This is a genomic window from Ligilactobacillus ruminis DSM 20403 = NBRC 102161, from assembly GCF_900113455.1.
In the GTDB taxonomy this organism is placed as follows: Bacteria; Bacillota; Bacilli; order Lactobacillales; family Lactobacillaceae; genus Ligilactobacillus; species Ligilactobacillus ruminis.
On record NZ_FOPI01000020.1, the window covers coordinates 1 to 41,899 of the forward strand.

39 protein-coding genes, 1 rRNA gene, 2 pseudogenes and 1 riboswitch are annotated in these 41,899 nt (G+C 43.8%); of the genes and pseudogenes, 36 read left to right on the forward strand and 6 right to left on the reverse strand.

Going from position 1 to position 41,899, the window contains the following annotated elements; genetic code table 11:
- The 7 genes from BMZ95_RS06810 to BMZ95_RS06840 form a co-directional block, all read left to right on the forward strand.
- Positions 1–289, forward strand: a 289-nt coding sequence (locus BMZ95_RS06810; RefSeq protein WP_143454978.1) for an IS3 family transposase, incomplete at its 5' end; no start/stop codon positions are given.
- A gap of 257 nt (positions 290–546) precedes the next feature.
- Positions 547–1,362: a glycosyltransferase family 8 protein gene (locus BMZ95_RS06815; protein ID WP_046922716.1), complete on the forward strand. Its 816-nt coding sequence runs from the start codon at positions 547–549 to the stop codon at positions 1,360–1,362.
- Positions 1,359–2,075 (forward strand): hypothetical protein, encoded by a 717-nt coding sequence (locus tag BMZ95_RS06820; RefSeq protein WP_046922717.1) that lies wholly within the window; start codon positions 1,359–1,361, stop codon positions 2,073–2,075. The genes BMZ95_RS06815 and BMZ95_RS06820 overlap by 4 nt, the downstream gene beginning before the upstream one ends.
- Before the next feature lie 123 nt (positions 2,076–2,198).
- Complete coding sequence (locus tag BMZ95_RS06825) at positions 2,199–2,888, forward strand: response regulator transcription factor CroR (RefSeq protein ID WP_003693147.1); 690 nt, start codon at positions 2,199–2,201, stop codon at positions 2,886–2,888.
- 14 nt (positions 2,889–2,902) lie between these two features.
- Positions 2,903–4,081 (forward strand): sensor histidine kinase, encoded by a 1,179-nt coding sequence (locus BMZ95_RS06830; protein ID WP_046922718.1) that lies wholly within the window; start codon positions 2,903–2,905, stop codon positions 4,079–4,081.
- Between the two features lie 93 nt (positions 4,082–4,174).
- Positions 4,175–5,521 carry a serine hydrolase gene (locus tag BMZ95_RS06835; RefSeq protein ID WP_014072812.1) on the forward strand — a complete coding sequence of 449 codons (1,347 nt, stop codon included), beginning with the start codon at positions 4,175–4,177 and terminating at the stop codon, positions 5,519–5,521.
- Positions 5,522–6,098: 577 nt separating this feature from the next.
- Positions 6,099–9,515: a YhgE/Pip domain-containing protein gene (locus BMZ95_RS06840; protein WP_191981827.1), complete on the forward strand. Its 3,417-nt coding sequence runs from the start codon at positions 6,099–6,101 to the stop codon at positions 9,513–9,515.
- Between the two features lie 128 nt (positions 9,516–9,643).
- Here the strand turns inward: BMZ95_RS06840 and BMZ95_RS06845 are convergent, their stop codons facing one another.
- On the reverse strand, positions 9,644–10,471 hold the full coding sequence (locus BMZ95_RS06845) for a DegV family protein (protein ID WP_046922720.1): 828 nt from the start codon (positions 10,469–10,471) through the stop codon (positions 9,644–9,646).
- 193 nt (positions 10,472–10,664) lie between these two features.
- Between BMZ95_RS06845 and BMZ95_RS06850 the strand changes: the two genes are divergently transcribed.
- The 7 genes from BMZ95_RS06850 (at position 10,665) to BMZ95_RS06880 (ending at position 15,947) form a co-directional block, all read left to right on the forward strand.
- Positions 10,665–11,186, forward strand: coding sequence for a DUF1836 domain-containing protein (locus BMZ95_RS06850; protein WP_046922721.1), 522 nt, complete (start codon positions 10,665–10,667; stop codon positions 11,184–11,186).
- A 59-nt stretch (positions 11,187–11,245) separates the two neighbouring features.
- Entirely contained in the window at positions 11,246–11,503 is a 258-nt protein-coding gene (locus BMZ95_RS06855; protein WP_046922722.1) for a hypothetical protein, read from the forward strand.
- 8 nt (positions 11,504–11,511) lie between these two features.
- Positions 11,512–12,888, forward strand: coding sequence for a TrkH family potassium uptake protein (locus tag BMZ95_RS06860; protein ID WP_046922723.1), 1,377 nt, complete (start codon positions 11,512–11,514; stop codon positions 12,886–12,888).
- Positions 12,889–13,060: 172 nt separating this feature from the next.
- Entirely contained in the window at positions 13,061–13,828 is a 768-nt protein-coding gene (locus BMZ95_RS06865; RefSeq protein ID WP_003693166.1) for an AzlC family ABC transporter permease, read from the forward strand.
- A gap of 3 nt (positions 13,829–13,831) precedes the next feature.
- Complete coding sequence (locus BMZ95_RS06870) at positions 13,832–14,173, forward strand: AzlD domain-containing protein (protein ID WP_039122599.1); 342 nt, start codon at positions 13,832–13,834, stop codon at positions 14,171–14,173.
- 52 nt (positions 14,174–14,225) lie between these two features.
- A complete protein-coding gene (locus BMZ95_RS06875; protein ID WP_014072821.1) occupies positions 14,226–15,056 on the forward strand; it encodes an alpha/beta hydrolase in 831 nt (276 codons plus the stop codon).
- Between the two features lie 33 nt (positions 15,057–15,089).
- The gene (locus BMZ95_RS06880) at positions 15,090–15,947 is read left to right on the forward strand and encodes a hypothetical protein (RefSeq protein WP_225354895.1); all 858 of its coding nucleotides are present in this window, start codon (positions 15,090–15,092) and stop codon (positions 15,945–15,947) included.
- A gap of 597 nt (positions 15,948–16,544) precedes the next feature.
- Here the strand turns inward: BMZ95_RS06880 and BMZ95_RS06885 are convergent.
- Positions 16,545–17,264 (reverse strand): GntR family transcriptional regulator, encoded by a 720-nt coding sequence (locus BMZ95_RS06885; RefSeq protein ID WP_014072824.1) that lies wholly within the window; start codon positions 17,262–17,264, stop codon positions 16,545–16,547.
- A 545-nt stretch (positions 17,265–17,809) separates the two neighbouring features.
- Here BMZ95_RS06885 and BMZ95_RS11485 point away from each other — a divergent pair.
- From BMZ95_RS11485 to BMZ95_RS06975, 16 genes and pseudogenes are all read left to right on the forward strand, one after another.
- Positions 17,810–17,971, forward strand: a complete 162-nt coding sequence (locus BMZ95_RS11485) for an acetylxylan esterase (RefSeq protein ID WP_225354896.1) — start codon at positions 17,810–17,812, stop codon at positions 17,969–17,971.
- A 636-nt stretch (positions 17,972–18,607) separates the two neighbouring features.
- Positions 18,608–19,990: a glycoside hydrolase family 1 protein gene (locus BMZ95_RS06895; RefSeq protein WP_014072826.1), complete on the forward strand. Its 1,383-nt coding sequence runs from the start codon at positions 18,608–18,610 to the stop codon at positions 19,988–19,990.
- Positions 19,990–21,429 (forward strand): PTS sugar transporter subunit IIC, encoded by a 1,440-nt coding sequence (locus BMZ95_RS06900; protein WP_046922715.1) that lies wholly within the window; start codon positions 19,990–19,992, stop codon positions 21,427–21,429. Before BMZ95_RS06895 ends, BMZ95_RS06900 begins: the two co-directional genes overlap by 1 nt.
- A 51-nt stretch (positions 21,430–21,480) precedes the next feature.
- Positions 21,481–21,798 (forward strand): PTS sugar transporter subunit IIB, encoded by a 318-nt coding sequence (locus BMZ95_RS06905; protein WP_046922714.1) that lies wholly within the window; start codon positions 21,481–21,483, stop codon positions 21,796–21,798.
- Positions 21,799–21,893: 95 nt separating this feature from the next.
- On the forward strand, positions 21,894–22,211 hold the full coding sequence (locus BMZ95_RS06910) for a PTS sugar transporter subunit IIA (protein ID WP_014072829.1): 318 nt from the start codon (positions 21,894–21,896) through the stop codon (positions 22,209–22,211).
- Positions 22,212–22,563: 352 nt separating this feature from the next.
- Positions 22,564–22,823 (forward strand): annotated as a pseudogene (locus tag BMZ95_RS06915) (zinc ribbon domain-containing protein); the annotation flags it as partial.
- 201 nt (positions 22,824–23,024) lie between these two features.
- Positions 23,025–23,903 carry an ROK family protein gene (locus BMZ95_RS06925; protein ID WP_046922712.1) on the forward strand — a complete coding sequence of 293 codons (879 nt, stop codon included), beginning with the start codon at positions 23,025–23,027 and terminating at the stop codon, positions 23,901–23,903.
- A gap of 23 nt (positions 23,904–23,926) precedes the next feature.
- Positions 23,927–25,320 (forward strand): annotated as a pseudogene (locus tag BMZ95_RS06930) (glycoside hydrolase family 1 protein).
- A 229-nt stretch (positions 25,321–25,549) separates the two neighbouring features.
- Positions 25,550–25,951 carry a hypothetical protein gene (locus BMZ95_RS06935; protein WP_225354897.1) on the forward strand — a complete coding sequence of 134 codons (402 nt, stop codon included), beginning with the start codon at positions 25,550–25,552 and terminating at the stop codon, positions 25,949–25,951.
- Positions 25,952–26,596: 645 nt separating this feature from the next.
- Complete coding sequence (locus tag BMZ95_RS06945) at positions 26,597–27,301, forward strand: hypothetical protein (RefSeq protein WP_225354898.1); 705 nt, start codon at positions 26,597–26,599, stop codon at positions 27,299–27,301.
- 109 nt (positions 27,302–27,410) lie between these two features.
- A complete protein-coding gene (locus BMZ95_RS06950) occupies positions 27,411–28,325 on the forward strand; it encodes an RluA family pseudouridine synthase (protein ID WP_046922709.1) in 915 nt (304 codons plus the stop codon).
- Between the two features lie 79 nt (positions 28,326–28,404).
- Positions 28,405–29,052: a metal-dependent transcriptional regulator gene (locus BMZ95_RS06955; protein ID WP_046922708.1), complete on the forward strand. Its 648-nt coding sequence runs from the start codon at positions 28,405–28,407 to the stop codon at positions 29,050–29,052.
- Between the two features lie 152 nt (positions 29,053–29,204).
- The gene (locus BMZ95_RS06960) at positions 29,205–29,405 is read left to right on the forward strand and encodes a cold-shock protein (RefSeq protein ID WP_003693101.1); all 201 of its coding nucleotides are present in this window, start codon (positions 29,205–29,207) and stop codon (positions 29,403–29,405) included.
- Between the two features lie 153 nt (positions 29,406–29,558).
- Entirely contained in the window at positions 29,559–30,746 is a 1,188-nt protein-coding gene (locus tag BMZ95_RS06965; protein WP_041819788.1) for an MDR family MFS transporter, read from the forward strand.
- Positions 30,743–31,495: a threonine/serine exporter family protein gene (locus BMZ95_RS06970; protein ID WP_080927209.1), complete on the forward strand. Its 753-nt coding sequence runs from the start codon at positions 30,743–30,745 to the stop codon at positions 31,493–31,495. Before BMZ95_RS06965 ends, BMZ95_RS06970 begins: the two co-directional genes overlap by 4 nt.
- 8 nt (positions 31,496–31,503) lie before the next feature.
- Positions 31,504–31,962 (forward strand): threonine/serine exporter family protein, encoded by a 459-nt coding sequence (locus BMZ95_RS06975; RefSeq protein WP_014072841.1) that lies wholly within the window; start codon positions 31,504–31,506, stop codon positions 31,960–31,962.
- A gap of 925 nt (positions 31,963–32,887) precedes the next feature.
- Here BMZ95_RS06975 and BMZ95_RS06980 read toward each other — a convergent pair.
- From BMZ95_RS06980 to BMZ95_RS06990, 3 genes are read right to left on the reverse strand one after another with little or no spacing between them, the layout of a single operon-like run.
- Positions 32,888–33,934 carry an LCP family glycopolymer transferase gene (locus tag BMZ95_RS06980; RefSeq protein WP_014072842.1) on the reverse strand — a complete coding sequence of 349 codons (1,047 nt, stop codon included), beginning with the start codon at positions 33,932–33,934 and terminating at the stop codon, positions 32,888–32,890.
- A gap of 18 nt (positions 33,935–33,952) precedes the next feature.
- Positions 33,953–34,327 carry a DUF1634 domain-containing protein gene (locus BMZ95_RS06985; RefSeq protein ID WP_014072843.1) on the reverse strand — a complete coding sequence of 125 codons (375 nt, stop codon included), beginning with the start codon at positions 34,325–34,327 and terminating at the stop codon, positions 33,953–33,955.
- Complete coding sequence (locus BMZ95_RS06990) at positions 34,327–35,172, reverse strand: sulfite exporter TauE/SafE family protein (RefSeq protein WP_014072844.1); 846 nt, start codon at positions 35,170–35,172, stop codon at positions 34,327–34,329. The genes BMZ95_RS06985 and BMZ95_RS06990 overlap by 1 nt, the downstream gene beginning before the upstream one ends.
- 211 nt (positions 35,173–35,383) lie before the next feature.
- On the opposite strand from BMZ95_RS06990, the gene BMZ95_RS06995 reads away from it, so the two are divergent.
- The 3 genes from BMZ95_RS06995 to BMZ95_RS07010 all read left to right on the forward strand — a co-directional run bounded on the left by BMZ95_RS06995 (position 35,384) and on the right by BMZ95_RS07010 (position 38,670).
- Complete coding sequence (locus BMZ95_RS06995) at positions 35,384–36,211, forward strand: zinc-ribbon domain-containing protein (protein WP_046922707.1); 828 nt, start codon at positions 35,384–35,386, stop codon at positions 36,209–36,211.
- Between the two features lie 97 nt (positions 36,212–36,308).
- The gene (locus tag BMZ95_RS07000; protein ID WP_014072846.1) at positions 36,309–36,845 is read left to right on the forward strand and encodes an Rrf2 family transcriptional regulator; all 537 of its coding nucleotides are present in this window, start codon (positions 36,309–36,311) and stop codon (positions 36,843–36,845) included.
- 88 nt (positions 36,846–36,933) lie between these two features.
- Positions 36,934–37,114: riboswitch (Lysine riboswitch) on the forward strand.
- 110 nt (positions 37,115–37,224) lie between these two features.
- On the forward strand, positions 37,225–38,670 hold the full coding sequence (locus BMZ95_RS07010; protein ID WP_046922706.1) for an amino acid permease: 1,446 nt from the start codon (positions 37,225–37,227) through the stop codon (positions 38,668–38,670).
- Between the two features lie 3 nt (positions 38,671–38,673).
- Here the strand turns inward: BMZ95_RS07010 and BMZ95_RS11275 are convergent, their stop codons facing one another.
- Positions 38,674–38,847: a hypothetical protein gene (locus tag BMZ95_RS11275; RefSeq protein WP_162198395.1), complete on the reverse strand. Its 174-nt coding sequence runs from the start codon at positions 38,845–38,847 to the stop codon at positions 38,674–38,676.
- Positions 38,848–39,302: 455 nt separating this feature from the next.
- Between BMZ95_RS11275 and serS the strand changes: the two genes are divergently transcribed.
- The 3 genes from serS to BMZ95_RS07025 all read left to right on the forward strand — a co-directional run.
- On the forward strand, positions 39,303–40,577 hold the full coding sequence (gene serS / locus BMZ95_RS07015) for a serine--tRNA ligase (RefSeq protein WP_046922705.1): 1,275 nt from the start codon (positions 39,303–39,305) through the stop codon (positions 40,575–40,577).
- Between the two features lie 56 nt (positions 40,578–40,633).
- The gene (locus tag BMZ95_RS07020; protein ID WP_014072849.1) at positions 40,634–41,257 is read left to right on the forward strand and encodes a histidine phosphatase family protein; all 624 of its coding nucleotides are present in this window, start codon (positions 40,634–40,636) and stop codon (positions 41,255–41,257) included.
- A gap of 422 nt (positions 41,258–41,679) precedes the next feature.
- A 16S ribosomal RNA gene (locus tag BMZ95_RS07025) occupies positions 41,680–41,899 on the forward strand; the annotation flags it as partial.

Sequence of the window (41,899 nt, forward strand, 5' to 3'; positions counted from 1 at the left end):
GGATCAGGGATGGCAGTATCAGTTGCCTTACTATACTCAAAGATTGGCTAACCATCACTTTGTTCAAAGTATGTCTCGTAAGGGACATTGTCTGGATAACGCACCAGTGGAAAGCTTTTTCCACATACTGAAAACTGAGTTGCTGGATGGGCTACCATTATTTGAAGACATTACTGCATTTCAAATGATGGTTCAAGACTATATCCATTTCTTTAATTACGAACGGGTTTCTTTAAAAACAAAAGGCATGACTCCGGTAGAATACCGAAATCATGCCATGACAGCTTAATTGTTTAATTTTGTCTAACTTTTTTATTGCACTTCATGATGGTGCGGATTTTTTTGTCAAATGCAGTGCTTGTACGTAATTTGGGGCAGTGTGTCGGGAAAATTATGACAAAACCAAAAATCAGAGCCGGTGACACCGAAAGCAGACCAAAAATTTGAAAAAATATTTTACAGCTGCCCCATCCAAAAGCAGAACAAAATTACCTCGACTCTAAAATTTGTTATAATGGAAGAAAGAAAGTTAAGGAGGTTTTCGCCATGAACTTGCTCTTTGCGGTTAACGACGGCTTCGTTGACCAAATGTTGACATCCGTTTACTCAATTTTGGAAAATACGCAAGATCAGCTCGATTTTTACGTTCTGCAAAAAAAGAAGCTTCAAAAAACGAAGAAAATCGAAAAATTTGCTTCAAAGACCGGAGCCAAGTATCATCCGGTAGTTATCGGCGATGAGGATTTTTCTGATTTTCCGGTGACGGACAGGTATCCGGAAACGATTTATTATCGATTGCTTGCGCACAAGTATTTGCCGAATGACATCAAACGCATTTTGTATCTTGATGCCGACGTTTTGTGCATCAATGATTTAAGTCGGCTTTATGAACTTGATTTTGAAGGCAACCTTTACGCAGCGGCAAGTCATTCGGGTTTGACCAACGTCAAAAACGTGCTCAACAACGTACGGCTCGGGGCAGAAAGCGGCGAAAGCTACTTCAACTCCGGCGTGCTTTTGATGAACCTTGAAGAAATCAGACGAGTCGTCGATCCTCAAAAAATTGTCGAATATGTTGAAAAAAACAAGCTTAATCTGTTATTACCCGATCAGGACGTCTTGAACGGACTATACGGGCAGAAGATCAAGAAGGTTGAAGATGAGCTTTATAATTATGACGTCAGAAAGAATCCGATCTATGAGGCAATCAGCATGGGCGAATGGGACCTTGACTGGGTCATAAAGAATACTGTCGTGCTGCATTTCTGCGGAAGGGACAAGCCGTGGGACGAAGATTACATCGGTCGGTTTGCGGGCCTTTACAAGCATTATTTCAAAAAAGCGATGGACGTCATGTTATGAGGTGGCAAGAATATCTGCAAGAACTTGAACGTTTGTCAAAGGGTTCTTCGCAAAGAGAAGTGCTTGAGCAGGTATCAGCCGTTGAAAAAACGCTTAAAGCATACGGCGAGCGCAAATTGCCCAGGCATCCTTTGCCAAAACTCGGCTTTAGCGAAGAATTCATCATGGATCATCTGCTTGATTGCGCCAATTTGCTGGAACTTGACAGCAGACTGAATGATTTGCGCCAAACGGTAATCGAAAACTTTGGAATTTGGCATATTTTTTCGGAAGACTGGCTTGATGATCTTGCTCTGCATTTAAACGGAAGGAAAACGCTCCAATTAATGTCGGGAAATGCAGTGCTTTCAGCCGGTTTGGCGAACGTGACGGCAACGGACAGCTTTGATTGGTCAAAACAAGACGTTACGCGTCCCGATCCATGGACAAAAGTTGAAAGTCTTGATGCAACGTCCGCAGTTGAAAAATATGCGGACGTTATGGACGTCATCATCATGGAATGGGCTCCCGATACGTCAGAAGACGATTGGGAAGTGCTGCAAAAGCTCAGAACAATGCGCTGGCCTGGCGAGTTTATCGTGATCGGCGAAAAAAACGGGGCAACGAATTCCGAAAAATTTTGGGATGGGTGCCGATTAGAAGAGCCGGAAGATCTGAATCAACGGCACGAACGTTTTGACTTTATTGATGACAGGGTCTATCTGATCGGATGATTCTTGAGATTTCTTAAATAAACCGACTTTTTTTAGATGTTTCTTTACGTCTTGACGTTGCGAAATTTGGTATCATATAGGTATATATTACGCAAGGTACATATCAAAAAGGAGTCAAATACCATGAAAATTCTGATTGTTGATGATGATAAAGATATTGTTGAATTGCTCAGTATTTATGTCAAAAACGAAGGCTACGAAGTGGAACGTGCCTATAACGGAAAAGAGGCCATTACGAAACTCAATACGAATCCTGACATCGGTTTGATGATTCTTGACATCATGATGCCTCAGATGGATGGCCTTGCAGTCGTCAGAGAAGTCAGAAAGGATAGTCAGATTCCGGTATTGATGCTTTCGGCCAAAACCGACGATTTGGATAAGATTCAAGGCCTGATTCAAGGTGCGGACGACTATGTGACCAAGCCGTTCAATCCGCTTGAAGTTATGGCACGCGTCAAGTCTCTGCTTCGTCGCAGCCAGCATGACGTTAAAAATGACGAACCGGATCAGATCGAAATCGGTCCGCTGATCATCAAAAAGGATTCGCATGAAGTCGAAACCGTCACCGGCAAGTCGATTCAATTGACGGCTTTGGAATTTGGCATACTGTATTTGCTTGCAAGCCATCCGAACAGAGTATTTTCTGCTGATGAAATCTTTGAGCGCGTCTGGCAGCAAGAATCGGTTGTTTCAGCCAAGACGGTTATGGTTCACGTAAGTCATCTAAGAGACAAGATTGAAGAATCAACCGGCGGCGAAAAGGTCATTCAGACCGTTTGGGGCGTTGGATACAAGATTGAATCACATTAACGGGGTGATGCTTAGTGCAATTTAAACTCACGACGCGTGAAAAAAGCGAGCTGTTTGGTGAAGGCGTTGCAACGGTTATCCTGCTGTTGCTGCTCAATATGTCGATTTTTGTGATTGCTAACCAGGAAATCGCCCGCAACCCAGGGCTTGCAGCCGGAATTTTTCAGATTAAACTGTCGCTTTCTCTCGGGCCGCATGCCATCAGACTGTGGTCTTGGGGATGGGTTTTCACTGTCTTGATGCTTTTAGTGGATGCTTTTATCGTCTACTGGCGCCTGATGCGTCGCTATCGTCAAATGCAGCTGCGTCACGTTATTTCGGAATTGCACTATATTGCTTCCGGACATTTTTCGCATCGAATCAAATTTACCCTTGACGGTCAAATGCAGCGCGTCGTTGAAAGCGTCAATGCGTTGGTTGACAGTACGATCAACGCGATGGAAGACGAGCGGAGAATTGAACGCTCAAAAGACGAATTGATCACAAACGTCAGTCATGACATCAGAACGCCGTTGACTTCGATTATCGGATATCTCGGCTTGATTGAAGACAATCAGTACGGCAGCGAAGAAGAATTGAAAAAGTACACCCACACGGCTTTTTTGAAATCAAAGCAGATGAAATCGTTGGTTGACGATTTGTTTGAATATACCAAAGTCAGACAGCCAAGTTTGCCGTTAAGCATCGTGAAAATCGACTTGGGCGCGATGCTTGAACAGATCGGAGCAAGCTATGAGCTTGAAGGAAGCAAAAAAGGGATGAAAGTCGAAGTCAGCGTTCCGGATGAGCCGGTATTTATGGAAGCAGACGGAGAAAAGCTGGCCAGGGTTTTCAACAACCTGATTTCGAATGCTTTCAAATACGGACGCGACGGCAAGCACGTCTATCTTTCGGTAAAGCAGCTTTCTTCTAAAGAAGTCGTCGTCAAAATCGAAAATGACGGAGAACCCATTCCTGAAGATGCTGTTCCGCAGCTGTTTGACAGATTTTATCGTGCCGAAAGCTCACGATCTCGCGAGACGGGCGGATCAGGACTCGGACTTGCAATCGTGCAAAGCATCGTTGAACGCCATAATGGCTATATTTACGTTGAATCAAATGCGGCACTGACCAGTTTTGTGATGCACTTTCCAACGGAACACAAGAATGTTGTGCGTAAGCCGGCAAAGGCTGAAAAAAGGACGAATGAATAACGAATTCGTCCTTTTTTGTTGGAAAAACTATTGAATCCTTGGTTTTTTTTGGGTATTCTTAAATAGGAATTTATTAGAGGGGACTGCTTAGTAATGAAACTATTCAAATCATTGAAAAAAACAATGATCGCACTCATCGCAGGCGTAACCGTATCTACGGCTGCCGCAGCAGGCATCGGTGGCCTGTCTGTTCAAAAAGTATCTGCCGACTCTTTACCGCAACAAACAGATTCGAATTTGAATCTTGACGTCAAGGCCGCAATTGCCGTTGATGCCAAGACGGGGCAGATTCTCTACGCAAAGAATGCGGAACAAGCACTGCCGGTCGCATCAATGTCCAAGCTGATGACGGTCTATCTGGTTCTTCAAGCCATCAAAAACGGCAAGCTGAGCTGGAATCAAGAGATCTTGCCTGATGAGGCTTCGCAAAAAGTCAGTCAGGACACGCATCTTTCAAACGTTCCTTTGAAGGCTGACCATAAGTACACGGTAAAAGCACTGTATCAAGCAACATTGATCTACTCTGCCAACGGGGCCGCAATGGCTTTGGCAAATGCAGTGGGCGGAACGCATAAGAACTTTATCGACATGATGCGCAAGGAAGCCAAGAAGATGGGAATCAATGATGCTGAAATCTATACGGCTAACGGCTTGACGAACGATGAAGTCTTTGATGCCAAATATCCTGGTGCTTCAGACAATGCCGAAAACAAGTTTTCCGCAAAAGACATGGCAATCATCGGTCAGCGCTTGATTGAAGATTATCCTGAAGTTCTTGAGACGACCAGGATTGCACGGATGAAATTCAAAAACGGCACTGATGAGACAACGATGGAAAACTGGAACTGGATGCTTCCGGGACTGGCAAAGGCCTACTCTGAGCTTCCCGTTGATGGTCTTAAAACCGGCACGTCAGATTCAGCTGGTGCCTGCTTTACCGGAACGGTCAACAAGGACGGTCATCGTCTGATTACCGTTGTCTTGGGTGCCAAGCATGACAGTCAGGAAGACCTTTCCCGTTTCGTCGAAACGCAAAAGTTAATGTCGTATTGCTACAACAGCTATTCATATGAAACGATCAAAGCTGGCAAATCATTCAAAAATGCCGCTTCATTGCCTGTTTATCATGGCAAGGATCTGAAAGTTGCCGTTTCATCCAAAAATGACACCGATGTTTGGCTTAAGAGCAGCGTTTCATCAGCCAATCTCGTTGCCAAGCTCTCAGGCGACAAGAAGCTCTACAAGGATGGCGGCCTTGTTGCTCCTTTGAAGAAGGGCCAGACGGTCGGCGAACTTTCCGTCAAAGTCAAAGGTCAAGATCTTTACTATCTTGATGGCGCAACTTCAATCAAAATCAAGGCCAAGACCGATAAAGCAGTTGACAAGGCCAATATCTTCGTGATTGCATGGCGTGCAATCAAGGGTGTGTTTAACAGGTAAGGTGTGGAGCCGAGCGGACATGAGCCCGTACGCAACTGAATAATGATTTTAAATCCGTGCCAGTGATGGAGCGGATTTTTTCTTATTCTGGGCGGCACGCCAAGACTTCACTCAAATTTACGGACAAAGCTGGATTTTTGGTCATTTTGTCCGTAATCGCCATTTTTCGAGCAGTCCAATTACGGACAAAGCGTCCATTTTCATCGATGTGTCCGTAAACAACAGTGATTCTGCCAAATCAAGCGGCATAAAACATCAATTGCGGCAATCTGCACTGTATTTTCTTGCCGGCACGGTTAAATCCAGATCCGCCCGAAGTCTGTGACCGCACGGCAGCGGACATCTTATAGAAGAACAATGGGTGAAACAATTTTAATCATGGTTAAGTACGAAAAACACTTAACCGATGCAATAAGTGGGATGGTATAAAAAACAAAAGAAAGCGTTATCAGAAACATATTGCAACGTTTGTCGCATACAATTATGTTGTTTTTCGTGGACATTGCGTGTATATTATGAAAGTGGATAATGATTATACTTGATCATAATTAATTAAGGGAGGCAGATAATTTTGAAGATGATTAAAGCAGAATTCGAGAACATCGCAAAGCACAAGATTTTGACTGCGACAATCTGTGCAATGATGATTATTCCGTTCTTGTATTCCGTATTCTTCTTAAAGTCGGTTTGGGATCCTTACGGCAATACCGGGCATCTTCCGGTTGCCGTTGTCAATAAGGATCAATCGGTCAAATTCCAAAGCAAGAATTTTGCAGTAGGTGATCAGTTGGTTGATCAGCTCAAGGAAAACGATGATCTTGGCTGGCATTTCGTTTCTGCAAAGAAAGCACAGTACGGATTGAGTCATAAGAAGTATTACATGGTAATTACGATTCCCGAAAACTTCTCGAAAAATGCAACGACCGTACTGAACAAGAAACCAAAGAAGATGGAACTTACTTATAAAACCAATGATTCCTTGAACTACATTGGTGAAGTTATTTCCAAACAAGGTGCGACTCAAGTCAATGCAAGAGTTAAGGAAAGCGTGTCTGAAGCATATGCCGATACGATGTTCAAGGTTATCAAGAAGGTCGGCGGCGGGTTCAAGACGGCCGCAAATGGTGCCAAGAAGCTTTCGGACGGTTCGAAGACATTGTCTGACGGACTCAATACTTATACTGCAGGAGTTGATACGGTCAACAAAGGCGTCATGACGCTCAATGCCGGTGTAGTTCCTTTGGGAAGCGGCGTTTTGCAATTGACGACAGGATCAAGCACGTTGAAAAAAGGAATCGACACTTATACTGCAGGCGTTGATACGGTCAATGGCGGCGTGCAGACGCTCAAGGGTTCAGTTCCTGCTTTGACGAGCGGCGTGGGTCAGCTTTATACGGGTTCGAACGCGTTGAAAAACGGGATCAATGCTTATACTGCAGGAGTTGATACGGTCAATGGCGGCGTGCAGACGCTCAAGGGTTCAGTTCCTGTTTTGAAGAGCGGCGTGAGTCAGCTTTATACCGGCTCAGGCACGTTGAAGGACGGAGTTGCGATCTATACCAAAGGAACCGATCAAGTTGCTGACGGAATAGCACAATTTAACAGCAACGTTCCGAAACTTACGGTTGGTGCAACGAAATTGGTTTCAGGAACCGGCAATCTGAAAAAAGGCGTTTCCGGTTATACGAAAGGTGCAAGTCAAATCAATGCCGGTTTGACGCAGCTCGATTCAAATTCCGCATTGCTCAACAAGAGCGTTGCCGGATTGAGCGAATTACCTCAAGGCGTCGCTGCGACATACGTTTTGAACAGCACGATCAATGCCGGTCTCAAGCAGATTGATACGAACGAATTGGACAGCATGGTTTCTTCAATGGCTGATGTTCAGTCGAAGAAGGAACAGATTGCAAAATTATCAGGAACTTTAGCAACGATCAAGGCAAACATCGGGACGCTTAATACCGAATTGGCAACCGCCAAGACCGGAATTGCAACGGTTAATAACGCCAAGACTGAATTCAACAAGGCAATGACGCAGTATTTGACCGAAATTGCCACGAATTCCCTTAAGTCAAATGCCAGCGCAACGACTGCACAGGCTGACATTGATAAAGTTTTGAACAGCGGCACTCTCAGCGAAGATCAAAAGAACGCTCTCAATGATGCCAAAACACAGATTTCAGCCATTCAAACGAACAACAACAATACGTTGCAAGCAGTCAACAATTTGAAGGCTGCAGCCCAAACGTTCAATACTACGACCGAAAAAGTTCTCAGCGGATTGAATAATCTGATGAGCAGCGTTGACAAGCTCAAGGGCGGCCTTGCTAGCGTTGACGGCACAATCGACACGGCAAACAAACTGTTGGCTGAAAGTGACGATTTGACAAATGCAGAGTCGCAGGCCAAAGTGAAGAAATTGTCTGCGGCAGTCAAGAGCCTGCAAGGCTTATCTGCTAATGCGGTTCAGATTTCGACGGCGGTCAACAGCGGCGTCAATACTGAAGAAGCCCTCAAAGATCTTGATCTGAACGCAATTTTTGCAGCCAGTGCGGATGAAGCCAAGGTTCAGCAGCTTGTTGCTTCTCAATCAGCCAAGATGGCTAAGCATTCACAGATTCCTGCACTGATTGAAGGCGTTGGAAATTACACGGCCGGCGTTTCTCAAGTTCTTGCCGGAAGCAACAAGCTTGTTGCCAAAAACAACGAGCTTAATGACGGCGCAACAAAACTTGCAAACGGAGTTGACGGATTGGGTAAAAAGATTCCTGAACTTACGCAAGTAATCACGGCATTTTATAATGGTACTCAACAGCTTAAGAACAATTCAGTTTTGCTCAATTCAGGCGCAAGCCAAATCAATGCCGGTCTTGGCCAGCTCAACGACAAAGTTCCGGCCCTTGCAAGCGGCGTAGATCAGCTTGCAGCTGGCACGTCGCAGCTTGCGGCCAACTCAGGCGCATTGCGTTCAGGCGCAGGTCAGCTTGCATCCGGTCTCGGCCAGCTCAACGGCAAAGTTCCGGCCCTTGCAAGCGGCGTAAATCAGCTTGCAGCTGGCACGTCGCAGCTTGCGGCCAACTCAGGCGCATTGCGTTCAGGCGCAGGTCAGCTTGCAGCGGGACTTGGTCAGCTCAACAGCCAAGTACCGACATTGACTGACGGCGTTTCACAGCTTGCGGCCGGCACATCGAAGCTTGCGGCCAACTCAGGCAAGCTTGACAAGGGCGCAACCGATGTTCATAAGGGCAACAAGAAACTTGCTTCTGCTCTTAAGGGCGGTGCAGATACCGTAACGAAGCTCAACCTCGGTTCAGCTAACGCAAGCATGTTTGCAAGCCCGACGAAGCTTAAAGAAAAGCATTACAGCTACGTTCCTAACTACGGCTATGCTCTGGCACCTTACATGCTGTCAGTTGCTCTGTTCGTCGGATGCCTCGTCTTCAATCTCGTTTATCCGATTCGTCGGATTTCAACGGAAGACGGCAGCGCAACGGAATGGTTCTTCAGCAAGGTTGCGGTCGGAGCGCTCGTAGCTACGGGCAATGCTTTGGTTGAAACGGTCTTGATGATGGTCTGCGGGCTTCATCCGGATCATCCGGTTCAGATGATCGTGAACGCCGTTTCGTTCTCGTTCACGTCCATGTTCCTGATTATGTTCATGGCAATGGCATTCGGCAACCCTGGTCGCTTCATCTCGATGATCTTGCTGGTTATCCAGCTCGGATCTTGCGGCGGTTCGTTCCCAATCGAAATCACTCGCGGAATGAACGGTTTCTTCCAGGCAATCAACCCATACTTGCCGATGACGTACTCTGTTTACGGATTCCGTGAAGCATTGACGTCAGGACTTGGAGCAAATCAGGTCCTGCATTCGGTTCTGATTCAGCTGATATTCATTGCAGCGTTCCTCATCTTGTTGTACGTTACGATGCGCATCATCCGTCCGGAACAAGAATTCCATGAAGAAATGGAATCAGAATATCCAGGCAACTAAACAGTTGTAAATGACTGACTTCAAAAAGGAGCCGGGAATCATTCCCGGCTCCTTTTTTGTGTCTGTATAATGTCTTTTGATTCGTCAAAATGCAGTGCAGCTTCAGTGCTCTGCATTTTTAAGCAAAATCATGCTTCGTATCCGACCATCAAGCCGCCTTTTTGGGCATAGTAGGTGCAAAGACCGCGAGCTTCTCTGATTTCGACGACAGCTTCAGGATGCTTGGCAAGAATGGCCTGTTTCAGGTTGTCTGCTCCTTCTTCGTTCAAAATATGCGCAATGATGACGCGCCCGTTGGAAAAACCGTGTTCTTCCATGTCTTTAATTAAATAAGAGATGGTTTTTTTGGCACCGCGAGCTTTTCCGATCGGCGTGAGCTTGCCGTCGTCCGGACGACCGATGATGCGGATTTTGAGCATTTTGGCGACTTTGGCCACTGCTGGACTGATGCGCCCGTTTTTGGCCAGATTATCGAGCGATTCAAGCGCAAAGTTCAGGTGCGTTTTTTCTTTGTATGCATTGATTTTTGCGCAGATTTCGTCAAAATTCAGACCGGCATCGATTGATTCTTTCAGCTTGTCGATGATAAGTTCCATCTCGGGTCCGGCTGAAAGCGAATCGATGACGTGAATCTTTGTTTTTGGATGGTCTTCGCGATACAGGCTTGCTGCTTGAACGGCAGAATTGTAGCTTCCGGAAAGAACGCTCGTAATCGTGATTACATAGATTTCATCAGCTCCTTCGAAGGCTTTTTGCCATTGCGCAATGCTTGGGCATGCCGTTGAAGTTTTTCCGTCATTTTGATGAAGCGCTTCAATAAATTCGTTGACTGAAAGCGAGGCATCATCTTGATAATCCGTGCCGTCGACGTGAATCGTCAACGGAATATTTTCAAATGATGCGCCATCTAAATGCAAAACGTTTGCGCCTGAATCAGAAATAATTTTTTTAATCATAATTTTTAAGTCCTTTTTTAGAATTATATTCTTCATCATCGGTTTTCTAAAAACCCGTTAACTGTATCTAGAGTATAGACTTAAATCGACTGCTTGTAAAGAGTTTTGCAAAAACCGCTGTTAGAGTTTTGTTGACCTTAAGACGCGCTATCGGTATAATTGCTTGAAAGGCGGTTGAGAGGGGAATTGGAACATGACTGACGATAATAAAAAAGCACTCGTGCCATCGATTGAAGGATTTAAAATGCCGACGTTCGATCAGATTCCGAATGTCGGACTTTATTTGGAGCAGGCGACGACGTTTTTGAACGAATATCTTGAACCCTTGGACGGAACTCAATTGACGAGTTCGATGATCAGCAATTACGTCAAAAAGCATCTGATTGAAAGTCCAATCAAAAAGCAGTATTCGCGCGAACAGCTTGCGTACCTGTTTTTTATCGCAATTTCAAAGACGGTTCTGCCGCTTGCCAATCTCAAGGTTTTAGTCGAGATTCAGCGCAAGACTTATACTACCAGAAGAGCATACGAATATTTCACGGAAGAGCTCGACAATGCGCTGGAATATGTCTTTGGAACGCAGGAAACGCTCAAGAAAATCGGCCGGGACAAGACTGAAGAAAAGAGGATGCTTGACAATATCATCATGACGGCGGCACATAAGATCTATCTTGAAAAATACTTTGCGCTGTTTCATGAGCAAATCGATGGTTAGCAAAATTTGTTTTTTTTGCGGTATAATGAGGTAAGAGAAAGCAAAGGGGGATTCTTTCGATGGAACAATCCGAAAAACGCGGGCAGAAGGCTCGTGAAGAAAAAGAGATTGAAGTTTCAAGTATCGGAAAAGCATTTGTCAAGGGAACGCACGTTGAATTCACGTATCATCGCCATCGCTTTACCGGTGTGATCGAAAAGCAATTGAGAAATTCTGCGATTCTTAATTTCGACCCTGAATTTGACCATACGAATACGGCAATTGATCTCAAACAAAAAATTGTCATCAGTTACCAGAAAATGAAAGCAATCGAGTGAGGAAGTAGATGATTCATAAGCTAAAGGAGCTTTATCGCGGGGCAACGCCGATTCAGTCCTTGGTGACGTATTACGCTTTGGCGACCGTAGCTGCCTTTATTTTGCTAAGCTTGCCATGTTTTAAGAATCCAGGGGCGAAAATTTCGTTTTTGGATACCCTGTTCATGGCCGTTTCGACCATCAGCGTGACCGGTTTAACGACGTTTCCGATTGAGCAGGTGTACAATCAGGGCGGCGTCGTTTTGTTGGAATTTTTGTTTCAGGTCGGAGGATTCGGCATTACGATGCTGTCAACCGTTGCCTTGGTGATTGCCGGCAAAAGGATCAGTCTGCACCAAAGGCAGCTGATTCAGTTTGACATGAATCAGCCCAGATTAAGCGGCATGGTTCGCCTCGTAACGTCGGTTTTCGGTCTGATGATTGTCGTTCAGATCGTTTTTGGCGTCATTTTTGCGGCTTATTTTAAGGCAACGGGCGTTTGGACGACTTGGCCCGCCGCATTTTTCCACGGAATTTACGTCTCGGTCAGTTCGGTCACGAATGCCGGTTTTGATGTGACGGGAAATTCGATCATCCCGTTCAGGCACCATTACGGCTTTTTGTTTATCGTGATGATTCTGATCATCATCGGAAGCATTGGCTACCCGGTTTTGATCGAGTGCGAAAACTGGGCTTTTTACAAATTCATCAAGCGGACGACGAAGCGCAAATTCCGTTTTTCGCTGTTTGCAAAAATGGCGGTCTTTTTTGCGGTCTTCTTTTTCATCGTCGGCACGATCCTGATTTATTTTTCGGAAATGCGCGGAACGCTGTCTCGCCAAGACTGGTTCGACAAATTGATGACGGCGATGTTTTACAGTGTTTCCTCGCGAAATGCAGGGCTTCAGATCAACGATATGGCCGAATTCAACACGACGACGATTTTGATTTTGGCGATCCTGATGTTTATCGGCGCAAGCCCAAGCTCAGTTGGCGGCGGCGTTCGAACGACAACCGTCGGAATTTTTATTCTCTATATGTTCTCATTCATTCGCGGACACAACAATATCAATGTTTTCAATCGCCGCATCGGAAGAGACGACGTTCAAAAGGCAATCGTTGTAGTCGGCTTGTCGACTATTTTGTGCGTGGGGGCGATTTTGATTTTATCAATTACGGAGGATGCATCGCTTCTTTCGATCGTATTCGAAGTCGCATCGGCATTCGGAACCACGGGGCTTTCGCTTGGAATCACGAGCAGTTTGACTCTTGTCGGTAAAATCGTCATCATGGTTTTGATGTTTGTCGGTCGAATCGGGATGCTTTATACTTTATTGTTCTTCATTCCAAAACGCAATCGCGATCTGAGCTATGAACTTCCGACAGAAAAAATCATTATCGGATAATTGTTCTTTTTTTAATGTTAGATTTGGGTTAAACCTCTATTTTCGATTTCGAATGAATAACATATTATGTTATAATCGATTTTGCGAGGTTTTTAAATTTGTGTAAATTTACACGATTTATACATGATGTACAGTTAGATCTATTATTTCTATGATTTGATGGAGGATTACCTTGGAAAAAGAACAACCACGTTGGGCAGAGGTCTTTCAGGTTTCGATGCCTTTATGTTTGAGTTACATCCCGATCGGTGTTGCCTGCGGCATTTTACTTAATGCTGCGGGTTTCAATCCCTTGATGACAGGTCTGGTTTCATTGCTTGTTTTTTCGGGCGGTGCTCAATTCATGATCGCATCGATGCTGACCGTCAATGCCCCAATGCATACGATTCTTGTTATGCTGTTCTTCCTTGAACTGCGCTATGCCTTGTTAGGATCAAGCTTGTCGCAGTATGTTCGTGGAACGAGCAAAAAGTTTCTGTATTTCTTCGCCGTTTCTCTTAATGATGAAAATTATGCGGTTAATTATCTTAAATTTGCCACTGATAAGGAATGGACTCCAAAAGATGCCTTGATGGTCGAGCACTACTCGCTGCTCTTTTGGACGCTTTCAAACCTCGTTGGCAGTTTGATCGGCAACGTGATTACGATTGATCTTGCAATCGTCGACTACGCCTTGACTGCTTTGTTCCTTTATATGATCATGATGCAAATTAAGAATAAGCTGACCATTTTGATCAGTTTCTTCTCAGCCGTTCTTGCGATCATCTCGATGACGATTTTGAAGAGTACGATGGGTCTTGTCGTTGCAACGCTGATTGCTTCGCTCGCTGGATTCATCATCGAAGACACTTTGGTGAAGAAGGGCAAGGAGAAAGGTTTTTGGCTCAAGCGAATCAAGCCAAAAGCGAGTCGCAAAGTCATTAGCAAGTCAGGAGAGTAGCGTATGAATATGTCAACGATGGATCATTTCATTTTGATCCTTTTATCAATGCTGGTTGCTTTCGGGCCGCGTTTTATCCCGTTGCGTATCTTTTCAACACGTGAGATTCCAAAGTGGTTCAATGAATGGATGAAATATGTCCCGGTTTCGCTTTTTACGGCTTTGGTCGTAAAGGACGTTTTCATGAATACGAAAACATACACGTTCGTCGGATGCGATTATATGGCAAAGATTCTTGCTTCCGTGCTGGTTGCGATCGTTGCCTATCGCTCACGTTCAATGGGCCTTTCCGTTGTGCTGGGCCTTGTCGCCGTTGCATTGCTGGCAATGGCATTTCCAATTTGAAAGATTAATTTGGCTGGGATTATCCCGGCTTTTTTACTGAAGAGGACTTAAAATGAGATATTTCGAACATAACCTGAAAACACCGCTGACAAGTGATGCTCGGCTGATCTGCTATATTCCGGACAATTCTGAAGAGATTGAACCGCATCGCAAAAGAAGGGCGATTATTATCTGTCCTGGCGGATCATACGCGAAAACGTCGGATCGCGAAGCAGAGCCGATTGCACTGGAACTTTTATCGATGGACTGTGCGGTGTGCATTCTGCGATACAGTTGTGCTCCCAGGAGATTTCCTAAAGCTTTGTGCGAACTTGCGCAAAGCGTTTTATTTCTCAAGGAAAATGCAGAGCGGTTCAACATTGATGAGGGAAAAATTTTGGTAATGGGTTTTTCTGCAGGCGGACATTTGGCAGCTTGTCTTGGAATCATCCCCGATGAGCTTGAAAAGCTTGGCTATGATGAGAAGTTGATTCGCCCGGCAGGGATGATCTTATGCTACCCGGTGATAACGTCAGGCAGATATTGGCACCAAGGCTCGTTTGAAAACCTTTTGGGAGATGAGCTGATGGAACGAAGCTCTGCATTTTCACTTGAAAAAATAGTGAATGATAAAACGCCAAAAGCGTTTATCTGGCAGACTTTTGCCGACAGAACCGTTCCCGTTCAGAACAGTCTGCTTTTAGCTGAAGCTTTGAGCGAAAACGCAATTCCTTTTGAACTTCACGTTTACCCGAAAGGAAGGCATGGTTTGGGACTCGGAACAAAAATCAGCGCAAAAAATGAAACTTATGTCGAAAAAGACGTTCAAAGCTGGGTTTTTCTCTTGAAAAGATGGCTTGAGGACAATTTTCCCAACACGTCAATCTTTAATCAGAACGGTTAAACATGGTATAATGTGAAGTAAGTTGTAAAAGAGGTGAGGCTATTGAAAAGATGGGCATGGTGGACGATTGTCGGTATCGTGTTGGCCGTTTTTTTCGTCGGGTACGGCTATACCAGGAAGGCAGAAACGCAAAAATATTATAATCAAGCGATTGAGGCCGGCAAGCAAAGCATTCGTGACGGCAACTATGATGCTGCCAAGCTTTCATATCGGGATGCTTTGAAGAAGAAGCCAAACGATGATTTTGCAACGACCGTTGTCGATCAGCTGACTGATTACCAACGGGGGATGAAGGATATGAACAACGGCAAGTATGCTGACGCCTGTCAAAAGTTTCAGTGCGTTGCTAACGTTGATTCCGGCTCATCTCTTCTCGTTCAGCGGTCATCTGGGCTTGCAACGGAGCTCAAGGAAGTCATCAAGGAAAGAAAGATTTTCCTGAAAGCTTACAAGAAAGCCAAAACGCTTTCGGAAAACTATGAATATACTGCTTCCAACACGAAACTTGCGGTAATTCTTGGTTATGGCAGTATTAATGAAAGCTATTATCGCGACGTCTATAATAATGCCAGAAAATTGAAAGAATACAACGATCGCATCCTTCGTTCGCTTGGCTATACCGTCGATGACGATTCGACCGATGCGAACAAGACCAGGTCGCAAAAGTATTCAAAAAATACCAAACAAGACGTCTTCAGCGGTATTTCTGATTCTGCTGCCTCCGCAGCCGAAAGCAAGATGACTGATGCTCAGGTGAAACAAGCCCGCAAAGATTTGAAAGCACAAGGCCTCAACGAAAAGGCCTTTACGGATGAGCAGGTTCGTCAGGTTATCCTGCGTGCCAAGCACGAAGGAAAGTCAGTCAAGCAGGTGGCGGACGAATTTAAATAAAGATTATGATGATGACGCAGCGGCAAATCGGCCCTGCGTTTTTTGGCATTTTTGGGAAAAGGTGGATGAAGTCTCTTTTCGTGGGAAATGCAGTGCTGTTGGTAACACTGTTTGGAAGAGTTTTTGATTTGACGTAATCTTTGTAGCATCTCTGATAATTACGGGCAAACTTGGGTGCGCGGACCTGGAAGTAGACAAAAACTGGGGGAAATGTCTGATTTTTGTCTACCTCCGGCTTCAAAATCGACTCGCGTGACCTCGAAAGTAGAACAAAATCCTCCAAAATCGGAAAAATGTTCTATTCGGGTACCTTCGCCAAAGCAGTGTGATCTCAGATTACAAGCAAATTCCAAAAAGAACGTTTTGCCCGTAACCGAGGTCAGGTGCAGTGCTTGAGCAATTGCCGCGCAGCACTGCATTTGGCAAAATCACTGCCGTTTACGGACACATCGATGAAAATGGACGCTTTGTCCGTAAAATTTGAGTGAAATCTCGGTGTGCCGCCCAGAATAAAAAAATCCGCGCCATCACTGGCACGGATTTAAAATCATCATTCAGTTGAGTACGGGGTCATGACCGCTCGCTTCCACACCTTGCTTAAAAATTATTCACATTCAAAGCCGTATAGCTGCGAAGGTTGCCTGGATTGCGGCTTGTTGAATATTCGATCATCTTGCCGTTCGACAGCCAAACAAGCTGTTCAACTTCAAGAATCGGGCTGCCTTCTTCGACTTCAAGATATTTAATGTCATCACCGCTTGCGCCGAATGCTGAGAATTTGCGGAAGGCACCGCCAAATTTCAGGCCAAGAGTTTCATTAATGTATGTGTAAATTGAAGTATCGACATGTTCTCTTTCCAAATCAGGGACAAGTCGAACAGGCATGTAAGTATGTTCCAAGACGGTCGGCTTGCCATCTACAATCCTGAGACGAGTAATGTTGTAGACGGGGTCGATATGCTTGATGCTCAAATTCTTTTGAATGCGTTCATCTGGAAGTTCGACGTCAAAGGAAATGACTTTGCTTTGGATATGTTCTTCGCCAAAATGGTGGAATGCTCCGCCGAAGTCGTTGACTGAAACGTCATGCGGAGTGATGAACGGAATCTTTCCGCGGACATAGGTGCCAAGACCGGACTGCTTGTAAATCAAACCTTCGGCAGCAAGACCGTCCAAAGCTTTCTTAACGGTTAAGCGATTAACGTGGAACTCTTGTGCGAGTGCATTTTGATCTGGAATAAGTTCGTCGATTTTATATGTGCCGTTTTCAATGCGTTCACGAATTGCATTAGCGACAACTTGGTATTTTGTAGACATTAAAAAGCATCCTTTCCAAAGGGAATAAGTTTATCATATAAATCTCCTTTATTTATCTTGTATTATGCAACAGTATAACAAAAAAAGCAAATGATGTATTTTACGTGTATCATTTACTATAGATGTCATCTGATCAAATTTTTAGATAAATTATTAATTGCGAATGCGCATGATCCTGGAATAATGTAAAACGACAAGATTCAAGCGACCGATTATCACGGCTAAAATGATGCATGTCACGAAAGACATTGAAATCAAAGGCTTTTTGCAAACAGTCAGGCATGAGATGATCGGCAGATTTTTTGACCGTGCTGCATTTGACAAATTCAGAGCAATCGTCATCAACAAATAGCTGATGTAGAAAGCTAAAAGTAATGTTGAGACAATTTCAAAAAATGTATCATGAAGCCCCATGTTTGATTTTTAGATAACATAAATATAAAAGCATAAAGGCTGACAAAAAAATAACTTTTTTATGAGGGATACTTCGTTTCTCTTTTAAAGGTCAGGCAATTGCTGCCATTTTTATCAAATCAGCTGACGATTTGACTGATTACAGAGCAGCATATGGAGCAGGATGTGATGTCCGTGCCGTTGATGAACTCGGATATTGGTTCAGATATCACGATTCGCTTCGCAAAAATGAAAACGAGTTTTTCAGATTGCTTGATTACGTCGACGTCAAGCATCAGGCCGAGAAGTCGTAATGGTCATTGGCCCCCAAGACACGGTCGTATTTTCCAAAAAGCAGATGGCAGCGTTCAATCGGAACAATTCCAAAGAAGCTGTTGGTTTTGTCAGAGTACGGACGTGAGCATCGCCCGAAAAGTTCCGATGAATTGCGGGAATTTTTTGAATTCTGCAAATAGCATTAAAACCTTGAGCAATGATCTTCTTTGAGACGGAAATTCAGACAAAAGTACACGTCATGACGAATGTTCTAGTTTTAGCACATGACATTTTTTGGAAGAATTAAAATATTTTTGATAACGTTAAATCATAAAAGCTAAATTATGCGCATAATGTGGCTAAAGCAATGGTGTAAGCGATAATAACGGGCGGGTCTTCAAATGCTTATTCTTAATTTTTTTAACTTATTTTAGAGACTTGAGGAGAGCGAAAAGTAAAAAAACAGAAAAATTTTTAAAGAGATTTATAAAAGTTAATTTCTTGACAACATTGGTATTGTAACGTTAATTTAGAACTAATGGAGTTACAAATCACAAAAATGTACACACATTAAGCTGATAAGTATTGACTAAAATCATGAAAGCGGTTATACTAAATACTGTTGAAAGGGTTAAACGGTTACATCAAAAAATCAAGATTGAGGAGGAGATTTAATGCAAACGAACCGTAAAATGCCACAAGGGTTCTTCTGGGGCAACTCAGTTTCAAGTATGCAGACAGAAGGCGCTTGGAACATTGGCGGCAAAGGATTATCCGTTTATGACGTTCGGCCTGCAGACGAAAATAGTTCAGACTGGCACGTAGCGATTGATGAATATCATCGTTACGAAGAAGACTTGGACTTGATGGCTGAGATGAATATGAACATGTATCGTATTCAGATTTCCTGGTCACGCGTCAATCCGCAGGGTGACGGCGAGTTTAACGAAGAAGGGATTGCGTTTTACGATCGATTGGTCGATGCAATGCTGGAACGCGGAATCGAGCCGATGATTTGTCTTTACCACTTTGACATGCCGCTCAACTTGGCAAAAAACGGTAATGGTTTCATGTCAAGGCATGTCGTTGATGCTTTTGTTCGTTATGGCAAGAAGATGATTGAACATTTCAGCGATCGCGTCAAATATTGGATTACGTTTAATGAGCATAATCTTTACTTCGGTGATGGAGCATTTCTTTTTGCAGGATGCGAAAATGTCGAAAAGTCATTGGACAACCTCTATAAGATTTTTCATCATACGATGTTGGCGCACGCTGAATTGGATGCTTTCGTCCATGAAAACTACGATGACGTTAAGTTTGGCGGAATGCTGGCCTACACACCTGTATATCCAGCTGCTTCTCGTCCGAAAGACGTGTTCTTAGCTGACAGGGCAACGGAATTTTTAATTTATAATTTGTGTGATTTATTTGCAAATGGCCATTATTCTTTGGCAGTAGAACACTTTATCAAGGAAAACAAACTTGACATGGACTTTTTGGAAAGCGATCGCGAAATTTTGTCCAAGATGAAAGCTGACTTCTTGGCATTCAGCTATTATCGCACGGACGTTCTCGACTCGACGAAGGTTCCGGACGGAACTGCTCCAAACCGTTATTTGAATTTCGGGTACGTCGAAAATGAGTACCTTGAAGCAAATGAATGGGGATGGCAGATCGATCCTTTAGGTTTCAGAGAAGCAATCGATACTCTGTATTTCAGATATCAGCTTCCGATTTTTCCTATCGAAAACGGAATCGGAATTCGCGAGCAATGGGATGGCGAACATGAGATTCAAGATGATAAGAGAATCGAATATCATCGTGATCACATCAAAGCGATGAAAGACGCAATGTTTGAAGACGGCGCTAAAGTCATAGGATATCTTGGGTGGGGCCTGATCGACATTCCGAGTTCCCATGGAGACATGGAAAAACGTTACGGTGCCGTTTATGTTAACCGTTCAAATCATGATCTTAAAGATTTGAGACGCATACCGAAAAAATCCTTTCACTGGTTTAAAAAGATATTTAAAGATAATGGAGATGAGTTATAATGGCTGAAAAGAAATCATCAGTAGGCACGTTTGTTAACGAAAAAATTCTGCCCTCTGTAATGAAGTTCGTTAATACGAAAGCTGTTGTTGCATTGAAGGATGGTATGGTTTACGCCTTGCCGTTCATCATCATTGGTTCTGTATTCCTGATCTTGAAATCGTTTCCTGTTCCTGCGGTTTCAACATTCTTTGATAACATTGGTTGGTCGGTTTTCTTCAACCAAGCATATCAAACGACATTTGCTATTATTTCAATTTGGACGGCAGTTGGTATTGCTTACGTCTATGCTAAGAATGAAAAACTCGAACCGCTTCCTGTTGGTTTGACATCACTTTCAGTCTTCTTCCTTTTGCAAAAGCTCCAAGTGGATGCTCCGCTTGTCGGCGCAATGGCAAAGGGCGGCTCCGGCATTACGGATGCTGCTGGCAAGACGCTTTACACGAGCTCACAATTGGCACATCAAATTTCACAATTGCCTGATGCGATTCAAACATATTTGAAGTCACCTGTTACAAACGTTATCAACATGACATGGCTTGGCGGCCAGGGTATGATCGCAGCTATCCTTTGCGGTCTCCTGGTTGGTTGGACATATACGTTGATGGCTAAGGCTGGTTGGGAAATCAAGCTTCCGGAACAAGTTCCTGCAAACGTTGCAAACCAATTCTCAGCTATGATTCCTTCTGGCGTAATCATCACTGTTGCCATGGTTGTCTATGCAATCTTCGACAAGGCTCTTAACACGGATCTTTTGAACTGGATCTACAAGACCTTGCAAATTCCTTTGCAAGGGTTGTCAGACTCCCTTGGCGGTGGTATCATTCTTGCCTTCATGGTTGTATTCTTCTGGTTCTTTGGTGTTCACGGCGGCCTTATCATGGGTGGTATCGGCGGTGCCTTCCTTCTTCCGAACTCTGCCGACAACGCTCGCTTGCTTGCTGAAGGCAAGTTGTCTCTTGCAAACGGTGCACATATCGTTACAAATGAATTCTACAACAACTTCATTAATTTGACGGGTTCTGGCATTACGATTGGTTTGGTTATCTTTACTTTAGTTGGTGCTAAGTCAGTCCAATTCAAGTCAATTGGTAAAGTTGAACTTGTTCCTGCTCTTTTCAACATCAACGAACCGTTCTTGTTCGGTCTCCCATTGGTTATGAACCCATGGTTGGCAATTCCGTTCTTCTTGACACCGGTTGTTGTTGCTTTGTCAACATACTTTGTAATCAAGTTCGGCATCGTTCCTCCGACAGGCGTTGCTGCTCCTTGGACAACGCCGGCTGTTATCTCCGGCTTCTTCATCGGTGGTTGGAAGATGGCATTGTGGCAAGCATGCGTTCTTGCAATTTCAACTGCTATCTACTGGCCATTTGCTGTTAAGTATGACAAGTACTTGAAGGAACAAGAAGATGCAAATGCTGCAAAGGATGCTCAATAATTAAGAAAAATTTAGTTAGTAATTTATTAATAAAGAAAAGGATAGATTAAAATGGCAGATAAAGTTATTATGCTTGCCTGCTCAGCAGGCATGTCAACGTCGCTTTTGGTTTCAAAAATGCAGGCAGCAGCTAAAGAACAAGGCAAAGATTACGAAATTTTCGCAAAGTCAGTTGCTGATATTGATCATCAATTCGAAGTTGAAAAGCCAGATATTTTGATGCTTGGACCGCAAGTTGCCTACATGAAGGCCGATATTCAAAGAAAATGCGATGATGCAGGCGTTCCTATGGAAGTTATCAACATGACGGATTATGGCATGATGAACGGTAAGAACGTACTTGCAGAAGCAGAAAAGACCATGGGTTAGTCCTGAGGTTGCGAGTGCTTGATTAAATATTGAGAATAATGCGGAACCGCACATTTTGTGCGGCTCTGTATTTTATCCAGGAGGTATTGTTGATAATGGATGACGAAAAAAGAATGCAGGTTGTAATGGGAATCATTATGGCTGGCGGAAATGCAAAGGCGCATGCAGTAGAAGCAATTACTGCTGCTAAGAAAGGCGACTTTACAGAAGCTGAAAAGAAACTTGAAGAAGCCAACCAAGCTATTGTTGACGCACACAATACGCAGACTGAAATGTTGACGGCTGAAGCTCGTGGCGAACATACGCCAATCGATCTGTACATGGTTCATGCGCAGGATCATTTGATGACAGGCATTACGTTTGTCGATCTTGCCAAGGAAATTGTTGAAGTCTATAAGAAGATTATTGATTAATCTGATTTTTGACGACGACATGTTTGCTGATGACTGCATTCCGGAAGATGTCGTGTGATGACAAGAGGCGAGGAGTTGATATTCCTGGCCTCTTTTGTCGCTATTGCGCAAAAAATCCGGTAATTGACAGAACATTTTTTAATGAAGCAAAAGAATATACAATTGCTGTTATATGTATTGACTACATTCGGGTTGAGGAGTATACTGTAGACGTTGGATTAAAGCGTTTACTATCTTATGCTGATTAAGATACAGGGAGCAACTTAACTGTTAATTAATTTGCAGAAAAAGACAGAATTGCATGGGATTATATAGCAAAAAAGCAAACCGATGATTCTTTGACAGGTGGTGAAAGCGGTTGTTGTTCGGCTGTTTCAGACAGGTTTTAGCTTATAAATGCCAATGGTACGGCAAAGAATTTTAGCCGACAAATTCTATCCAAGCACGCAACGGTGTTCTCGATGCGGATTCGTCAAGGCTGGTGACGACCAAATCGGTCTTGACGGCAACATGAAACATAAAACCAAGCATAACGAATATGTTTGTTATGAATGCGGTGCCGTCATGGACAGAGATGAAAATGCGGTCATGAATTTGTTGATATTGATATAAAAAAATCAAAAGGGACGGGATACACCCTTAAGCTGCAAGAGCCGGTCACTGTCATTACCCTCACGTTAGGATATGGGAAGACTGGTTTTGACGGCAACAAATAAAATCAGGAAAGGAAAAGCTATATTCTTTCTGAATAATACGGGAAAAAGTTTTACAATTCCATATTATTCTATATTTTATATAGCAGGTTAAACAACAATGAGAGATTTAGCAGTTATTGATATCGGAGGAACGACGATCAAATTTGCAGCATGGAAAAATAACGAATTGATGGATGTCCATGCGGTAGATACGCCGAAATCTCTTGACGAATTTTATGAAATTCTTGAGCATGAAACAAATGATTTCAAGAAAAAATACGACGTAAAAGGCGTTGCAATCAGTGCCCCCGGGGCAGTCAATAAGAAAACCGGCGTTATTGAAGGTGCAAGCGCATTGCCATATATTCATAACTTTAATATTGAACAAGAGTTGGAAAGACGTTTCCAGCTTCCCGTTTCGATCGAAAATGATGCTAACTGTGCGGCTTTGGCAGAAGTGGCAGAAGGTGCCGGACGTGATTGTCAAAATATGATCTTTATCATTATCGGAACGGGCGTTGGTGGTTCAGTAATCATTAATCGTAAAGTTTGGCACGGTACGCATCTTTTTGGCGGTGAAATCGGCTATATGGTTGCAACTCCAACGCTGCTGACTATTAGTCAAGCTGCTTCTCCTGTAAGCATGGCCAAACGCTATAATGAAGAAACCGGCAAAAACGTCGATGGCAAGACCGTTTTCGATCTTGCGGATCAGGGGGATGACGCTGCCAAGTTTCAAGTAGACCAGATGGCAGAAACTTTAGGCATTGCAATTTTTAATTTGCAGCACAGTTTTGACCCTGAAAAGTTCATTTTGGGCGGGGCGGTTTCTAATAATCCTAAGCTCGTTCCGCTTTTAAACGCAGCAGTCGAAAAGATCAGGAACAGGTCTGACGTTGCAACGATCAAGCCTGTCATCGAAACGTGCGCTTATCGCGGCAGCGCCAACTTGTACGGAGCCGTTGTCGATTTCGAACAAACTTATCCTGAAGGCTGACATAATTGAGAGGAGCAACGAACATGCTGAAATTTCCAAGTGATTTTGCGTGGGGTGCCGCAACGTCAGGCCCCAATCCGAAGGTACTTTCAAAAAGAAGCACCAAAACGTTTTTGATTATTGGTATGCCAATGATCCAGATAAATTTTATGACGGAGTAGGTCCTGATACCGCATCGAATTTTTTCAACGATTATAAAGAAGACCTTGCTCTCATGCGCAAGGCCGGCATCAAGTCATTGCGGACGTCCATTCAATGGAGCCGCTTGATTGATGATTTTGAAAAATGCACGGTAAATCAGGATGCGGTCGATTTTTACAACAACGTGATCAATGCGATGCTCGAAAACGGCATTGAACCATACATGAATCTTTGCCACTTTGACATGCCTGTCGAATTGCAGCATAAATACGGCGGATTTGAATCAAAGCACGTCACGGATTTGTATGCCGGTTTTGCTGAACAATGCTTCAAGCTCTTTGGCGATCGCGTCAAGAACTGGTTTACGTTCAACGAACCAAAGGTTATCCTGGATGGTGCATATTTGTATCAATTCCATTATCCGTTGAAAGTTGACGGTCCTCTTTCAGTGCAGGTCGCATATAACATCAACCTTGCTTCTGCCAAAGCAATTGAACGTTTCCGCAAGCTTTACGGAAATGATGACGACAAGCGTATCGGCATTATCTTGAATCTTACGCCCGCATATCCTGCATCCGACTCTAAAGAAGATAAGGAAGCAGCTGAATTCGCAGAACTTTGGGCAAACAAGATGTTCCTGGATCCGGCTATTTTGGGATGCTATCCTGAAAAGCTTGTTGAAATTTTGAAGCGTGACGGTGTTTTGTGGGATTATACTCAAGAAGAACTCGATTTGATTGCCAAAGAAACCATCGACGTTTTAGGCGTCAACTACTACCATCCGTTCCGCGTCAAGGCGCCTGAAGTATCATCCAAGAGTTTGCAGGACTGGATGCCTGACATCTACTTTGATGAATATGAGATGCCTGGTCGCGTCATGAACGTTGACAAAGGCTGGGAAATTTTCCCGGAAGCATTGTATGACATTGCAATCAACGTTCGCGACAATTACAAAAACATTCCTTGGTTCGTTTCAGAAAACGGCATGGGTGTTTCTCGCGAAGAGCGTTTTATGGATGAAAATGGTGTAGTTCATGACGATTATCGCATCAATTTCATGAAGAATCACTTGAAAGAACTTCATCGCGGAATCGAAGAAGGTTCAAACTGCCATGGCTACTTTGTTTGGACGGGCATTGACTGCTGGTCGTGGATGAATGCATATCGCAATCGTTATGGCCTTATTCGTGACGATATTCATACGCAAATCAAGACGATCAAGGATTCAGGCCGTTGGTTCAGAGAAACAAGCGATAATAACGGTTTTGAAGAATAGATATTGGTGATTGTCAAAAAATATAAAAAAGAGGCTGGGAAAAAAGTCCCGTTTCATACTTGAGTTAAACGAAAAGCTGAACGAAGGCGGTCGATTTGCGACTGACTTTGTCCGGCTTTTTTAAATGCAGTGCTGCTCAACTGATTTATCCAAAATCGCACTCAAATTTACGGACCAACGGATGTTTTTGCCCGTTTTTCGAGCAGGTCGTTTAAGACTTACGGAATCAATGTTTTTTTCAGGATCGACCTACTATTTTGCGTTTCAGCAGTTTTATCCCCAAAACAACTATCTGCTAAACGTATTTTCGATCAGTGATGTCAATGACCTGCCGTTTGCCGTGGTTTTGTATGTTGACGGAATGATGACGGCGATGTTGATTGGCTGCGTCTTTAGAATGTTGGAAAAAAATGGTAAAATAGTCTTGGCGTTGATCTTGGTTGGCGTGAATGCCGTTTGGGGATCGGGCGTTTTTGAAATTGAAAAACATAATGCCTTCACTTCATTTTTGCTAGGCATCGAGAGTATGATTAAGGGCATGAACCCCGTTTATCCAGCCATAATATACGCAATCGTGTCGATATCACTTTGTTTGTTGGTGATTAAGAGATTTAAGCTGCGTTTTGAGTAGGTGTTCTGCGCAGCAAGGGGAGGATAGCATGTTAGACAGAAGAAATTATGTTGAGCTTGTTGCCTTATTGTTGGTGGTTGTCTTGTTCTCTTTGCATTTGCCTTTATGGGGAATGATAATGGATGCATGTGCGGAGCCGATGATCAGAGTCTTTTTTGGGTTGATATTATCGGTTATGCTGATAGACGTGCTGACAATGATATACTGGCGACGAGATTGATCGTTTCGTATGAATGGGATAAATGCAGTCAAGAGAGTGTTTGGAATCTTGGCTGCATTTTTTAATAAATAAAAAATTTGATGTTTATTAAAAATATTCACAAATATGGCAATAAAAATCAATATTTGTGTGTAATAATTTCACCGGGTATCGTAAAAGTAAATTACTGTAATCGTTTTATTTATTTTGAGAGGGGAAAGAGAAATAATAAATCGGACGGTTACTGGATGTTGATTAGGTATAATTTTAGGGAGCTGGTTTTTTTGCAAAATTATGCGGAGGAATTACGCAGGACATATGTCAAATCGCCGCGCATAAGTTCTTCTATTTTAGCATTGTCAATTACACTGTGCGTATTGTCAATAACGTTTTTGATTAGTATCGAAAGTTTTTTGGACCCTGTGCGTTTCGGAAATGATGCTGCGATGATTAAAGAACTCGGTGATGAATTGAACTGCACTGTAATCGAAACGGCACAGTATACGGGGATGCCGCTGAGGTTTAGGGAAAAGCTGATTCTCAGCGACAGTCAAACGGCAGAATGTTCCAAAAAAATGATCTCGAATTTTCGCGTAATGAATGACAAGGTAATTGAATCGAATACTGTTTACAAGATGCTTGATCACAACGTAAACGGTGCCGGGTATTCGTCAAAGGACAAGGAATATTGGACAAATGTCAAAGTTAAGTTCAGAAACAATCTGAATGAATACGTTGAAGCAAGGGAAAGTCAAATGCAGATTTCCAGAATGCAGCACTTTTATCAATTCCTGAGCACCATCTCATGGGCGGGACTTTTCGTATTCGGAAGTCTGATTATCCTTATCGTGGGGTATTTGTTTGCTTATCTCAAAAATAAGTGGCGGCTTTTTTACGGTTCAGGTCTGGCAATGATAATTTCTGGCGGACTTCTTATGACGATTGCACTGTTTTTTTCGTTAGGAAACACTGCATTTGGCATCGGTGATTTATTATACGTACGCGAAATTTGTTTTTCGATGGTGATAATGACCTGGGTCAGGTTACAGTGGATGTTTTCTGCGATGCTGATTATTCCAGGTTTTGTCATTTTTATGACGTCACGTCTTAAGATTGAATCTTTGCCAAGCTACTATCGTTTTGATCGGTAGACATATTTGTTTTTGAGTCCTGCCGGAAGGCAAGGCTCTTTTTTTGACTAAAGGGCTGCTTGCTTATTTGGCTGCTTTGCTCTAAAATGAACTAAACATCAACGAAGGGATGGCAAACATGGAATTTACGTGGCAGAACCATTCGGGGAAAAAAGCAACGGTGAAAAGAATTCTGACCAATCATGGCGTCAGTCATCGGATGATCGCTAAACTTAAGCGAGGCCAAGGCAACGTAAAACTGAACGGAGAAAAAACGGTTCTTTCGGCCTTGGTCGGTCAAAATGATAAAGTAACGCTCGTGCTTCCACCGGAAAATGACGATGAGCGGATTCTTGTCAGTCACGAAAGGATTAAAGTCGTCTATGAAGATGAAAATTGGCTGTTGCTTGACAAGCCTGCAGGAATATCCAGCGTTCCTGGTCCTTCGAACGATCATGATACGATGATGAATCGCGTCAAGGGGTATCTGATTGATCAAAAAAGCGAAAATCTTGTTCCTCATGCCGTAACAAGACTGGACAGGTTTACAAGCGGACTGATGCTTTGCGCAAAGCATGGGTTTGCGCAAGGACTGATTTCAAAGCAGGTTCAGGAACATTCGATGGAAAAACGGTATTTGGCCGTGTGCTCTGGATTTGTCAAGAAAGATCACGGAATTATTGACTTGCCGCTTAAGAAAGAGGATAACGGTTTTAGGCGGATCGTTTCTTGCGATGGGCAAAATGCAGTCACGGAATATTGGGTTCGAGAGCGTTTTGGCAACGAAGCCACGTTGGTTGAGTGCGTTCTTCATACCGGAAGAACCCATCAGATTCGTGCTCATTTTGCACATTTTACGCATCCGCTGATTTCAGATGAACTGTATGGAGGCAAAAGAAACGATGCATGCAAAAGACAAGCACTTCACGCTTGCTGTTTGGCATTTGACGATCCTTTTTCCTGCAAGAGGCTCAGGTTTGAATTGCCGCTTGAAAATGATATGGAACATTTGTTAGGGGAATTGAGATGCATAAATTGTGATTGATTGACAAATATTTTTAATATACCTAAAAATTTGGTATAATGTTTGTAACTAGACGAACAAAAAGGTCAGGTGAAGATTAATGACGCCAAAAAAAGAAGACTATTTAAAGATCATCTTTGAATTGGGCGGACGCAAAAAGAAAGTTTCAAATAAGCAGATTGCAATGAGTTTGAACATTGCAGCGGGTTCCGTGACGGAAATGGTCAGCAAGCTCGTAAAAGAAGGACTTGTCGATCACACTCCGTATGCCGGAATATCTTTGACGAAAAAGGGGACTGAGATTGCAGAAAATCTGATCAGAAGGCATCGTTTATGGGAAACTTTTTTGGTTGACAAGCTGAATTATAAATTACAGGACGTGCATAACGATGCCGAGATTTTAGAACACGTTACAAGCGACAATTTGATGGATCACTTGGAAGAATTTTTAGGTCATCCCGAACATTGTCCTCACGGGGGAGTTATTCCGTACAAATCGGGAACCTACCGCGAAGAAAGCTATTTGATTTTGGCTGACGTTGCAGAGGGGACGACGGTCACCGTTGATCGTTTTATCGATAATCATGAATTGCTTTCCTATTTGGACGATATTCACATCAATCTTGGCGACAGGCTTGTCGTTGGGGAACATACTCCGTTTGAAGGCCCGATCAAGCTGACTTATTGCGACAGCGGCGAAGAAACGAGCATCGGGTATAAGGCGGCACACTATATTTTTGTTAAGTAGGTCTGATGCCTACTATAAATCAGCTTGATGTGGTATAATTAGACTTGTATTTTTGTATTGGTCATATTGGTTATCGTTTCATTCAACATCTCCATTTGCGCCTGTCAGAATTACAATAATTATGCGCATATGGCGCAGAAGGAGTTTTATTAATGGAACAAGGTACAGTTAAATGGTTTAATGCAGAAAAAGGCTACGGTTTCATCACGCGTGAAGACGGCAGCGACGTTTTCGTTCACTTTTCTGCAATCCAAGGTGAAGGTTACAAGTCTTTGGAAGAAGGACAACACGTAACTTTTGACGTTGAAGAAGGTCAACGCGGTTTGCAAGCTGCAAACGTCGTTAAAGACTAAAACAACTCAGGACAGTTGCGTACGTAACTGTTGATCAGGAAATGAAAATCGCAATTGTAGAGGACCGGATGATTTCATTCGGTCTTTTTTGCTTGCATGAAATTTTGTGCGGGATTACACTTATGATACTGGATTTAAAAAGGGGGCAAAATTTTGAAAAGAGAGTTACGCTTGCATTGGCTTCTTTTAGGAAGCCTGATTTGTTCGACCGGCGGAAGCCTGTTGTGGCCCTTGACGACGATTTATATGCATGATTATTTGCATCAGTCGTTAACGGTTGCCGGAACAGTACTGTTCTTCAACTCGATTACGCTGATTATCGGAAGCTGGCTTGGAGGATACATATACGATCATGGAAAAGTGCGATTTTTCTTGATCTTGTCAGTTTTAATGCAAGCTGCATCGGTCTTTTTGCTGATTTTTTTCCATGATTGGCCATGTTTTGCTTTTTTGCTGATTCTGGATAATTTCGGAAACGGTATTTCGTCAACGATTGTCAGTTCGCTTGCAACCGGAATTAAAGAAAAAGATCCAAGATACGTTTTTAATATGATCTATTTCATGCAAAACGTCGGCGTGGTCGCTGGGACGATGCTTGTCGGATATGTCATTGAAATTTCAATCAACATGATTTTTATCGTCAATTTTGCGATGTATGCCGTTTTTTTGCTGATAGTCTGGCTGTTTTATTTTGTCCCACAGCACGTTTTGGCTAAACATGCAAGTCAAAAGAAGGGTGTCTCCGATAAAACGCCTAAAAAAGCAGCAATCGTGATTTTTGCAGCGCTCGCACTTTATTTTGCAATCGACGTCGGATATTCGCAATGGCAGAGCAATTTGTCGGTTTACATGGGACAGTTGGGAATTCCCGTCAAAAACTACAGTTTGCTGTGGACGATCAACGGTATCATAATTGTCTTGATTCAGCCGCTGATCAATCGCTTTGACGAATCTTTCCAAACAAAGCTGACGCATAAGATTTATTTGGGCATCGTTTTGTTTGCCTTCGGATTCAGCTCACTGATTTTTGCAAAAAGCTATCCGTATTTTGTTTTGTCGATGGCCATTGTTACTTTGGGCGAGGTGCTGACTTTTCCGACTTTCCCGGCTTTTGTCTCAAGCCTCAGCTCATTTAGCGAAAAAGGGAAGTATCAGGGACTCGTTACCGCGTTTCCGGCATTGGGTCGCGCAGTCGGTCCCGTTTTGGGCGGGATAATTATCGATAATTTTTCATACGCTGCCCTATTTACATTTACGTCTGCTTTTGTCATAATCGTTGGTAGCATCTTGATCGGATGCGTCGAAATTAACTTGGATGGCAATGGTGAAATTAAGAAATGAATGAAATGAAACGTGATGAATTGGCCATGGAGGTTGTTTTGACCGCTGGAAAACTGATGATTGAAAGCGGAGCTGATATGACCAGAGTCGATGATACGATGTATCGTCTTGCAAAAAATGCCGGGATCAAAGAGCCGCGCATTTTTGAAACGACGACGGGAATCATGATGTCTGCGCCCAAAAGCAAACTGACTCGAATCGAACCAATCAATGAGCGCAGCATCAATCTTGAAGTGGTTTCGCGCGTCAATGATTTGTCGCGGGCCTTTCAGCGCGGCGAATTATCGCTTGAAGAGGTGGATGAAAGGCTTAACCGAATGAAAACGACCACTCCGTTCTTCGTTTTTCCTTGGCAGTTGCTTGCGGCAGCAATCGTCAGTTCAACGCTGCTTGTGATGTATGGCGGAAGTTTTTTGGATTTCTTCCCTGCATTTTTTGCAGGCGGAATCGGTTATGCGGTCTATTGGTATATTAATACGAGATTTAAAGTAAAATTTGTGAGCGAATTTTTGGGAGCGTTGGTAATCGGATTGTGCGCTTCATTTGTTGTTCGCTTTCACCTTGGAACAAGCATGGGGATGATCACGATTGGTGCCGTCATGCCGCTGGTTCCAGGAGTTCCCTTGACAAATGCGGTCCGTGACGTGCTTGCTGGGCATATCTTGAGTGGTATTTCGCGCGGAACCGAAGCGTTGATTTCTGCGTGCGCAATTGGCTTTGGAATTGCCGTCGTATTGCGTTTTTTCTGAGGTAAGCGATGATGAATCTGATTTTATTTTTAATTGTGAACGTTGTTTTTTGTTATATGGCAACCGTCGGGTTTGGGGTTATCCTGAACATCCCGCGACGCGGATTGAACGAATGCGGAATCGTCGGCGTCATCGGATGGTTGGTCTATGTTTGCATAAAGGACTGTTTCAGCAGCTCGATGCTTGCCAACTTGCTGGCAGCATTTTCCATCGGTATGGGGGCCATGTTCTGTGCCCGTTTCAAGAAAATGCCGATGATTTTGTTTAATATTCCAAGCCTTGTCCCGCTTGTGCCGGGAGGTCAGGCATATCGTGCCGTGCGTTATTTTGCGATTGGAAAAAACGATTTGGCTTTGAGCTATCTTGTTCAAGTCGGGATGATTGCCGGTTCGATTGCGGTCGGTTTCTTTTTGGCCGAGTTCGTATCCCAGGTCTATTTTAAAATTCACGGTTATTCTCAGCAGTAGTCGAAGCTAAGCCTCGTTTCTTTGGTGAAACGAGGTATTTTTATTTGACAAATGCAGTGAAGGCGGCAGCGTTTTGCGCGGGATTACGGGCAGATTAAAAAAAACGGCCTTTTGCCCGTGACCGAGGACTGGCATTTACGGGCATGTTTCAAAAATCGCCGTTTTGCCCGTAATCCCTTTTGAATCTCTGGGTCCAGTAGACAAAAACCGGGGTGAATGTGTGATTTTTGTCTACCGCTGCCTCCAAATCCGGAGCGCGTGGTCTCAAAAGTAGAACAAAATCTCAAAAAATCGTAAAAATGTTCTACCACGGAGTCCAAAATCGTGCCGCGCGGAGATGAAAGTAGAACAAAAACAAAGAAAAATGAAAAAATGTTCTACCGCAGAGGCCAAAACCGAGCCATGCTGAGCTGAAAGTAGAACAAAAACAGAGAAAAATGAAAAAATGTTCTACCGCAGAGGCCGAAACCGAGCCATGCTGAGCTGAAAGTAGAACAAAAACAGAGAAAAATGAAAAAATGTTCTACCACGGAGTCCAAAATCGTGCCGCGCGGAGCTGAAAGTAGAACAAAAACAGAGAAAAATGAAAAAATGTTCTACCACCGGCTCCAAATTCGGCCCGTGCGACCTCGAAAGTAGCAAAATATCGAAAAGCAACGTTTTGACCGTGATTGAGCAGGTGATGAGCAGCACTGCATTTGGCAAAATCACTGCCGTTTACGGACACATCGATGAAAATGGACGCTTTGTCCGTAAAATGCGTTTTGATTATGGACAAATCAGTAAAAAATGACGCGTTGTCCGTAAAATTTGAGTGAAATCTCGGTGTGCCGCCCAGAATAAAAAATCCGCGTCATCACTGGCACGGATTTAAAATCATCATTCAGTTGCGTACGGGGTCATGAGCGCTCGCTTTCATACCTTGTTAATCATCCGCGTCAATCCATTCACCAGAGTCTCCGGTTTGAGCATGATTTAAATCAAGCGCTTTTCGCAAAAGGTTGGTGATTCGCTGTCGTTCCTTGGTAGTCGGAACTTCGAACGATTCGCCGTTTTCTTGGTTCGGTTGTCCGGCAAGGTGATCCGTAACCATGTTGTGGGTCGCGACCCTGTATTTGCTCCCTAAAACAAGCAGGTCGTCAAAAGTAAGATCGGTAACCATCTGTTTTGAAATCGTCGACAGAAATTTTTGATTGATCAAGCTCATCAGATGGCTGCCCTTGAATGCAAGCTGCGTCAAAACTTGGCGTTGACGGGCCTGGCGACCATAATCGCCCTGAGGATCGGTGTAGCGCATTCTGACATAGGCGAGTGCACGAGCACCATCCATATGTGTTTCTTCATCTTTGACGAATGACTGATTATCATAAGTGAAAGTCAGAAGGGGCTTGATATCTAGTCCGCCGACCGAGTCAATCAAACGCTCAAGGCCGCCCATGTTGATTGTTGCGTAAAAATCAATCGGGACGTTGAGATAATTTTGAACGGTCTTGACCGCAGTTCCTGAACCACCGTAGAAATAGGCCGAATTAAGCTTGCTCGGATATTTTGATTCGTATCCGGAAACTTCAACCTTGGCATCGCGAGGAAGACTGACGACCGTCATTGTTTTTTTATTAGGATTGAGAACGGCAATCATGATTGTGTCCGTCCTGCCTTTGAAATCACGTCCAAGCGCACCAGTATCCGTTCCCATCAGCAAAACTGACACAGGATGACCGTCCTTTAAGGTCGAATTGACGTCACGAGCTTTTTTGACGTTTGAGGATTGGAAAATCGTATTAGCGGCATTTTTAGCATTCGTATATTTTGCGTAGGCATATTTGCCGCCGACGATGAGGGCGATAACGGTCACGAGCAACCCCCAGAAGAAACAACCTCGATGGTTTTTCTTTGCTTGGTGATGTTTTTTACTGCGTTCGGAACGCGGCGAAATTTCGGGATTGACGTATCCTTTGTCCTTTTGTGGCATATTTTTCACTCCTTTTGACTATCTGTGGCCAAGAAAGAAGCTGACGATCAGAATCAGCAGAACCAGCGATGTGATTTTGACGTACAGATAATCTTTTTCTTTGATGAATGCGTAAATTGAGATGACGACTCGCAAAACAGGAGTCAAGATCAGAAGATAGATTCCTCCCATCATCCAAGCATACGGCTTGAGTGCGGACATTCCGGAAACGACACCGGAAAGAGTCGTCGGGAAACTGTTTCCGGGGTATCCGCTCGTGCCCTTGATCATCAGCATCGCAAAGCCGATAATCATCACGGTAGCTGCCAGGAAAACTCCGATTCGCATGATTTTTCCGATAACGATTTCAACGGCCATCATTTCTTCTCTGGTAGTAGCTTTTTTTTCAGACATCAGATCGTCACCCCAAATCCTTTAAGAATCATTTGCAAGCCAAGATAAAGCAAAATCGGAATGAAGATTCCGCGAATGATTTTTGCCGGCAAAAGCTGCATGATGCGGCTCCCGACGGTTGCCCCTCCGATGATGCCAAGAGCCAGCGGGACGGCAATTTCAGGCTTGATGGATCCGTTGAAGAAATACACGGTGGCACTTGCTGCTGCGGTGACGCCCATCATCAAATTGCTCGTCGCACTCGAAGGTTTGAGCGGCATCTTCATGGCTCCGTCCATTGCCATAACTTTGAAAGCACCTGAACCGATTCCGAGCATTCCTGAGGCAAGGCCTGCGCCAAACATGATGGCGGCGCCGCCCGGAATGTTTTCGACCTGATAATCGATTTGTTTGTGGAGGTTTTTGTCATAATAAGAACTGTTGAACTTGAATTTTTCGGCAAGCTTGTCCGGCTCAACGCGTTTCAAAACTTCTTGTCCGCGGCGAAGTTTTCTGTACATGTTCCAGCTTGAGAAAACAAGCAGAGCTCCAAAAAGGACGTAAAGAATCATCGGGTTGAAGGCACCCGTCAAAAGAGCACCGATAATTGCGCCGATTGTTGTGAAAATTTCCAAAAACATTGCAACGCGAAGATTTAAAACATCATCGCGCAAAAATGCGATCGTTGATCCGGAACTGGTTGCGATAACAGCAATAATGCTTGCTCCGATTGCATATTTGATATCCATTCCGAGTGCTAACGTAACAATAGGAGTGATGATCATTCCGCCGCCAATCCCTAAAATAGCACCCATCACACCGGCAAAGATGCCGATGCAAAGCATGAGTAATGCCGTATGAAGCATGATATATTCCTTTCCTGGTGTGCTGAATTTTTTAGTTGAAACGCACCGCTACCATATATTTTAACAAAGATGACCTGAACAGTAGTAAATATTTGTTAAAATTGTGCAAATTTTAAAAAATAGCCTGAAGAGCGTTGTTAACCGCTTGATAAATATTGAAAAAACTAATAAAGTATTTACTGATAAATAATTTAAATGATGGGGGCCAAAAATGTTTTATTGTCAAAGATGCGGCCGACAAATAGCTGATGACGAGCTGCGTTGTCATTTTTGCGGGATAGTTCAAGAACGTGAAGGAACTTCAATTGAAACGAAGCCTTGCAAAAAGTGCAAGAAAGCCATTCCCGTAAATGCAAACTACTGTCCTTACTGTGGTCTGGACCAGGCAACGTTGTTTTATGATGAGATGTCGTTTGACGACAGCAAAGATGATCAAAAGGAAATCCGTGATGAACGGGAAAATGAAGACGATTCTCTGGAAGATCCGCTGCAAACTCTGGAAAGTTTTGAAATCAACGATCCTTCTGACGTGGAGAAATTTTTGCAGAAAATTGAAGAAGAAAGAGACAAGATTCGTGAAGCCAATGCCAAGAAGTACCATATTGCCAAAAACGAGTCCAAAAAGCCGGGTTTGATCGTATCAACCAAGCTGATGCTCAAAGACTGGCTGACGGTTGACAAGCGCATGGGAACCGGTGATTTTTGGTGGGGTTATCTTGGAATGTATCTCTTGACGATTATTGTCAGCGTAATCATGGGTGCAGTTTTGGCGGGAATCTACATGTATTATCCGAAGATGGTCGGAACTGCTTTTGACGTGATGTTCACTGTTTGGATGATCTTCTTCTTTATCACGACCATCACTGCATTTATCAGGAGGTTCCATGATTCGGAACTGCCGATGTTCATGATCGTTTTCCGTTTCATCCCTGTTGCCGGTGAACTCTTCTGTTTGTTTTTTGCCATGCGTCCGCAGATGATTTCAAACGGTCGTTATACCTTTGAAAGCAAATCCAAACGCAAAAAGAGGACAAAATAGGAAAAACGTCGATAGAACTGCAATAAAATTAAGGTTATAATGTAGACATCAGATATCCATATAAGATCCGTTCATGGATGGAAAGGTTGATGTAATAATGCAATTGACAAAAGGCTTTGAGCAGGCAGCGTGCATCATGGCACTTTTGGCAACTCAAAATAGGGGAATACCGCTGTCGTCACACGTCATTCACACGCGCGTCAGCAGTTCGCAGACGTACTTGAAAAAAATCATGCGCAAGCTTGTCGTCGGCGGATTGATAACTTCCGCATCAGGCAACAGCGGCGGCTTCAGTTTGGCGAGAGAACCGGAAGACATTACGCTTTTGCAGATCGTATCAGCGGTTGAAGGGAAGATTCATACCTATCCGAACAACGGATTGCTGGATCTTGTATTCAGCGACTTTAAGCCGATTGCGACCGAAGGCAACAGCGCAATCAACGCGGCGTTTGATGCGGCCGATCAGCTGTGGCGACAAGAACTTGACAAAGTGACGATTTACGATCTTTTGTGTCAGACTCTCGGGACGGTCGACGTTCCAAAAGTTGACTGGAACAAGCTGCAGCTTTCGCCGTCCGAACAGGCAACGGCCATTGTTGAGAAAATTCGGACGAATCTCCGTTCCGGAAGATGAAGCTTGTTTTAAGCTCAGGGCTTGCCCTGGGCTTTTTTGTGCAATTTCGAGCCTTGCAATTATATTTTTCAGATTGTATCATAGTAACTGTCGAAGAAGAGGTCGCAAAGATCATCAGTAAGCCGGTGGAGCTGATAAAGCAGTGCTGAAACTGGACGAAAGGGAGATTTGCCGAAGCATGCTATGCCTTTATGCAGGCGATGCTGGGCTTTAGTTGAAAAAACTGAAGACTGTCGCTGTAAAAAATGCAGCGGAGCGCTATCGAGATGTTGCTTAAAACGTATTTTAAGACAGAAACTGATAAGCGCGTCCTCCGTTTTGAAGGTCGTGCTTTTTGCGCTGAAGATCTCCTCTGAGTTTTGCATGGGAGGAATTTTAAATGAAAGAAAACAACCAGGTCAAGCGTTCGCTCAAGACGAGACATTTGTCGATGATCGCGCTTGGAGGAAGCATTGGCACGGGGCTGTTCGTTGCCAGCGGGAGCGCAATTTCGACTGCTGGTCCAGGTGGAGCTTTGGCAGCTTATCTGGGAATCGGAATAATGGTGTATTTTTTGATGACGTCTCTTGGAGAAATGGCGACCTATCTGCCGATTACCGGTTCATTTGCGGAATATTCGAAAAGATTCGTCGATCCTGCACTTGGATTTGCGATGGGATGGAACTATTGGTTCAATTGGGCGATTACGCTTGCAGTTGATCTTTCGACGGCAGCGCTTGTTTTGAAGTTTTGGTTTCCGCACGTTCCCGGCTGGATCTTCAGCTTGGCGGCATTGGTAATGATTTTTCTGATAAATGCGCTTTCGGTCAAATCGTTTGGTGAGGCCGAATACTGGATGGCGCTCATCAAGGTGATTACCGTCATTGTCTTTTTGATTGTCGGGTTGCTGACGATTATCGGCATTTTGGGCGGACACGCTGTATTTCTCGAAAACTTTGCCTATAAAAAGGCGCCGTTTGTCGGCGGGATTCCGACGGTTTTGAGCGTCTTCGTCGTTGCCGGATTCTCATTTCAAGGGACCGAACTGATCGGAATCACGGCCGGTGAGACGGAAAATCCTGAAAAAAGCTTGCCAAAAGCCATCAAGCAAGTTTTTTGGCGGATTTTGCTTTTTTACATTCTTTCGATTTTCGTGATTGCCTGTCTGATTCCATACACCAGTCCCAATCTGCTCGGATCGAGCGCGTCGGACATCACGATCAGTCCGTTTACGCTCGTATTCAGGCGTGCCGGTCTTGCATCTGCCGCTTCAGTGATGAATGCGGTCATTTTGACGTCGGTTCTTTCAGCAGCGAACTCCGGAATGTATGCTTCAACCAGAATGTTGTTCGCGTTGGGGATTTCCGGTGATGCGCCGAAGATGTTTTCGCGCGTCAACGACCGTGGAATTCCTGTTTTTGCCTTGCTTGGAACGACGTTTGTCGGTCTTTTGACGTTTCTTGCAAGTATTTTTGGAACCAGAATCTACACGTTTTTGGTAAATTCGAGCGGTTTGTCGGGGTTCATCGCCTGGATTGGAATCGCAATTGCTCATTATCGTTTCCGGCGGGCTTTCATCGCACAGGGACATGATTTAAGCGAGCTTAAATATCATGCAAAATGGTTCCCGTTCGGGCCGTTGCTTGCGCTTGTCCTGTGCATCTTGGTCATGGTTGGCCAAGATCTCAAGTCCTTTGCAAATTTCGATTGGCAGGCAATCAGCGTAACGTATATGTCGATTCCGATTTTTTTGGTGCTTTTCTTCTATTACAAGCTTAAGCACAAAACCAAACTGATTCCGTTGGACGAGGTCGATTTGACGCCGCACGACATCAAAAATGAATAGATTTTATCGAAATGCACGGCTGAAGTTTAATCGGGGATTTTTAGCTCCTTCGGTCGTCCAAAGCTTGCGTACGGGGTCATGAGCGTTCGGCTTCACACCTTGCATAATCAGGCTCAGACCAGCAACAAGGCTCATGATAAGTTCGTGCCGCGTCGTGACTGCGCTTGCGCTGATCACTCGCGTCCCTCCTTATCTACCGCCTTGTTAAGCGGCTGGTCTTCGCACCTTGCATAATCGGGTTTCGCCTCACAACCCCCTTGTCCCAAGCACCCTTGCTCGGGCAAGACGAGCTTACCCGTCGCAAGCGCAACTTGGATACGCGGGGGCTAAGCGTTCGGCTTCACACCTTGCATTTTAATCCCCATCATACTATAATAACAATTAAACAAATAATCGAAACATCTGAGTTCGCCATAAGTAGGTCGTACAGAGAAGTGAAGCAGCTGAGAATCACTGACCGAAACTCCAGCGTTCGTTGAATGGGCAGGTAATTCTGCACGGGAGATCGTTAATTCTGAGAGTGCGGCCGCATGGTCGAACTTGGGTGGTACCGCGAAACGAGTCTTTTCGTCCCAATAGAGGGATGAGAAGGCTCTTTTTTTCGATTACGTGAAAATATAGGAGGAATAAACATGTTAGACATTAAAATGATTCGTCAAAATACTGACGAAATTAAGGAACGTCTCGCAACGCGCGGCGTCAAGGCAGAAAAAATCGACGCTTTGCTTGAAAAAGACAAGCGTCGCCGCGAATTGCTGGTTGAAACGGAAGGACTGAAGCAAAAGCGTAACGAAGTATCTGCAGAAATTGCCAATGCCAAGCGCAATAAGCAGGATGCAACTGACGCAATCAAAGAAATGCGTGAAGTTGGAGCAAAAATCAAGTCTTTGGACGAGGAACTCGAAGAAGTGGAAGCAACGGTCAAGGATATGGCTTCTCGCTTGCCTAACCTGCCGAATCCGACGATTCCGGTCGGTCCGGATGAAAGTGCCAACGTTGAATTGCGCAAAGTAGGCACGCCGCGCGAGTTTGATTTTGAACCAAAGGCACACTGGGATATCGGTGAAGATCTCGGTATTCTTGATTTTGAACGTGGAGCAAAGGTTTCAGGCGCACGCTTCGTTTACTATAAAGGATTGGGTGCCCGTTTGGAACGCGCCGTTTACAACTTCATGCTTGATGAGCACGCAAAAGAAGGCTATACGGAAATGCTTCCGCCATATATCGTAAATGCTCAGACAATGTACGGAACGGGACAATTCCCTAAGTTCAAAGAAGACGTTTATCAAGTCAACGGAGAAGACATGACGCTGATTCCGACGGCCGAAGTTCCGTTGACGAACTATTACCGCGATGAAGTTATTCCAATGGAAAAGCTTCCGGTATACTTTACTGCGCTTACGCCATGTTTCCGTTCGGAAGCCGGCAGTGCCGGTCGTGATACGCGCGGCTTGATTCGCATGCATCAGTTCAATAAGGTCGAGATGGTCAAGTTTTCAAAGCCCGAAAACTCATATGACGAACTTGAGAAGATGACGCAAAATGCCGGAAACATTATGGAAAAACTTGGTTTGCCATATCATGTAATTACGCTTTCAACCGGCGACATGGGCTTTAGTGCCGCAATGACTCATGACCTTGAAGTCTGGATGCCTGCTCAAAACAAGTATCGCGAAATTTCTTCTTGTTCAAACTGTGAAGATTTCCAAGCGCGCCGTGCCCATATCCAATATCGAGATGAAAACGGCAAACTGAATTTCGTTCATACTTTAAACGGATCAGGACTCGCCGTTGGTCGTACGGTAGCCGCAATTTTGGAAAACTACCAAAACGAGGACGGTTCCGTTACGGTTCCGGAAGTACTTCGTCCATACTTGGGCGGTTTGGAAAAGATTACGAAGGATTAATCTATGCAGAGAGGGGGGCAATTTGCCCCCCTGTTTTTGGTTTGGAGGAAATATTAATGACTGAATTTTATCTGATAAGGCACGGCAAAACCGTTTTTAATCAAGAAGGCCGCTTTCAAGGCGGGAAAAAAGACTCGGCATTGCTTAAACAAAGCATTGAAGACGCTAAAAAAGCCGGTGAGTATCTTAAGGGAACTCATTTTGAGGCTTTTTTCTCCAGTCCGATGGGACGCTCAAAGCAAACTGGCAAAGCGGTTCTTGAAGGAATGGGATTGGGAGATGTTTCGATTAGCACGATTGAAGGATTGCGCGAGTTTGATTTTGGAAATTGGGATGGAGATCTGGTGTCTGAACATGAAAAAAGCAGTGAATTTGAAACGTTCTTTAAAGATCCTGAAAATTTTGTGCCGATTGAGATGCAGGGAGAAGATTATCACCAGTTTGTCGGCAGAATCCAACATGCTGCTGAAAAAATCCATCTGGAACACCCGAACGGAAAAGTGCTGATATTTGCGCATGCTTTGGTGAATACTTTTTTGGTAAAAACGTTGCTCGGTGAAAATCTGAATAAAATCAGGGCTGAAGGTTTGGTTGATAATACTTCGTTGTGCATTTTAAAAACGAACGATTTTGCTGATTTTAAGGTGAAAATGTGGAATAATACGGATTATTTAAAGTGAAAGATAATTAACGATCCTATATTTAAAAAAACAAACTAAATTTAAAAAACTTGTTGACGATTAAGCAAAACGTTGGTATTATAGTATCTGTTGTTAAGTTCTTGAGAGATTGTTTCAAAAAAAGTTGTTGACATTGGTCAATGAATTTGTTACAATAATCGAGTTGTCACTTAATGATTTCTTGTCAGAAACTTGGTTTTTCTGATAAGAAAACTGAATTAATTTTGTTGACAGTTAAAAAGTTGTTGACATTATGAATAATCAGTGATAGACTTAAGAAGTTGCGTTAAGCGACATCTTAGAAGTAGATCTTTGAAAACTGAACAAAGTTTCGATAAGCAAATGTGCAGGGCTTCTTGTTTCAAACAAGAGCAACAATATTTGCGAAGTCAATTCGCTAGTAAATTTTGAGTCACAAACTATAAATTGAGAGTTTGATCCTGGCTCAGGACGAACGCTGGCGGCGTGCCTAATACATGCAAGTCGAACGAAGCTTTCTTTCACCGAATGCTTGCATTCACCGAAAGAAGCTTAGTGGCGAACGGGTGAGTAACACGTAGGCAACCTGCCCAAAAGAGGGGGATAACACTTGGAAACAGGTGCTAATACCGCATAACCATGAACACCGCATGATGTTCATGT

Excerpts from the sequence above, each read along its gene's own strand:
- BMZ95_RS06815 (WP_046922716.1), top strand. The coding sequence starts at position 547 with ATGAACTTGCTCTTTGCGGTTAACGACGGCTTCGTTGACCAAATGTTG.
- BMZ95_RS06820 (WP_046922717.1), top strand. The coding sequence starts at position 1,359 with ATGAGGTGGCAAGAATATCTGCAAGAACTTGAACGTTTGTCAAAGGGT.
- BMZ95_RS06825 (WP_003693147.1), top strand. The coding sequence starts at position 2,199 with ATGAAAATTCTGATTGTTGATGATGATAAAGATATTGTTGAATTGCTC.
- BMZ95_RS06835 (WP_014072812.1), top strand. The coding sequence starts at position 4,175 with ATGAAACTATTCAAATCATTGAAAAAAACAATGATCGCACTCATCGCA.
- BMZ95_RS06840 (WP_191981827.1), top strand. The coding sequence starts at position 6,099 with ATGATTAAAGCAGAATTCGAGAACATCGCAAAGCACAAGATTTTGACT.
- BMZ95_RS06845 (WP_046922720.1), bottom strand. The coding sequence starts at position 10,471 with ATGATTAAAAAAATTATTTCTGATTCAGGCGCAAACGTTTTGCATTTA.
- BMZ95_RS06850 (WP_046922721.1), top strand. The coding sequence starts at position 10,665 with ATGACTGACGATAATAAAAAAGCACTCGTGCCATCGATTGAAGGATTT.
- BMZ95_RS06855 (WP_046922722.1), top strand. The coding sequence starts at position 11,246 with ATGGAACAATCCGAAAAACGCGGGCAGAAGGCTCGTGAAGAAAAAGAG.
- BMZ95_RS06860 (WP_046922723.1), top strand. The coding sequence starts at position 11,512 with ATGATTCATAAGCTAAAGGAGCTTTATCGCGGGGCAACGCCGATTCAG.
- BMZ95_RS06870 (WP_039122599.1), top strand. The coding sequence starts at position 13,832 with ATGAATATGTCAACGATGGATCATTTCATTTTGATCCTTTTATCAATG.
- BMZ95_RS06875 (WP_014072821.1), top strand. The coding sequence starts at position 14,226 with ATGAGATATTTCGAACATAACCTGAAAACACCGCTGACAAGTGATGCT.
- BMZ95_RS06885 (WP_014072824.1), bottom strand. The coding sequence starts at position 17,264 with ATGTCTACAAAATACCAAGTTGTCGCTAATGCAATTCGTGAACGCATT.
- BMZ95_RS06895 (WP_014072826.1), top strand. The coding sequence starts at position 18,608 with ATGCAAACGAACCGTAAAATGCCACAAGGGTTCTTCTGGGGCAACTCA.
- BMZ95_RS06900 (WP_046922715.1), top strand. The coding sequence starts at position 19,990 with ATGGCTGAAAAGAAATCATCAGTAGGCACGTTTGTTAACGAAAAAATT.
- BMZ95_RS06905 (WP_046922714.1), top strand. The coding sequence starts at position 21,481 with ATGGCAGATAAAGTTATTATGCTTGCCTGCTCAGCAGGCATGTCAACG.
- BMZ95_RS06910 (WP_014072829.1), top strand. The coding sequence starts at position 21,894 with ATGGATGACGAAAAAAGAATGCAGGTTGTAATGGGAATCATTATGGCT.
- BMZ95_RS06925 (WP_046922712.1), top strand. The coding sequence starts at position 23,025 with ATGAGAGATTTAGCAGTTATTGATATCGGAGGAACGACGATCAAATTT.
- BMZ95_RS06935 (WP_225354897.1), top strand. The coding sequence starts at position 25,550 with ATGTTTTTTTCAGGATCGACCTACTATTTTGCGTTTCAGCAGTTTTAT.
- BMZ95_RS06945 (WP_225354898.1), top strand. The coding sequence starts at position 26,597 with ATGATTAAAGAACTCGGTGATGAATTGAACTGCACTGTAATCGAAACG.
- BMZ95_RS06950 (WP_046922709.1), top strand. The coding sequence starts at position 27,411 with ATGGCAAACATGGAATTTACGTGGCAGAACCATTCGGGGAAAAAAGCA.
- BMZ95_RS06955 (WP_046922708.1), top strand. The coding sequence starts at position 28,405 with ATGACGCCAAAAAAAGAAGACTATTTAAAGATCATCTTTGAATTGGGC.
- BMZ95_RS06960 (WP_003693101.1), top strand. The coding sequence starts at position 29,205 with ATGGAACAAGGTACAGTTAAATGGTTTAATGCAGAAAAAGGCTACGGT.
- BMZ95_RS06970 (WP_080927209.1), top strand. The coding sequence starts at position 30,743 with ATGAATGAAATGAAACGTGATGAATTGGCCATGGAGGTTGTTTTGACC.
- BMZ95_RS06975 (WP_014072841.1), top strand. The coding sequence starts at position 31,504 with ATGATGAATCTGATTTTATTTTTAATTGTGAACGTTGTTTTTTGTTAT.
- BMZ95_RS06980 (WP_014072842.1), bottom strand. The coding sequence starts at position 33,934 with ATGCCACAAAAGGACAAAGGATACGTCAATCCCGAAATTTCGCCGCGT.
- BMZ95_RS06985 (WP_014072843.1), bottom strand. The coding sequence starts at position 34,327 with ATGTCTGAAAAAAAAGCTACTACCAGAGAAGAAATGATGGCCGTTGAA.
- BMZ95_RS06990 (WP_014072844.1), bottom strand. The coding sequence starts at position 35,172 with ATGCTTCATACGGCATTACTCATGCTTTGCATCGGCATCTTTGCCGGT.
- BMZ95_RS06995 (WP_046922707.1), top strand. The coding sequence starts at position 35,384 with ATGTTTTATTGTCAAAGATGCGGCCGACAAATAGCTGATGACGAGCTG.
- BMZ95_RS07000 (WP_014072846.1), top strand. The coding sequence starts at position 36,309 with ATGCAATTGACAAAAGGCTTTGAGCAGGCAGCGTGCATCATGGCACTT.
- BMZ95_RS07010 (WP_046922706.1), top strand. The coding sequence starts at position 37,225 with ATGAAAGAAAACAACCAGGTCAAGCGTTCGCTCAAGACGAGACATTTG.
- serS (WP_046922705.1), top strand. The coding sequence starts at position 39,303 with ATGTTAGACATTAAAATGATTCGTCAAAATACTGACGAAATTAAGGAA.
- BMZ95_RS07020 (WP_014072849.1), top strand. The coding sequence starts at position 40,634 with ATGACTGAATTTTATCTGATAAGGCACGGCAAAACCGTTTTTAATCAA.